The 57671-nt window shown below is 30.5% G+C and carries 53 protein-coding genes and 3 pseudogenes (1 of these 56 running past the window's edge); 37 read left to right on the top strand and 19 right to left on the bottom strand.

Annotated elements, in window-relative coordinates; genetic code table 11:
- Nucleotides 1-294 carry the 3' portion of an acetyl-CoA C-acetyltransferase gene (locus KPL37_RS08370; protein WP_216147866.1) on the top strand. Its footprint begins 885 nt before the window's first position, so 294 of the gene's 1179 nt are visible here — the last part of the coding sequence; its start codon lies off the left edge, out of view; the stop codon is at nt 292-294.
- Between the two features lie 233 nt (nt 295-527).
- Nucleotides 528-1046: a CDP-diacylglycerol--serine O-phosphatidyltransferase gene (pssA, locus tag KPL37_RS08365; RefSeq protein WP_216147901.1), complete on the top strand. Its 519-nt coding sequence runs from the start codon at nt 528-530 to the stop codon at nt 1044-1046.
- 65 nt (nt 1047-1111) lie between these two features.
- On the opposite strand, the gene KPL37_RS08360 is transcribed toward pssA, so the two are convergent.
- Nucleotides 1112-1882 (bottom strand): polysaccharide deacetylase family protein, encoded by a 771-nt coding sequence (locus tag KPL37_RS08360; protein ID WP_216147863.1) that lies wholly within the window; start codon nt 1880-1882, stop codon nt 1112-1114.
- Nucleotides 1883-2128: 246 nt separating this feature from the next.
- On the opposite strand from KPL37_RS08360, the gene hydF reads away from it, so the two are divergent.
- The gene (gene hydF / locus KPL37_RS08355; protein ID WP_216147859.1) at nt 2129-3334 is read left to right on the top strand and encodes a [FeFe] hydrogenase H-cluster maturation GTPase HydF; all 1206 of its coding nucleotides are present in this window, start codon (nt 2129-2131) and stop codon (nt 3332-3334) included.
- Nucleotides 3335-3677: 343 nt separating this feature from the next.
- Nucleotides 3678-3890, top strand: a complete 213-nt coding sequence (locus tag KPL37_RS08350) for a heavy-metal-associated domain-containing protein (protein WP_216147856.1) — start codon at nt 3678-3680, stop codon at nt 3888-3890.
- A 62-nt stretch (nt 3891-3952) separates the two neighbouring features.
- Here KPL37_RS08350 and KPL37_RS08345 read toward each other — a convergent pair whose 3' ends face one another.
- Entirely contained in the window at nt 3953-4444 is a 492-nt protein-coding gene (locus tag KPL37_RS08345; RefSeq protein WP_216147853.1) for a metallophosphoesterase family protein, read from the bottom strand.
- 246 nt (nt 4445-4690) lie between these two features.
- Here KPL37_RS08345 and KPL37_RS08340 point away from each other — a divergent pair, with 246 nt between their 5' ends.
- The 3 genes from KPL37_RS08340 to KPL37_RS08330 all read left to right on the top strand — a co-directional run bounded on the left by KPL37_RS08340 (nt 4691) and on the right by KPL37_RS08330 (nt 7844).
- Complete coding sequence (locus KPL37_RS08340; protein WP_216147850.1) at nt 4691-5401, top strand: DUF8091 domain-containing protein; 711 nt, start codon at nt 4691-4693, stop codon at nt 5399-5401.
- 36 nt (nt 5402-5437) lie between these two features.
- On the top strand, nt 5438-6415 hold the full coding sequence (locus tag KPL37_RS08335) for a 2-hydroxyacid dehydrogenase (RefSeq protein WP_216147847.1): 978 nt from the start codon (nt 5438-5440) through the stop codon (nt 6413-6415).
- A gap of 214 nt (nt 6416-6629) precedes the next feature.
- Entirely contained in the window at nt 6630-7844 is a 1215-nt protein-coding gene (locus KPL37_RS08330; protein WP_216147844.1) for a YgeY family selenium metabolism-linked hydrolase, read from the top strand.
- 103 nt (nt 7845-7947) lie between these two features.
- On the opposite strand, the gene KPL37_RS08325 is transcribed toward KPL37_RS08330, so the two are convergent.
- Entirely contained in the window at nt 7948-9384 is a 1437-nt protein-coding gene (locus KPL37_RS08325) for an alpha-amylase (RefSeq protein ID WP_216147841.1), read from the bottom strand.
- A 37-nt stretch (nt 9385-9421) separates the two neighbouring features.
- Nucleotides 9422-10315: a LysR substrate-binding domain-containing protein gene (locus KPL37_RS08320; protein WP_216147838.1), complete on the bottom strand. Its 894-nt coding sequence runs from the start codon at nt 10313-10315 to the stop codon at nt 9422-9424.
- Nucleotides 10316-10437: 122 nt separating this feature from the next.
- Between KPL37_RS08320 and KPL37_RS08315 the strand changes: the two genes are divergently transcribed.
- Nucleotides 10438-11988 (top strand): nitrite/sulfite reductase, encoded by a 1551-nt coding sequence (locus KPL37_RS08315; protein WP_216147836.1) that lies wholly within the window; start codon nt 10438-10440, stop codon nt 11986-11988.
- 428 nt (nt 11989-12416) lie between these two features.
- Complete coding sequence (locus tag KPL37_RS08310; protein ID WP_216147833.1) at nt 12417-14255, top strand: APC family permease; 1839 nt, start codon at nt 12417-12419, stop codon at nt 14253-14255.
- Between the two features lie 35 nt (nt 14256-14290).
- Here the strand turns inward: KPL37_RS08310 and KPL37_RS08305 are convergent, their stop codons facing one another.
- The 3 genes from KPL37_RS08305 to KPL37_RS08295 form a co-directional block, all read right to left on the bottom strand.
- Nucleotides 14291-15280: a lysylphosphatidylglycerol synthase transmembrane domain-containing protein gene (locus KPL37_RS08305; RefSeq protein ID WP_216147830.1), complete on the bottom strand. Its 990-nt coding sequence runs from the start codon at nt 15278-15280 to the stop codon at nt 14291-14293.
- A 72-nt stretch (nt 15281-15352) separates the two neighbouring features.
- Complete coding sequence (locus KPL37_RS08300) at nt 15353-15829, bottom strand: DUF3237 domain-containing protein (protein ID WP_216147828.1); 477 nt, start codon at nt 15827-15829, stop codon at nt 15353-15355.
- A gap of 244 nt (nt 15830-16073) precedes the next feature.
- Entirely contained in the window at nt 16074-16931 is an 858-nt protein-coding gene (locus KPL37_RS08295; RefSeq protein WP_216147825.1) for a YitT family protein, read from the bottom strand.
- A gap of 297 nt (nt 16932-17228) precedes the next feature.
- Here KPL37_RS08295 and KPL37_RS08290 point away from each other — a divergent pair, with 297 nt between their 5' ends.
- The 3 genes from KPL37_RS08290 (at nt 17229) to KPL37_RS08280 (ending at nt 23088) form a co-directional block, all read left to right on the top strand.
- Nucleotides 17229-18941, top strand: a complete 1713-nt coding sequence (locus KPL37_RS08290; protein ID WP_216147822.1) for a methyl-accepting chemotaxis protein — start codon at nt 17229-17231, stop codon at nt 18939-18941.
- Nucleotides 18942-19152: 211 nt separating this feature from the next.
- On the top strand, nt 19153-20586 hold the full coding sequence (locus KPL37_RS08285) for an HD domain-containing phosphohydrolase (RefSeq protein ID WP_216147818.1): 1434 nt from the start codon (nt 19153-19155) through the stop codon (nt 20584-20586).
- Between the two features lie 183 nt (nt 20587-20769).
- Complete coding sequence (locus KPL37_RS08280; protein ID WP_216147815.1) at nt 20770-23088, top strand: EAL domain-containing protein; 2319 nt, start codon at nt 20770-20772, stop codon at nt 23086-23088.
- Between the two features lie 90 nt (nt 23089-23178).
- On the opposite strand, the gene KPL37_RS08275 is transcribed toward KPL37_RS08280, so the two are convergent.
- Together KPL37_RS08275 and KPL37_RS08270 are read right to left on the bottom strand one after the other, a co-directional pair.
- Nucleotides 23179-24792 (bottom strand): sensor domain-containing diguanylate cyclase, encoded by a 1614-nt coding sequence (locus KPL37_RS08275; RefSeq protein WP_216147812.1) that lies wholly within the window; start codon nt 24790-24792, stop codon nt 23179-23181.
- Nucleotides 24793-24985: 193 nt separating this feature from the next.
- A pseudogene (locus tag KPL37_RS08270) lies at nt 24986-25084 on the bottom strand (VanW family protein); the annotation flags it as partial.
- Nucleotides 25085-25302: 218 nt separating this feature from the next.
- Between KPL37_RS08270 and KPL37_RS08265 the strand changes: the two are divergent.
- From KPL37_RS08265 to KPL37_RS08245, 5 genes are all read left to right on the top strand, one after another.
- A complete protein-coding gene (locus tag KPL37_RS08265) occupies nt 25303-26058 on the top strand; it encodes a ZIP family metal transporter (RefSeq protein ID WP_216147809.1) in 756 nt (251 codons plus the stop codon).
- Between the two features lie 111 nt (nt 26059-26169).
- Complete coding sequence (locus tag KPL37_RS08260; protein WP_216147806.1) at nt 26170-27300, top strand: C40 family peptidase; 1131 nt, start codon at nt 26170-26172, stop codon at nt 27298-27300.
- A gap of 246 nt (nt 27301-27546) precedes the next feature.
- Nucleotides 27547-27813: a metal-sensing transcriptional repressor gene (locus KPL37_RS08255; protein WP_071611311.1), complete on the top strand. Its 267-nt coding sequence runs from the start codon at nt 27547-27549 to the stop codon at nt 27811-27813.
- 27 nt (nt 27814-27840) lie between these two features.
- A complete protein-coding gene (locus tag KPL37_RS08250) occupies nt 27841-30291 on the top strand; it encodes a heavy metal translocating P-type ATPase (protein WP_216147803.1) in 2451 nt (816 codons plus the stop codon).
- A 46-nt stretch (nt 30292-30337) separates the two neighbouring features.
- Entirely contained in the window at nt 30338-30550 is a 213-nt protein-coding gene (locus tag KPL37_RS08245; RefSeq protein ID WP_216147800.1) for a heavy-metal-associated domain-containing protein, read from the top strand.
- A 103-nt stretch (nt 30551-30653) separates the two neighbouring features.
- Here the strand turns inward: KPL37_RS08245 and KPL37_RS08240 are convergent, their stop codons facing one another.
- From KPL37_RS08240 to KPL37_RS08195, 10 genes and pseudogenes are all read right to left on the bottom strand, one after another.
- Nucleotides 30654-30902 (bottom strand): SHOCT domain-containing protein, encoded by a 249-nt coding sequence (locus KPL37_RS08240; protein WP_216147797.1) that lies wholly within the window; start codon nt 30900-30902, stop codon nt 30654-30656.
- A 91-nt stretch (nt 30903-30993) separates the two neighbouring features.
- Nucleotides 30994-31194 (bottom strand): annotated as a pseudogene (locus tag KPL37_RS08235) (class I SAM-dependent methyltransferase); the annotation flags it as partial.
- 19 nt (nt 31195-31213) lie between these two features.
- Nucleotides 31214-31834 carry a CPBP family intramembrane glutamic endopeptidase gene (locus KPL37_RS08230; protein WP_246578188.1) on the bottom strand — a complete coding sequence of 207 codons (621 nt, stop codon included), beginning with the start codon at nt 31832-31834 and terminating at the stop codon, nt 31214-31216.
- Nucleotides 31835-31851: 17 nt separating this feature from the next.
- A complete protein-coding gene (gene menA / locus KPL37_RS08225; protein ID WP_216147792.1) occupies nt 31852-32751 on the bottom strand; it encodes a 1,4-dihydroxy-2-naphthoate octaprenyltransferase in 900 nt (299 codons plus the stop codon).
- A gap of 28 nt (nt 32752-32779) precedes the next feature.
- Nucleotides 32780-34135, bottom strand: a complete 1356-nt coding sequence (locus tag KPL37_RS08220; protein ID WP_216147790.1) for a 4Fe-4S binding protein — start codon at nt 34133-34135, stop codon at nt 32780-32782.
- Nucleotides 34136-34154: 19 nt separating this feature from the next.
- Nucleotides 34155-34694: a FixH family protein gene (locus tag KPL37_RS08215; protein ID WP_216147787.1), complete on the bottom strand. Its 540-nt coding sequence runs from the start codon at nt 34692-34694 to the stop codon at nt 34155-34157.
- A 33-nt stretch (nt 34695-34727) separates the two neighbouring features.
- Complete coding sequence (locus tag KPL37_RS08210; protein WP_216147784.1) at nt 34728-35246, bottom strand: DoxX family membrane protein; 519 nt, start codon at nt 35244-35246, stop codon at nt 34728-34730.
- A 76-nt stretch (nt 35247-35322) separates the two neighbouring features.
- Nucleotides 35323-36123 (bottom strand): annotated as a pseudogene (locus KPL37_RS08205) (polyprenyl synthetase family protein).
- Between the two features lie 245 nt (nt 36124-36368).
- Nucleotides 36369-37736, bottom strand: a complete 1368-nt coding sequence (locus tag KPL37_RS08200) for a sensor histidine kinase (RefSeq protein WP_216147781.1) — start codon at nt 37734-37736, stop codon at nt 36369-36371.
- A gap of 2 nt (nt 37737-37738) precedes the next feature.
- Entirely contained in the window at nt 37739-38419 is a 681-nt protein-coding gene (locus KPL37_RS08195) for a response regulator transcription factor (RefSeq protein WP_216147778.1), read from the bottom strand.
- A 258-nt stretch (nt 38420-38677) separates the two neighbouring features.
- Here KPL37_RS08195 and KPL37_RS08190 point away from each other — a divergent pair, with 258 nt between their 5' ends.
- The 20 genes from KPL37_RS08190 (at nt 38678) to KPL37_RS08095 (ending at nt 57505) form a co-directional block, all read left to right on the top strand.
- On the top strand, nt 38678-38998 hold the full coding sequence (locus KPL37_RS08190; RefSeq protein ID WP_216147775.1) for a hypothetical protein: 321 nt from the start codon (nt 38678-38680) through the stop codon (nt 38996-38998).
- A 234-nt stretch (nt 38999-39232) separates the two neighbouring features.
- Nucleotides 39233-39913: a response regulator transcription factor gene (locus KPL37_RS08185; RefSeq protein ID WP_216147772.1), complete on the top strand. Its 681-nt coding sequence runs from the start codon at nt 39233-39235 to the stop codon at nt 39911-39913.
- A gap of 2 nt (nt 39914-39915) precedes the next feature.
- Nucleotides 39916-41319 (top strand): sensor histidine kinase, encoded by a 1404-nt coding sequence (locus KPL37_RS08180; protein ID WP_246578187.1) that lies wholly within the window; start codon nt 39916-39918, stop codon nt 41317-41319.
- 153 nt (nt 41320-41472) lie between these two features.
- On the top strand, nt 41473-42030 hold the full coding sequence (locus tag KPL37_RS08175; protein WP_425514033.1) for a phosphatase PAP2 family protein: 558 nt from the start codon (nt 41473-41475) through the stop codon (nt 42028-42030).
- Nucleotides 42031-42044: 14 nt separating this feature from the next.
- Nucleotides 42045-44339 carry a carbamoyltransferase HypF gene (hypF, locus tag KPL37_RS08170; protein ID WP_343216232.1) on the top strand — a complete coding sequence of 765 codons (2295 nt, stop codon included), beginning with the start codon at nt 42045-42047 and terminating at the stop codon, nt 44337-44339.
- 256 nt (nt 44340-44595) lie between these two features.
- The gene (locus KPL37_RS08165) at nt 44596-45480 is read left to right on the top strand and encodes a hydrogenase small subunit (RefSeq protein ID WP_216147766.1); all 885 of its coding nucleotides are present in this window, start codon (nt 44596-44598) and stop codon (nt 45478-45480) included.
- 43 nt (nt 45481-45523) lie between these two features.
- Nucleotides 45524-46936 (top strand): nickel-dependent hydrogenase large subunit, encoded by a 1413-nt coding sequence (locus KPL37_RS08160; RefSeq protein WP_216147762.1) that lies wholly within the window; start codon nt 45524-45526, stop codon nt 46934-46936.
- A gap of 8 nt (nt 46937-46944) precedes the next feature.
- Nucleotides 46945-47397, top strand: coding sequence for a hydrogenase maturation protease (locus KPL37_RS08155; RefSeq protein WP_216147759.1), 453 nt, complete (start codon nt 46945-46947; stop codon nt 47395-47397).
- A gap of 9 nt (nt 47398-47406) precedes the next feature.
- Complete coding sequence (hypA, locus tag KPL37_RS08150; protein WP_216147756.1) at nt 47407-47748, top strand: hydrogenase maturation nickel metallochaperone HypA; 342 nt, start codon at nt 47407-47409, stop codon at nt 47746-47748.
- Nucleotides 47749-47751: 3 nt separating this feature from the next.
- On the top strand, nt 47752-48420 hold the full coding sequence (gene hypB, locus KPL37_RS08145) for a hydrogenase nickel incorporation protein HypB (protein WP_216147753.1): 669 nt from the start codon (nt 47752-47754) through the stop codon (nt 48418-48420).
- 48 nt (nt 48421-48468) lie between these two features.
- Nucleotides 48469-48699, top strand: a complete 231-nt coding sequence (gene tatA, locus KPL37_RS08140) for a twin-arginine translocase TatA/TatE family subunit (protein ID WP_216147750.1) — start codon at nt 48469-48471, stop codon at nt 48697-48699.
- A 23-nt stretch (nt 48700-48722) separates the two neighbouring features.
- Nucleotides 48723-49481 carry a twin-arginine translocase subunit TatC gene (tatC, locus tag KPL37_RS08135; RefSeq protein WP_216147747.1) on the top strand — a complete coding sequence of 253 codons (759 nt, stop codon included), beginning with the start codon at nt 48723-48725 and terminating at the stop codon, nt 49479-49481.
- Between the two features lie 35 nt (nt 49482-49516).
- Nucleotides 49517-50287 carry a twin-arginine translocase subunit TatC gene (gene tatC, locus KPL37_RS08130; RefSeq protein ID WP_216147744.1) on the top strand — a complete coding sequence of 257 codons (771 nt, stop codon included), beginning with the start codon at nt 49517-49519 and terminating at the stop codon, nt 50285-50287.
- The gene (locus KPL37_RS08125; RefSeq protein WP_216147741.1) at nt 50241-50465 is read left to right on the top strand and encodes a HypC/HybG/HupF family hydrogenase formation chaperone; all 225 of its coding nucleotides are present in this window, start codon (nt 50241-50243) and stop codon (nt 50463-50465) included. Before tatC (KPL37_RS08130) ends, KPL37_RS08125 begins: the two co-directional genes overlap by 47 nt.
- Nucleotides 50452-51543 (top strand): hydrogenase formation protein HypD, encoded by a 1092-nt coding sequence (hypD, locus tag KPL37_RS08120; RefSeq protein ID WP_216147737.1) that lies wholly within the window; start codon nt 50452-50454, stop codon nt 51541-51543. The genes KPL37_RS08125 and hypD overlap by 14 nt, the downstream gene beginning before the upstream one ends.
- 59 nt (nt 51544-51602) lie before the next feature.
- The gene (gene hypE / locus KPL37_RS08115; protein ID WP_216147734.1) at nt 51603-52610 is read left to right on the top strand and encodes a hydrogenase expression/formation protein HypE; all 1008 of its coding nucleotides are present in this window, start codon (nt 51603-51605) and stop codon (nt 52608-52610) included.
- Nucleotides 52611-52980: 370 nt separating this feature from the next.
- On the top strand, nt 52981-54147 hold the full coding sequence (locus KPL37_RS08110) for a DedA family protein (RefSeq protein ID WP_216147731.1): 1167 nt from the start codon (nt 52981-52983) through the stop codon (nt 54145-54147).
- A gap of 14 nt (nt 54148-54161) precedes the next feature.
- Entirely contained in the window at nt 54162-54857 is a 696-nt protein-coding gene (locus tag KPL37_RS08105) for a DedA family protein (RefSeq protein WP_216147728.1), read from the top strand.
- 172 nt (nt 54858-55029) lie between these two features.
- Entirely contained in the window at nt 55030-56166 is a 1137-nt protein-coding gene (locus KPL37_RS08100; protein WP_216147725.1) for an O-antigen ligase family protein, read from the top strand.
- Between the two features lie 319 nt (nt 56167-56485).
- The gene (locus tag KPL37_RS08095; RefSeq protein ID WP_216147722.1) at nt 56486-57505 is read left to right on the top strand and encodes a phosphodiester glycosidase family protein; all 1020 of its coding nucleotides are present in this window, start codon (nt 56486-56488) and stop codon (nt 57503-57505) included.
- Nucleotides 57506-57671: the final 166 nt, after the last annotated feature.

The following is a 57671-nucleotide window of genomic DNA, read 5'->3' as shown; positions in this document are numbered from 1 at the left end:
GCAACTAAAAAAGCTTTGAAAAAAGTAGGAATGACAGTAGCTGATTTAGATTTAATCGAAGCTAATGAAGCATTTGCTTCTCAATCACTAGCTGTAGCTAAAGATTTAGGATTAAATCCTGAAATAGTAAATGTTAATGGTGGAGCTTTAGCACTTGGACATCCAGTAGGAGCTTCAGGAGCAAGAATACTTGTTTCATTAATACATGAAATGATAAAAAGAGATTCTAAAACAGGACTTGCTACATTATGTATAGGTGGCGGACAAGGAACAGCAGTTATCGTAGAAAGATAATTTACAAATAAGACCAGCAAATATGCTGGTCTTATTTTATTTTAAAAAACATATTATTATATTTTAGGTTATAATATTAATGTAGAAAAAAAATAATTTATACGGTTGGATTATATTAAGAATAAATAAAATTTAAGGTTAATTTAATAATAATGTTATATAATACTAAGGAATAACTGAGAGCATTATGGTATAATTATATAATGATAGGAGTGATATAGATGGTAAAAAAGATGGTAAAAATAAAGAATGCGGTGCCTAACATTTTCACCTTAAGCAATATGTCTTGTGGTATTATATCTATACTTATGAGTTTTGACAGCAATTATAAATTAGCAGCGATATTTATTCTTTTAGCAGGAATATTTGATAGATATGATGGAAAAATAGCTAGGTTTCTAAACGTGGATGGACAGCTCGGTAAAGAATTAGATTCATTATGTGATTTAGTATCTTTTGGTGTTGCACCTTCAATACTAATGTTTAATATGTATAATTTTGCAGGGCTTGGATTAATTGGATATTTGATGGTTTTAGTATTTCCGGTAGCGGGAGCATATAGACTCGCAAAATATAATATTACGGATTTTGATGGGGTGTTTTCAGGAATTCCTATAACTGTTACAGGTACATTTTTAGCATTGTATGCATTTTTCATGTTTAACAGAGCATCAAATTTAGGTCCTACAATGTTTTTAATGATTTTGTTATCATATTTAATGGTAAGTAAGTTTAAATTTAAGAAGCAATAATAATATAATTAAAATATTTTTAATGTAATTATATAAAAAAACCTTACTGTAAAGTGAGGTTTTTTTTAATCCTTAAATTTATAATAATATTCAGGTGTATCTTTAGTGATAGCTTTAAATTCGTAACCTAAATGGATGTAGTACTTTATAATACCAGGCAGTGATTTTACAGTGTTTTTATTATTTGAATTACAATGCATAAGAATTATAGCTGCATTTTCATTACCCTTAATGATTTTTGCATTTTTAATAAGTTGTGGAACGCTTAAGTTTGGGTTGACACCATCAAGTGCATCTACATTCCAATCATATATTTTAAATCCTTTCTTATGAAGGTTTTCTAAAGTAAAAGAGTTTAAACGTTTTGAACTGCCACCAGGAAACCTAATAATCTTAGAGGTAGAGCCTGTAATTTTATGAATTTTACTATAAGTTTTTTCCATTTCATAGATAAATTCATTAGAGCTTCTATATATCTTTTTAAAATTATGGCTATAAGTGTGAAGACCTATGCTATGACCTTCGCTATATATTCTCTTAAGGATAGATTCTTTTCCTTCAATTTCTTTTCCTACTATAAAAAAAGTAGCTTTTACTTTTTCATTTTTTAATACATCTAATAGTGCATCTGTAACAACGTATGTAGGACCATCATCAAAAGTCAAATAGACAAATTTAGAAACAGGCTGGTTGCCACCATCTTTAAATATAGTTCGTGATGGGTTTAATGTTTGGCTGATTTTTTGAGCATTATTTACATGGGAACTATATACTAATATGAAACAAATAATAGTGGTTGTAAAAATTATAAGAATATTTTTTTTTCTAATCTTCATAGTATCACTCACCTTTAGTTTTTGTTGATATTAGTATACCCAAAGAAAAATCTATTAAAACAATATATTATTAAAACTAAAATTTAAACAAGAAATTTAAATTTATGCAACAGATAATATGATTCATTATTTACTAACAATTGATACTTGAATTTTACATAATTACGATATATAATAAATCTAGAATTTTATGATTGTGTAGAAAAATAAAACCAATTTCAAAAGAAGAAAGAGGAGGCAGATAGTATGCAGCAAACACCAAATTCTAATAGACTTCATATAGCTATATTTGGAAAGAGAAATGTGGGAAAATCAAGTCTAATTAATGCACTTACAAATCAGGACATTGCATTAGTTTCTAGTTTAGCAGGAACTACAACTGACCCAGTATATAAGGCAATGGAATTACTTCCAATAGGACCAGTTGTGATTATAGATACTGCAGGACTTGATGACGATGGAGAAATAGGTGAACTTAGAATCAAAAAAACTAAGGAAGTTATGGATAAAACAGATTTGGCTCTTTTGGTTATAGATGGGAATGAGAAGGATTTAAAATTTGAGAAAATATGGTATGAAGATTTAAAAAACAGAAAGATTCCTATAGTAGGAGTTATAAATAAAATTGATGAAAATGGAGTAGCACTAGGGAAGATTCAACTTGAAGACATCCAAAAGATAATAGGTATAGATTTTGTTAAGGTTAGTGCGAAAGACAGAATAAATATAGATGAATTAAAAAAAGCAATCATGGATGCTGCGCCCAGTGATTTTGAGAAAAATACAATTGTAGGTGACATAGTAAAACCAAAGTCAATAGTATTAGTTGTAGCACCACAAGATATTCAAGCACCAAAAGGAAGATTAATACTGCCACAGGTTCAGATTATAAGGGATTTACTTGATAATGATGTTATGGCTCTTGTTGTAAAGGATAGTGAGTTAAGTGATATTTTAGCTGCACTAAAGGTTAAACCAGATTTGGTGATTACAGACTCACAGGTATTTAAAAAAGTGAATGCTATTATTCCAAAGGAGGTACCACTTACTTCATTCTCTATACTTATGGCTAGGTACAAGGGAGATTTAGATACCTTAGTTAAAGGGGCAAAAGCTATTGATACATTGAAACCGGGAGATAAGGTGCTTATCGCAGAAGCTTGTACTCATCATCCACTTGAGGGCGATATAGGTAGAGAAAAACTACCCAAATGGCTTAATGAGAAAGTCGGTGGGAAGTTAGATATAACAGTTTGTGCGGGTAGCGGTTTTCCAGAAGATTTAAGTGAGTATAAGTTAATAGTTCATTGTGGAGCTTGTATGTTTAATAGACAACAGTTAATGTCGAGGATTGAAAAAGCTAATATAGTGGAATTGCCTATTACAAACTTTGGTATAGCTATAGCTCATATTAATGGGATATTAAATAGGGTACTCAGTGCTTTTGAATAGTCTTTAATACTACATCTACTCAAAAGAGGATTTAACATAGGTGTTGAATATTAATAATAAAATAATAAAATAATAAAATAAATAAAGTATGTAAAAACTTGAATAGTGACACTTAATATGCTACAATTTGTTTGAAATTACAAAATAAGTAAAACAAGATATGAAACTATCTATTAGCTAGTTCAATATAAATTTTATTAAATACATATATACAAAAGGTATTTAAGGAACTAATATAAAATTAAGTTAAATTAATGAGTATATGATTATAGATTTAAATATATAAATTTAAATTTATATATATATAAGAATGTAAATTAAACAATTGAAAGGGGAATTTTAAATGAAGAAAAAAATATATATTGATGGAATGAGTTGTTCACATTGTTCAAGTCATGTAAAGGAAGCATTACTGGACATTGGTGCTACTAAAGTAAAAGTTGATTTAGAGGAAAAATTTGCAGTAGCAGAATTTGAGGATGAAACAACCGATAATGACATTACAGAAGCTATTGAAGAAGTAGGATATGAAGTTACTGAAGTAGAAGAATATTAACATAAAAAGTCCTACCAAGTTAAGCGTGGTAGGGCTTTTTATGTTAAAACTCGTAACATTTATTAGTTGAAAAATTTTAAACAGACATCTATTTTTTTATTTTCAATTTCTAAAACAACATAAGAATACCACTTCTCACGTCTTTTGCAGGAGGGGGAACCAGGATTAATCATAAGCACTTTATTTTTAGTTAATATAAGTGGTTGATGAGTGTGTCCAAAGATTATTATATCTACTTTATCATCAATAAATTTATCATATGCTGTAGTTAGTGTGTTTTTGCTAGTGCCATGACCATGGTACAAACCAATTCTATACCCTTCTATTGATAATATTTCTTTTTCCTTTAATATACTTCTTATATAATGCTTGTCGTTATTTCCCCATACCCCAATGAAGTTCTCATGTTCTTTTAATTTTGATACAACACTCGGTGAAATATAATCACCTGCATGAATAATCATATCGGCTTCTTTAAATAAATTGTCTATTAATTTGAAAAGTTTATCATTATGTTTTTTTGCATGCGTATCAGATAATATCACAACTTTCATATTTCATCACCTTTTATTATTATATTATTTTATATTATGCTTTGATACACAATTAGGAGTATTTTTATAGAATTAGTATATTAACTTGTTATACGCTCAAATGAGTTTTATTATTCACATACCTTTATTTTACAGCTTTAATTCTATTTATATAATAGTTCTGTTATAATAAATATATAATTATAAGAACCAGATTATTTAATTTAAGCAAAATTTCAAAGGTTTATTATAGAGGTAGGAGAAAAAATGGGACAAGTAGAAGACAGAGTTTTAATTTATGAGCAAAATGGGATAAATATAAAAAATGAGAAGTCTTTGCATTCATCTATTAAACAATGGTATGTAACGGCTGGAGACAGATTTGAGGTAAAGGTAGATAAATATATAATTGATTTAGTGAGAAAAGATTCATTAATTGAAATACAAACAAAAAATTTTAGCGCAATTCGTAATAAACTTATAGAATTAGTCAAGTATAATAAAGTAATGCTTGTTCATCCTATAGCTGCTGAAAAGTATATAGTAACTACAGAAGAATCGAATATAGTAATTAGAAGAAGAAAGTCACCTAAAAAGGGTAAGTTAGTTGATTTATTTGATGAGTTAATTAGGATACCTGATTTAATGAGATCGGATAATTTTACATTAGAGATTCTAATGATTAAGGAAGAAGAAATAAGATGCACGGATGGTAAAGGAAGCTGGAGGAGAAAAGGTATAAGCATAATAGATCATAAGCTTTTAGAGGTAATCGAGAAAATTACTTTTAAAGAGAACAAGGATTTTTTGATCTTTTTACCTGAAGAATTAAAAGAAAATTTTACAAACAAAAACTTAGCGAAAATATTGAAGATTTCTGAAAATAAGGCAAGGAAAATAACATATTGTTTTAGAAAAATGAAGATTATAAAAGAAATAGGGAAGCTTAAAAATGAACTTATATTTGAGAAGCTGTGAAATAAATGCGTTTATTATTTATAGGAGGTGAAATCTGTGGATAAAAAAAGGGTTTACGTAACAAGGAGAATTCCAGATGAGGCTATTGAGCTTTTAAAAAAGCATTTTGATGTAGAAATAAATCCCTGCGATAGAGTCTTATTAAGAGAAGAGCTTCTTTTGAAAGTAAAAGGCAAGGATGCTGTTTTATGTCTTTTAACTGATAATATAGATGAAGAGGTATTCGAGGCAGCAGGCAATAAATGTAAGATTTTTGCTAACTACGGTGTGGGGCACAGCAATATTGATTTAGCTACAGCTACAAAACATGGAGTAATAATCACAAATACTCCACGGGTGTTAGATGATGCTACTGCAGATCTTGCATGGACACTGCTCATGGTTGTTTCTAGAAGAATCGTGGCAGCAGATAAATTTACAAGAAATGGTGCTTTTGAGTCTTGCGATCCTATGATGTTTCTTGGCCGTGAAATTACTGGAAAGACATTAGGAGTTGTAGGCGCAGGAAGAATTGGGTTTAACTTTGCAAAGAAAGCTAAGGCTTTTGATATGAAAATATTATATACTGATATAATTAAAAATAATAAAATGGAAAAAGAACTGGGTGCTATTTTTGTGGATAAAGAAACTTTGCTTAAAGAAGCTGATTTCGTATCATTACACATTCCAATTTTACCTTCCACCATTCATTATATAGGTGAAAAAGAATTTTCTACTATGAAAAATACTTCTGTTATTGTTAATACATGTAATGGATCAGTAATTGATGAAAAAGCGCTAGTTAAAGCCCTCAAAGATGGTGAAATATGGGGAGCAGGACTTGATGTATTTGAAAATGAACCTAATATTGAACCAGAACTTCTAAATATGTACAATGTTTCAATTGTTCCTAATATTTCTTCAGCTACAATGGAAACAAGAACAAATATGGGATTAGTTGCAGCTGAAAATATTATTAAAGTCTTAAATGGTGAAAAGCCTGACACTTGTGTTAATACTGATGTGTTAAAATGATTTCATTATCAAAGCACTTACATTCAGAGCAATCGGATGAAAGTGCTTTTTTTATTTGAGATAATTAGTAAATATTTAGTTCTGTTAATGGTATATATTTCATAGAATATATTTATAGTAATATATTTTATGAAATACATACTTTTGTTATTTGTTAAGCTTAAATTGAGGCACTTTTTATTTACAATATAGATAAATTGAAGGAGGCTTTACAATGAACATTGATTTTCAAAAGGTCTTACAGAAAGCAGAAGAGTACAAAGGGGACATATCAAGGTTTCTTCGTGATATGATTGCTATTCCAAGTGAAAGTCGCCATGAGGAGAGCGTTATAGCGCGAATAAGTGAGGAGATGAAAAAGGTTGGCTTTGATAAGATAGAAATAGATAAAATGGGAAACATAATAGGGACTATAGGTCATGGGAGTCATATTATAGCAATGGATGCACATGTAGATACGGCAGGTATTGGAGATAAAGATTTATGGCAGTACGATCCATATAAAGGATATGAAGATATGGAAGTGATCATAGGGCGTGGTGGAAGTGATCAAGAGGGCGGTATGGCATCTATGGTTTACGCAGCGAAGATTATTAAAGAGTTGGACATGCATGGTGATTATACGTTACTAATTACAGGTACAGTCCAAGAAGAAGAGTGTGATGGGCTTTGCTGGCAATATATGATAAATGAAGATAAAATTCAACCTGAATTTGTTGTAATTACTGAGCCTACTTCCTGTAATATATATAGAGGACATAGGGGACATATGGAGATAAAAGTAGTTACTCATGGCCTAAGTTCCCATGGATGTGCACCAGAGAGAGGGGTAAATGCTATTTATAAAATGACTCCTATATTAAGTGAATTAAAAGGGCTTAATGAGACTTTGACTTGTGATAATTTTTTAGGTAAAGGGACACTTACTGTTTCTGAAATATTTTTTACGTCTCCTTCAAGATGTGCGGTGGCAGATAGTTGTACTATATCAATTGATAGAAGATTAACAGGTGAAGAGACTTACACTTACGCCCTAGAACAAATTAAAAATCTTCCATCAATCAAAAATATGAAAGCTGAGGTTTCTATATATGATTATGAAAAACCTTCATATAAGGGAGTTGTTTATCCAACAGCTGCTTATTTTCCAGCTTGGAGCTTAGATGTTCATCACCCAGCTTGTGAAACTTTAGTAGAATGTTATGAAGCTTTATTTAATGAGGAGCCACTAGTTGACAAATGGAATTTTTGTACAAATGCTTCTTCGATTATGGGTAGATATGATATACCCTGCATTGGATTTGGACCGGGTAATGAGGAAGAGAAACATTCTCCAAATGAGCGAACCTTAAAGAGTGAATTAGTTAAGGCAGCAGCTATGTATGCAGTAATTCCTAGTTTATATGTAAGTAGAGTAGTGAAAAATTAATAAATTAACCATTGCAATGTGTTATAAAAAAGAAGCAGCCTGTGAATACACAGGCTGGTGATATATATATATATAACCTATTATGCAGCAAGCAAGGAGCTGATTAATCTTTTTTAATAATGCACCAAACTGAATAGGAATTCCCATTAACAGTAAAGTCACCATTGCCATCTTTGGCTATTATAACTTCTCCAGAAACATTTCCAGTTATATCTACAAATGACTTGCCAGAAAGTTTTTCTCCGACAAACATTTTTTTAGAACCACTGTTATTTACATTAGAAATTAACGAAGCGAGTCCATTCTCTCTTGTCCAACCTACAATATGTGCATCATCGAAATAATCATGTTGCCATCCATAGGCAAAATCACGCCTAGCTTTTAATAAGTTATCTAGTTCATCTTTTAGTGATGCTATAGAATTACTTGGCATTCCATAATAATCTCCGAAGAAAACACATGGTATACCCTCTTTTCTTGTTAAAATAAATGTATATGCTTGCAGTTTAAATGAAGTGTTTACCCAGGACTCAAGAGACTGTCCAGGTTGAGTATCATGATTGTCCACAAAAGTTACTGAATTCTGTGGATAACAACTTATTAATGTATTTGACATTAAGCTCCTTAAATCATAGTTTTCTTTTTGAGTAGCAGCTGCTAGAAAATTATAGTGAAGTGGTACATCAAAAACATTCAATATATGGGAAGTATTTTCAACATATTTTTTCAAAGTGTTAACATCATTATCCCAATATTCACCTACTGTAAAAAGCTCTTTATTTGTAATGTTTCTTATGTCGTTAATAAGCTTTATAAAAAATTCAAATCCTATATGTTTTAGTGCATCTAATCTAAATCCGTCAAGTTGTGCTATTTCAATATACCATAATGACCATTTTAAAAGCTCATCATAAACTGCAGGAGAACTAACGTCTATATCTGTAAGCATAAGATAATCATAGTTCCCGTTTTCATCATCTACTTCAGAATCCCATGATTTGCTAAGACCGGTAAATTCAAAAATAGCACTTTCTTTTTTGTTTTGGTCCCAATCTACGCCATCAAAACATTCCCAGTTCCACTTAAAGTCAGAATATTTATTGTTTCTTCCAGTGAAGTTGAATTTAGTCCATGCTTTTATATCATATTCACCAGATATTTTATTGTTCCGATTGTTTGGGTCAACTTTAACTGCTTTTACCCATTCAGTTTCATCTGCGCCACCCTTATGGTTAAGAACTATATCTGCTAATATTTCAATTCCGTTTTTATGAGCCTCATTTATTGCATTTACATATTCATCCTTTGTACCGTATTTAGTTCGTACGCTTTCCTTTTGGTCAAATTCACCAAGATCATATAAGTCGTAAACGCCGTATCCTGTATCATTACTGCCACCTGCACCTTTATAGGCAGGTGGAAGCCAAAGGGTATTTATGCCAGCATCACTTAAGACTTTGATGTGATCTTTTAAAAAGTTCCAGTGGCCTCCATCAGGTGGTAAATTCCATTCAAAGAATTGCATTATTGTTTTATTCATGTAAGTTAGCTCCTTTTATCTCTCTAATCGAGATTTATTAGTTTTTAATATTTCTACAGCTGAACTTTTCTAGTTTCTCAACAAATAATGTCGCAATCTTTGATAAGTTTTTCTCATGAACTAAGTAAGAAAAAAACCTATTGTATTTTGTCTCAGTGGCTATAATTTTAAGCTCATTGTTAGTGGCAGCATCATCAACTACTAAAGATGAGATGAAAGTTACACCTAAATTGTTTTTAACAGCTTCTTTAATTGCATAATTACTTCCAAGTATAATAAAATTCTTTGGTAATATACCTTCTGTATTCAAAAATATATTTAGATATTCACCAGTTCCAGAACCTTCTTCTCTATGCATCCAAGTTTGATTTGACAAGGTGGGTTTAAGTCCAATATTTTTATCATAGGTAAAAGAATTTGGAGTTACAATAACCATTGTGTCTTTGTAAAAATTTTTAGAGGTATAGTTATGTGCAGGGACACTTCCTTCAGTTAAGGCAATGTCAATATCATAATTTTTAAATTTTTCATAAATATTATGGGTATTTTCAATAGCGACTTCAAGTTTTATGTTTGGAAACTCTTTAATAAATTCTCCTAGTATTGAAGGAAGTAAGAATTCACCTATAGTCATACTTGCGCCAATCTTTAAGGTTCCTGAAGTGGAATTATGATAATTGTTAAGTTCATCTTTTGTGTCATCTATTAGGGAGATTATTTGTTTAGCTTTTTTGTATAAGATTTCTCCAGTTTGTGTAATTAAGATATTTCTTTGTTTGTTTGATCTTTCTATCAATTTAGTATTAAACTTTTTTTCTAAAATTTTAATGTGTAAACTAACACTTGGTTGAGATATGTTGATAGTGTTTGCAGCTTTTGTAAAGCTTTTTTTGTCTACAACAGCAATAAAAGTTTTTAATTCTTCAATCATAATCATCACCATACCTATCAGAAATATTAATAAGTATTATATAAAACATGTATTATACTTATTGGTTAAAAACAAGTATACTATAGTCAAAGACATGTTGCAATAAGAAAGGAATGGTACAAATGAATAATTTAAATGAGATTCTTCTTTCCGAAATTGAGGATTTTAGAGCACTTGGTAATAAATTTTTAAGTGGTGAAATGAGTAAGATGGCTTTTAAAGGAGCTTCTGGTGGTATGGGAGTGTATGCTGAGCGTAGTGGCAAAGCATTTATGGCAAGATTTAGAATGCCGGCAGGGATAGCTTCTTTAAAGGATCTTAAACTAATTTATGACTTTGCAAATAGATATAAGGTAGAAAGTATACATATAACTACTCGTCAAGCAATGCAATTACATGGAATTACTATAGATGAAGTTTGTAACATTATGAAGGAAGGAATAAATAAAGAGTTATACATAAGGGGATCAGGTGGTAATTATCCTAGAAACGTTTCTGCATCGCCACTATCTGGTGTAGAAAAAAATGAGGTTTTCGATATATCACCTTATGCAATCGCTGTTGGTAAACATTTTTTAAATAAGATATATACATATAAGCTTCCAAGAAAATTTAAGGTTGCATTCTCAAGTAACGACAAGGATGAGTCACATGTAACTGCTACTGATTTGGGATTTTTAGCGGTTATTCAAAACAACGCCCAATATTTTAAAGTATATTTAGGTGGTGGAATGGGAAATAATTCAAGGCTATCTGTTGCAAGTGGTCAATTAGTAAAGCCAGAAGATATTATATACCATGTTGAAGCATTAACTCAGCTTTTTATTAATGAAGGTGATTATGTAAACAAAGGAAAAGCTCGTATAAGATACATTAAAGAAAGAATGGGCGATGAAAAATTTATAAACTGTTATAATAGTTATTTGGAGAAGGTTAAGGCTGAAGGTAATTTAAAAATCAAGGTAGAAACTAAGGTTTATGATAAGCCTGGTATTGAAACTTCTATAAAAAATCTAAGACTAATTTCACAAAAACAAAATGGCTTATACAGTGTGTATGTTCATCCAATGGGAGGACAATTAAAAACAGAGCATTTAAAACTAATAATAGATAAAATAGAAGGTATGGACGATGTAGAAGTAAGACTAACTATGTCAGAAGGATTATATATTAGAAATTTGAATGGAAAAGAAGCGCAAATATTACTTGACGTAACAGAGGGAATGGGTGGAAATACTTCGCTTGAATATTCAACTTGCTGCATCGGAGTTCCTACTTGTCAAATGGGAATATTAGAAAGTCAGAGTACTTTAAAAGATATACTCAGCTATTTTAAAGAAAAAAACTTTACAAAAGATATACTGCCTCCAGTTCATATATCAGGATGCACTAATTCTTGCTCCGTACACGAAATAGGAACAATTGGATTTCGTGGTAAAAAGAAAAAGGTTCAAGATGAACTTACAAATGTATTTGAATTACATCTTGGTGGGGACCTTGGAATAGGTAAAACAAAACTTAGTAAAATTTATGGCGATATTAGAGAGGTGGAAGTGCCAAAATTTTTATTTGAACTGGCAAGTGCAATAGATACTTCAAGCAAGGATTTTGATTCTTGGATAAAAGAAAACGTAGATGAATTAAATAAACTTGTAAGTGAATATATAGTATAAAGAAATTTCATATGTTGGAATGTACCTAGAATTCTGTAAATAATTTAGATAGGTAATTAAGAATAGTGTATATGGGGGGACCCATTTACTTTATTCTTTTTTTGAGTCACTTATAAATAAATTACATGATTTAATGATAATTTATTTATATGCTATATATAAATTAATGAGAAAGAAAACTACGATTATATACATTTAAAATAATTGAGCTAAAATTCATAACGTGAAAGCGACTAATAAGCAACTTTAAATACATATTTATTAAGCATTTATGACTATTTGAATTATAACATTAATTATCTGACATTAAAGCTAGTAATATGGCTATATTTCGTCATAAATAGGGAAATTATAGTTTGAAATCTTAGAATTAATAATATATAATAGATAAATATTGTATTAATAAATTTGATTATAGAGGTGCATTTATGTTTTCAAAGATAAGAGAATTACTTATAGGTAAGACATTAAAAACAGAAGAATTAGAAGGAGAAAAATTAAACGTTTTATGGGGACTACCTATATTATCCAGTGATGCTGTTTCCTCCGTTGCATATGCAGGTGAGGAAATTTTAATTGTGCTAATTAGTGTTATAGGGGTTATGGCATATAAATATATGTTTTATGCTGCATTGTGCATAGTTTTGTTATTGCTTATACTCGTTTTTTCATACATGCAGACTATTGATAGTTACCCATCTGGTGGAGGATCATATATAGTTGCAAAGGATAATCTCGGAGTAACCCCGGGGCTTACGGCTGGAGCAGCACTTACTATAGGTTATGTTCTTACAGTTGCTGTTAGTATAAGCGCCGGAACTGCAGCGATAACATCAGCTATGCCATTTTTGTATAAGCACAAAGTAGCGATAGCTCTTATAATGTTATTAATTATAACAATAGGGAATTTAAGAGGAACGAAGGAATCATCTAAACTTTTTGGAGTTCCAACATATATATTCATAGGTTCTTGTGTAGTGCTTATTGTTACTGGTCTTGTTAGATATTATGTTTTTGGTTATTCACCACAACCTATATTTTCAGTGCCAAGACAAGTAGGTGACATTACGCTATTCCTATTTCTTAGAGCATTTGCTTCAGGATGTAGTGGTTTAACAGGGGTTGAAGCTGTAAGTAATGGTATACCTAATTTTCAGGAACCTTCACAAAAGAACGCAAAAACTGTTTTGGTTTTACTAGGAAGCTTGGTATTTTTTATTTTCGTAGGATTATCTTTCTTAGCAACGATTTATCATGCAGTACCTGTTAACCACATGACAGTGCTTGCTCAAATTACACAGCAAGTTTTTGGAAAAGGTATTATGTTTTATGTTATTCAGGTAACCACAGCCATTATTTTAATAATGGCTGCGAACACATCTTATGCAGGTCTGCCATTATTACTTTCTTTAATGGGTAAAGATGGATATGTTCCAAGACAATTTTCTCAAAGAGGAAAAAGATTAAGTTTTTCAAATGGAATAATAGTACTAGCAGTAGCTTCTGCTATATTAATTATTGTGTTTCAAGGTGATACACATGCACTTTTACCTTTATATGCTGTTGGTGTATTTATATCTTTTACACTTTCTCAAGTTGGAATGTTCTTAAAGTGGAAAAGGGATAAATCAGTTGGTTGGAAATTTAAGGCGGCCGTAAATGGATTTGGTGCTCTTATAACTTTTATTACGGTAATACTTATAGGTATTACAAAGTTTATGCAGGGAGCTTGGATTGTTTGTATTATATTACCTTTGCTTGTCTATTTTATGCTAAAGATTAAGAATCATTATACCCATGTGGTGGAGCAAATAAGATTAACAAATGACCTAAGACCCAAAGTTGGGCCAATAACAAATAATGATCAGCATGTAATAATACTTTTAGGTACATTAAATAAATCATTCCTAAAGGCGCTAAACTGTGCTAGATGTTTATCACAAAATGTGGTTGCGTTTCATGTATCAACTGATCCAGAAATTACTCAAAAATTAAAAAGAAAATGGAAAGAGTATAATCCGGGAATTCCATTAATAATAGAGCATTCCTCATATAGGGATGTAATGGAACCATTAATGAATTTTATACAATCAGAAGAGCGTTCTTCAAAACATGGAGAAACAGTGACAGTAGTACTAACACAATTTGTTATAACTAAATGGTGGCATAATTTGCTTCATAACCAAACCGGGTATTTTATAAAGAGTCAATTATATAAAAATAGAAATGTTGCAGTTCTTACTGTGCCGTATATAATAAAAGAATAGGAACAAAAAAATCATTAGCTTAGGCTAATGATTTTTTAGTTCTTTTTAAGTGCATAAAATCCAAATATTATACAGGAGTAAAAAGTAATTAACCGCCATAATAATATACCGGCCATTATATTGCTAGCTGCAAAAAACATGCTAAAACATATATAGAAAGCGCCTTCAGCTCCACCCATGGCTCCGGGTGATGGTATAACAGCTGTTATCATCATTATGAAAGCAGTTCCAGCTATCATACTACCAATGCTAGCACCGTGCATTCCAAAACTAAGATAAATAAAATAAGGAATAATAAAATATATTGTTAGCTGCAGCGTTGTATAAATAACAGCTTTAAAAATTAATCTTTTACTATGTTTTGCTATTTGCATATTATCATGGAACTGATCTAAATTTTCATTAATATTTGCTTCTAACCTTGATATATTTTTTACGAATTTAAATTTTCGTAATATTTTAGACAAAATCATTATAAATTTGTGTGTTAATTTACGATATTTTGAAAAAATAATTAAAAACACAATTACACTAGCATGGACTAAAAAGCCTACACCTATCAAATAAAATAAATTACTGGTTTTTCGCCTAAAAAAATCTAATTTCCAAAATATAAGAACTAGAGAATATATAGTTAATATAGCTTGATACATAATAAATTTTATCATAAGCGCTGAACCAGCTTTGCCAGCACCTACTCCTTGCTTTGTAAGTGCATATAATTGCATTGGCTGACCGCCGGATGCAAAGGGAGTAATTGAATTAAAATACTGACCAATAAGAGTGACTTTAAATGATTCTTTAAATTTATAATCTTTTTTCATTAGAAATACAGTTAATTGTAAGATTTTAGCTTCAAAAATCCAATATAAAAACATAGAGAAAATAGCTGCGATTAGCCATTGAACATGTAGGTTTTTCATTTGATGAATCAAATCCATCCAGCCATGTGTGAATATAATTAATAGAATAAAAATACCTACAGAGGCTATTCCTAGTATCAAATTAAATTTATATTTTTTCATTAATTTACCTACCCTTTATTAATAATGCTTTTATAAAAAATTTGCAAATAATAAGTACATTATCTAAATCTACTAAAGAACTCTATAGAAAGTCAACACGACATTTTCTGGTAACCTTGTAGCATAACATACAAAAATATTATTCATCATCCACTTATATTTTTCACTGTACGTTTCGAAGATGGGAATTGTACGGAAATAGTAAACGCTAGGATCAACAAATTTTCCAACCTTTACATCCTCTGTATATTTAGAAGGTACTGTGCGAAGTCCATTGTTTTCAATATAAATGGTAGCGCCAGCATCTAACTCAATAGCATATCTAGCTGAAAGCTCACATTTCCCATCTGGGCGTATAACTTGACTATCAATTCCGCCTGGAAGTACTTTTCCTTCAAAGCCAAGACCGGTTACTTCGCCAGATAAAATAGGAATCAATTGACGTCTTCCAACTATATCATCTTGTCCAACTAGAATAGGTTTATCTACTACAATTAGAATTCTAAATACTTCAACGCATCCTATTTTTTTAGTATCAACAGTTTTCATTAGTTTCACTCCTTATATTTTTTCGTTTATTAAATTTGCAGAAATAATATTTACCTTTAACGACCCAGGAGATGATTTAAGTATAATTATGTCTTAAATATTATATCACGAAAAATTAAACCACATTCTTAAATATAGCTTATATTATTAATAAAATATTAATAGGTACATGAGTTTGTAAATAAAAAAAGGAGAGCGATTATATTAAAACCACTATCCTAAAATCCTTATTTTTATTTAAAATTTAATGTATAGCTTTCTTTTTATAACTTTTTCCAGTTGTTTCAACACTGCCTATAGTTATGAATGCATCATCATCAAATCCATTTACAATAGATTTGAGTTTAGAAATTTCTAGTCGAGATACAACTACATAAATTACATTTTTATATTCTCCTTCTTTTCCGCCCTTGCCATAGAGGTAAGTCATTCCACGACCAAGTCTGGCCATTATTGCCTCAGAGATTTCTTCATGTTTATCTGAAATAATTACTACAGCTTTTGATTCATCAGTACCTTCAATGATAATGTCAATAACTTTGATTACTATAAAATATGTTATTAAAGAATACATTGCTCTATCCCAACCAAAAATTAAGCCTGCAGAAAGTAATATAAAGAAATTGAAGAACATAATTATCTCTCCAACTGAAAATTTAATTCTTTTGTCAAGTATTATTGCTACGATCTCTGTGCCATCGGTTGATCCACCACTTCTCATTATGAGTCCTATGCCTAGTCCAACCAGTATCCCACCAAAAACTGCTGCGAGTAATATATCATGTGTTATTCCTGGAATTGGCTTAAGAATTGATACACCTATAGAATAGCATATTACAGAAAAGATAGTTGCTATGGTAAATGTTTTTCCAATTTGTTTATATCCGATTATAAAAAATGGTATATTTAGTACAAAAGTAAGTAGCCCAAGTGGTACGCTGATAAACTGATTTGCCATAATAGATATTCCAACCACGCCTCCATCAATTATGTTGTTAGGTATTAAAAATATTTCTAAACCTATTGAATATAGTGTTGCACCAAGTATTATAATAATTACTTTACTAAAATTCGCGTAAAAATTTTTGAAGCGTTTAGTCATCGAATAACCTCTCTTTTTAAATACGTACTTTAATTATAACCTATTTTTCCATTTCATTCAAGTTGATTTGAATGAAAAACTGTATTTTCTGAAAATTACGATAAAAAGAATACTGAATAATACAGTAAATATTAGAACATTTCTGGTGAATTTTCAAAATTAATTATATATGTGTAGAATTTATTAAGTACATCGAATATAGTGTACTAATTGCTTTATTTACAAATGATTTAATATAGTGAATAAATATAAAATAGTAAAGTGATGCAAAATTGTTTTTTAGGAGAGTGAAAATTAATGAAGTGGTTTAATAATTTAAAAATGATTCAAAAACTGGTGTCGGCATTTATACTAGTAGCTTTGTTTATAGGCATTGTTGGAATGGTTGGAATTTATAATATGAAGAGTATGAATAAAAACATTAGGAATATTTACAGCATAGATTTGGTAGGTCTTAATGCTGCTGATAATCTTAAAGCAAATTTATTGAAAATTAATACAAATATATTGTTAAGTCTTGATCCTAGAAATAAAAGCAATTTTAAAAAATATCAAGGCGATATTTTAGGTTTAAAATTTGAAAATGATGCAATTATTATAAAATATAAGAACACAATTACAACTGATTTAGATAGGAAACAATTTGCTGAGTTTGAAAGTTTACTTGCAGATTATCGTATAGCAAGACAGGAATTAATTAAGCAAATTGAGGAAGGCAACTATGGCAAAGCAAATCAACTTTTACCAAGGGTTTCGAAGATTACAACTGATATGTTTATAGTTATTGATAAAGAGCTTTCTTTAAATAAAAATATGTCAAAAGCTGATTATGATAATAGTCAATTTTCATATAATAGTGCATATGTCCAAATTATAGCAATAACCGTTATAGGATTGCTTGTTGCTATTGTGCTTGGTTTAACAATTGCAATAGGAATTTCAAGACAGATAAAGAAAGTTGTAATTGTAGCGGATGCACTTTGTGAAAATGATTTATCAAAAATTGTTGATATAGATAATAAGAGTGAAATTGGAGCCTTAGCAAAAGCAATAAACAAAGCTATAACAAATTTAAAATTGCTGATTTTTGAAATATCAGAAAGAGCTACTGATATTAGTGCGACAAGTGAAGAATTATCAGCTACAACGCAGGAGATATCATCACAAATGGAGATTGTAAATGAATCTGTAAAACAAGTATCATTAGGAGCAGAACAGCTAAGTGCAACAACGCAGGAAGTAAATGCAACCACCGAAAGCATTGCAACTAAGGTGGCAGATGTTACGATGCGTGCAGATAAAGGGGCTGAAATTGCAAAGAAAATAGGAGTAAAAGCAACACAAATTAAAAAAGATGCTGAAGAAAGTGGAAATAATGCAAATAAATTATATTTGGAGAAGCAAGAAAATGTATTAAAAGCAATTACAGATGGACTGGTTGTCAGTGAAGTTAAGATAATGGCAACTGAAATAGGAAATATAGCAAGTCAAACAAATCTTCTTGCACTTAATGCAGCTATTGAAGCAGCAAGAGCAGGAGAGCAAGGTAAGGGGTTTGCCGTGGTTGCTGATGAAGTTAGAAAATTGGCTGAAGCGTCGGAAGCTACAGTTAAAAGGATTCAAGAGGTAACTTTAAAAGTTGAAAAGGCATTCCAAAATTTATCTATTAATACTCAGGATATATTGAGCTTTATAGAAAATAAAGTTAAACCAGATTATGGAGTGTTTGTAGATACAAGTAAGCAATATGGTGATGATGCTATGGTATTTAATGAGCTATCTTCAAATATTGGAGCTTCAATGAATATTGTAAATGAAACTGTATCTGGAATTAATAAAGCAATTGAAAATGTAGCAGCTACAGCTGAGCAGTCAGTTGCAAGTTCTGAGGAAATACTAGCAAGTGTTAATGAGTCTGTTATGGCAATTGAGGAAATTTCAAAAGCTTCTCAAAATCAGGCAATACTCGCTGAGAAATTAAATGGTATGATTCAAAAATTTAAACTATAAAATTACATTAAAAGAATTATAGTTACAAATAAAAGTTGAAATTGAATTGTAGATTAGTCTGCAGAGTAACTGGTGTTCTTGATTAAGGGATAATATTATTTCAATTAATTTTTAGAATTTATTTAGTGCATCGAATATCATGTATAAAAAGGTTTATAAAAAAGGAAAGTATATTAATGCTCTTATAAAAATCAAATGGAGGAAAATGTAAATGAGCCAATCACCTAAAATTGAAGGGATAAGAGATGATGTTGTATTGCATGAAAAAACATTAGAAGAAGCAATATTTTACAATGGACCTGATATGAAATATTTTTATGATGAGCAAGGCAGATTAGTAAGGTGGAATAAGAAATTTCAAGATGTAACTGGTTACTCTTTCAAAGAATTATCTAAAATGAGCCTTATGGATTGGTACAAGGGTGATGAAAAAAATAATAGAGCAGTTATGGATTGTATTATTAGGGCTGGAGTAGAGGGGTTCGCTGACATAGAGGCCGAACTACAAAGAAATGATGGTACAATTCTACCTATATATTTTAACGCATTTACTCTATATTTGGATGGTCACAAATATCTTGCATGTAGAATTATCGATATAACGGAGCGTATGAAAAGGGAAAAAGAAATTTTTTACCTGAGCTATCATGATCAGTTAACAGGTTTATATAATCGTAGATTTTATGAGGAAGAGTTAAAAAGATTACGTACAGAAAGAAATTTTCCTATGAGCATTGTTATGGGGGATGTAAATGGGTTGAAATTTATAAATGATTCCTTCGGACATCATACAGGCGATGAGCTTCTTAAAAAAGTAGCAGAAGTAATAAGGGATTGTTGTCGATCTGATGATATTATTGCTAGGCTTGGAGGAGATGAATTTGTCATTATATTACCTAAAACTGATGCAATGGTTGCAGAAAAAATCATAAAACGTATAAATAATTTGTCATTAGCTCAAAAGGTAGGGTTCCTAGATGTCTCGATTTCCTTTGGATATGCAACTGAAAGTAGTAAAGAAGAAAAAATCGAAGATATATTAAAAAATGCTGAAAATAATATGTATAATAAGAAACTTTTCGAGGGTCCAGTTATGAAAGTAAAAACAATAAAGGCCATAATAAATACCTTATATAAAAAAAACAAAGAAGAAGAACAACATTCACATAAGGTTTCAAAATTATGCGAAAAAATGGGCGAAGCTCTTGGTTTGTCTGAGCATGCGGTTAATGAACTTAAAGAAGTTGGATTACTTCATAATATAGGAAAAGTTGCGATACATGAAAGTATATATAATAAAACGGGGAACCTTACAGAAAATGAATTGAGGGAAATTAAGAGCCATTGTGAAATAGGATATAGAATGCTTAATACAGCAAATAATATGTCAGACATGGCGAAATACGTATTGTATCACCATGAAAGATGGGATGGCTTAGGGTATCCAAAAGGTTTGAAAGGGCTCGAGATACCAATTGCGTCAAGAATTATAAGCATAGCTGATGCATATGATTCAATGATAACAGAGAGAAGTAACCGAAAAGCATTATCACTCGAGACTGCTATAAAAGAATTGCAAAGAAATGCAGGGCATCAATTTGATCGTGAACTAGTAACTTTATTTATTACAAAAATATTAGGATAGCGATTGAATGGAATAATGACGTGAACTTGGAGGGGAATATGTAATGGCTATTATTACTGCATTGTATTTTTTATGTTGTATCATTTATATAATAATCGGTGTATATACATTATTAAATGATACAAAAAACCAATTGAATAAAATTTTTTTGTATTATGTATAAATTTAGCATGTTGGGCATTTATGTTTATGTTATTAAATCTTTCAATTGATGCTAAAACTGCAAGTACCATATATAGATATTCTACTTTCTTTTGGGCAACTAATAACTGTTTACTTTTACAGTTTATTATAGTTTTAATAGGCAAAGAAGAATTTTTTAAAAAGCTATTTTCATATTTAATTTTTTACTCACCAGCATTATTATCCATTTACTTGTACGTTTTTCAACCTCAAACATCGCAAGATTTTGTAAAAATAAATTTAGGATGGGTTATACTTGAATCAAAAGGTAGGGGGTTTATTTGGTCGAATTTTTACATGGCATATTATTATATATATATGGTTACAGTTATCTTTCTTATTTTTGAATGGTGGAAAAGTTCAGTGATAACAAGGCAGAGAAAACAGGCAAAAATTATTTTAAATATAATGCTAATTACAATAATAACAGGTGGTATTACAGACATTATTCTTCCACAACTAAACATTTTAATAATACCATCTATAGATATTATTTTAGTTGTCATACCTATAATTGGAATATGGTATTCGATTAAGAAATATAAATTAATGGACCTTAATCCTACAAACTTTGTTGTAGATGTTATGAAAATAATTAATGAGGGGTTAATTATTGCAAATCAAGAGGGAATAATAAAAGAGATTAACAATGGAGCACTTAAACTAACAGGTTATGAAAAAAATCAGCTAAAGGATACATTGTTAACAACATTATTCTCAGGAAAGGTAGAATTATCAAAACTGACAAACTGTAGTAGTCTTGAAATTGAAATTGTGAAAAGTAATAGTGTTAAATTACCGGTTCTTTTATCTTCATCAATTTTAAAAGATAAATGGGGAGATATATTGGGTACTATGAGTATATTTCAGGATATTTCTGAAATTAGATTAGTTCAGAAAGAATTAATGAATTCATATGAGGAGCTTGAAACAAAGGTTCAGGACAGAACCTTTGAGCTAAGTAAGGCCAATAAAGAACTAGAGCGTGAAATATGTGTACGTATAGAGATGGAGCATAAAATAATAAAACTAGCTTATTATGATTATCTAACAGGGTTACCAAATAAAAGGCTATTTAGAGATAGGTTAAACCAGTGCATCATTAATTCAGCTCGGAATGAAAAAGCTTTAATGGTACTATTTCTTGATTTAGATTCTTTTAAAAGAATAAACGACACAAGGGGGCATGCTATAGGAGATGAACTTTTAAAAGCGGTTTCAGAAAGGATTACTAATACATTAAGAGAAGATGATACGGTTTGTAGAGTTGGTGGAGACGAGTTTCTTGTTTTAGTTAAAAATTTAGAAGAACGTCATATTGAAAAATTATCAGTAAAAATTCTTAACATTTTTAAAAAGTCATTTATTATAAATAATCATGAATTATTTATAACTACTAGTATCGGTGGTGCAATTTATCCAATAGACGGTGAAGATGTAGATACACTAATAAAAAACGCTGATATTGCAATGTACAAGGCAAAAGAAGAGGGTAAAAACAAATTTAGGTTGTGTACTTCCATTATTAAAGACAGAATTATTGAAGAAATGAAGTTAACAAATAGTTTATATCATGCACTAGAACGAAATGAACTAGAATTATACTATCAACCTCAATTGAGTGTAGTATCGGGCGAAATTATTGGGCTCGAAGCATTAATTAGGTGGCATAATCCCAAATTAGGTCTAGTCAATCCAGGGGAATTTATAGATATAGCTGAAAAGACGGGTTTAATACTGCCAATTGGTGAATGGGTAATGAGAAGTGCTTGCAGTCAAAATAAAAAATGGCAAGATGCTGGTATATTAAATGTACCTATAGCAATTAATCTTTCAGTAAATCAATTTCAAAACACAGAAATAGTTGAATTGATTACTAATATTTTAAAGGAAACAGATTTAAATCCAAGTTATTTGGAACTAGAAATAACAGAGAATATAATTATGAAGAATTCTGAATATATCATTGAGTCTTTAAAACAATTAAAACAACTAGGGGTAAAAATCGCAATAGATGATTTTGGTAAGGAATATTCCTCTTTAAATTATATTAAACAATTGCCAATAGATAAAATAAAAATAGACATGTCATTTGTTCAGGGGATAAATGTAAATCATAAAGATGAAGCAATTATTAAGGTTATAATAGTACTCGCTAAAAATTTAGGATTAAAAGTAATTGCAGAGGGAGTGGAAATAAAGGAGCAACTTGAGTTTTTAGAAGAGCAGATGTGCGATGAAATACAAGGATATTACTACTATAAACCTATGTCAGCTACTCATATAGAGGAATTAATGGTAAAAAACAGAGATATTTAAAAGTAGCTCTTTTTATATATTTAATAAAAATTGAAAAACCGTATGAGCGAGTTCAGACGGTTTTTCATTTGATTTTATGTGCGTTTTACTTCAATCTTTCAAAAACACCTTCATATTATTATTATAAATATTACACTGATTTCTACCATTTTGTTTTGAATAATACATTGCAGTGTCAGACTTTTTTATCAAACCGGCTGCATCTAATGAGTTATTTGGGTAAGAAGCTATACCAATACTTATAGTGATTGGATGTAAATCCGAATATTCTTGTAATAACTGGTTTTTAATAATACTTTTTCTAATTTCATCTGCTTCGATAAGTGCTTCTTCTGAAGTATAGTCACATAATATAATCACAAATTCTTCTCCACCATATCTAAAAACCATCCCTGTATCTTTTACTACAACCTTCATAGTTTTTGCAATTTCTCTTAAAATTAAATCACCAACTTCATGCCCATAAGAATCATTTATCAATTTAAATTTATCTATGTCACAGAACATAATAGATATTTGTTTATGACCTTCATTTATCTTTTTATTAAAGCTTTCATAAAAATATTTATGATTATATACCGAAGTTAAATAATCTGTGTTTGAATATATTTTGAGCACTTCATTTTCTTTTTTGTGTTCATAAATGCTATCTATCATATTATTAAAACTTTTAGTTAAGGATGTTATCTCTTCTGGTCCAATTACATCAGCATGTATTAATAAGTTTTTATCTTCCATTCTCTTAATTTGATTTTCAAGACTTTTAATGGGCTTAATAATAATATTTTTAAACCTCCATCCTAAAAGGGAAATTATTATGACTGATAAAAGCATAGCAATTAAGGTATTCCTTTGGATCAATTTTTGGGTTGATAAAAAATATTCTCTAGAGTGTATTATATTAATATATCCTATTTTATTACCTGAAATATCTGTTATAGGCAAATTGCCTATAACATTTAGTTTATCAAGATTATATATGGTATTGTTTTTATTTTTATTAATAATTGCAATGTTTTTGTTAATATATTTATTTAACTGCACAGCTGAAACAAATTTATTATCATAGCTAACAAAGATATCACTACCAAACTCTTCTTTTATTTTTGCAATAAATGTTGAAGAAATCTTTTTACCAATAATAACTATGCCATGGCATATGCCTGCAGAAGTATTTTTAAAAATAGGGCATTCACTTATCATATATAATTCACCATTATACTTTTTAAAACCAGTAACTCTTGAATTTTCATTAAATTCATCTTTATTTAATGATCCCATGATTTTATTGTCATTTAGAATGTCATTTAAATTATTTAACCCATGTTGAGCAATAAGTTTTTTGTTTCTATTTAGTATAACTATTAAATCTACTCCATATTTTTGTGGCAGCCATTTAGTATAGTTATCTGAAAACCAATTTTTATCTATATTTACATCTTGGACCTTATTGTAAGTTTCATCCCAAAGCGCATAATCTCCTACTAGTCTTTCAATCTCAGATACTTTTGTTTGGAGTATTTTACTAGACTGTTCTGTTTTTGAAATCACTTGTTCCTTTTCTATATTTGTAAAATACTTAGAGATAAAGATATCATTTAAAACAAAATTTATAATAAGAGTAATACATATAATTAAAAATAAAAAAACTGTTATTATTGATCCTAAATTATTTAAGGACTTCTTTATTTTATTAATATTCAATTGCACCATACCTCTTTCATAATTCCTAAGATATATATTTTAAATTAGCTGTATACTGCTTTTATTATAAAAATTTAAAAGGGCACTACTTTAAGATATTCAAATAAAAAGGAGACGTTACATTTAAAGTAGAAAAGAAAAGTAATAATGAAAGAATTATGAAATTTTATCGATATAGAGCAAAACTTGTTCTAAGTATTGCATTATAAAGTGTAGTTGAGACTTGGCATACTCCACCACCTAAGTCATCTACAACTTTGTCGTTTACAATTCCTTTTGCTAGCTTATATCCTTTTTATAATTAGCATTATTTATTTTCTATATAATGTTAAAACTATTATAAAATTTTACAATGGTGGTAATACTTTGAATTAAATTAATTAATTATTTAAACTAATATCAAAAGTATTTACTGTGTTTTAAAAATATATTTACCATATATTCTAACTTAGCTTTTATTTAGCATAGAATTAAATATGGTATTATTTTTAAAAATGGAGGACGTTATTGATGATTACTAATTTTAATTTGCTTATTCACATAAGCAATATAGGATTTTTTACTGCATGGATTGGAACAATGGTTGGAATACTACTTTGTTTTATTACTACAGATAATGGGAGAAGATTTAAAGGTACTGTTTTGGGATTTCTTGGAGGTCTTATGCTTGCTATTATTTGTTTCGATTTAATTCCAGAAGCATTTGAAAATGGTAATGTATATATCGCAACAATTGGTATATTTATTGGACTTATTACTGCATTATTAATTGATAGTGGTGTTAGTTATCTTAATTTTGGAAATTCAGATGGTGAAAAACAGAGATATTTAAAAGTAGCTCTTTTTATGGCTATAGGTTCAGGAATTCATAATATACCTGCTGGAATTGCATTAGGTTCACTTTTAAATATTTCATATACTAGAGGTTTTCAGTTAGCAATCGCTCTACTTCTTCATGGAATACCTGAAGGACTAACCTTAGGCATGTATCTTAAGGGAGGTGGTGCTAAAATACATACAATAATACTTTTTTCAGTATTTACTTCCATACCAATGGGTATAGGTGCTTTAATGGGAGGAATTTTAAATAGTGTATCGCCTATAATTATTTGTATTAGTTTATCATTTGCTGCTGGTTTAATATTATATACTGTCTGTAAAGAGATAATACCTGAATCCATTGGACTTTGGCGGGGGAGATTATCCGCAAGTGGCACAGTACTTGGAATAATAGTAGGTAAGATATTTGTTTCAATAATGCATTAAGTACTTTAGGCCTATAAGTTATAAAAATCGGTTATCTTCATAATAAACACACAAGTTTTTGATATACTTATTTTGTATTTTATAGAGTATAAAAAATGAGGAGATGTAATAATGAAGACAGTCCTGAGAAACCTTGCAGTTGCAATAACTTTGGTATTAATTTCAAATGTAACAGTACTAGCAGCCCCACTAAATGAGAAGGTACAACAGCAGAAAGATTCACTAACTATAATTCAGACCGAGAAAGAACAAGTTGAAATGAAAATAGAAGAGTTTGATAATGAAATTGAAAAGATTATGATTAAGACTGAAGAAAATAAAGGAAAAATATCTGAAACCCAAAAGTCAATTGAAGTTGCCGCAGTGGAGGTTAAAAAAGTTGCAAAGGAGTCACAGAAAGAACAGGAATTGTTTAATAGTAGAATGAGAGTTATGTACATAAATGGATCCGATGGATATGTGGGTATTATATTGGATTCAGAGAGCTTTGGAGATTTTATATCAAGAGTAGATAACATAAAAACCGTTGTAGAGTTTGATAAAAAACTAATGGCTAAGTTTGAAGCATCACAAAAAGAATTAAATGAAAAACAACAAAGTTTGAATAATACAAAGGAAGCATTACAGAGTTTACAAGTAGAAAACAAGCAGAAGATTGATAAGATAATGGTTACAAAAGAGTCACAAAACAAATTAGTAACCCAATTAAAGAATAAGGAAATTGCTGCTAAAGAATTACAGAATAAATTGATTACTGAAAATAAAAGTAACAAGAATATTTCTGCGCAGATAATTGAACCTCAAGTGTCAGTAAATAAAAGTTTAACAAAAATAAGTGAACTAAAAAAATCAGTTTCTACATATACGCCTTCAAGGGGTGGAGCAACAGTATCTCAAGAGTCTATAATAGCCTACGCTTCTAATTTTCTTGGAACACCATATCTATGGGGTGGAACAACGCCTTCAGGATTTGATTGTTCAGGATTTACGCAATATGTATATGCACATTTTGGAATATCTGTAGGCCGAACTACATTTGATCAGATAAATGATGGTGTAGAAGTATCAAGGGACAAGCTTCAACCAGGAGATTTGGTGTTCTTTGGAAGTTTTGCTAATCCTCATCATATGGGTATGTATATAGGGGATAATAATTATATACATGCTCCTCATACAGGAGATGTAATTAAAATTTCAGCTATGGGAAGAAATGATTATGTAACTGCTAGAAGGGTAAAATAAATTCTAAAGATATAATTACAAAATTTATACAAAGTAGTGCTAACATGTAATTAAGATAAAATATTATTAACTTAATATTTTGTATGTGATGCCCCCTCCGTATAGAGGAGGCATTATTTTTTAGTATTAAAAATAGCTATAATCTTATATGTAGATTTTTAAGTAAGAAGTTGACATATATTTTTTTTAGTATTATTATATAGTTACACCCCCCCCTAGGGGGTTGGGTATGAGAGAGGCTAAATAATGAATAATGAGCAAAAAGAAGCTATGAAAATCTTAAAAATATCAAAAGGACAAATTGAAGCAACTATCAAAATGATAGAAGATGAGAGGTATTGTGTAGATGTGTCAAATCAAATTATTGCTGCACAATCACTCCTAAAGAAAGCTAATTTATTGATTTTAAAACAGCACATGAATCACTGTGTTATGGAAGCCTTTGAGCATGACAAAGGCAGTGAGAAGATAGATGAAATTATAGGTCTTTTATCAAAAATAATTGGTAAATAGAATATATGGAATAAGGAGGAGAATTATATGGTAACTAAGTCATTGAAAATAGAAGGAATGACCTGCGGAGCATGTGCAAAAGCTATTGAAAGAGTAACTAAAAAATTGCCAGGTATTTCTGAGTCAAGTGTGAATATTGCAACAGAAAAATTAAAGATAGTTTATGATGATTCATTAATTAAGTTATCTGAAATACAAAATGTTGTTGATAAGGCGGGATATAAATTATTAGTTGAAACAACTAATAAAACATTAAAAATTGAGGGAATGAGTTGTGCATCTTGTGCAAAAAATATAGAAAGAATAACTAGAAAACTCAATGGAGTTATAGAATCAAATGTAAATTATGCTACTGAAAAACTAACGATTTCTTTTGAGCCATCCTTAGTTAAAACGAATGATATAAGGAAGGCTATAGCAAAAGGCGGATATAAGGCTCTTGAGGAAGAAAGTAACGTAGATCTTGATAAAGAAAAAAAAGAAAAAGATATAAGGGCATTATGGAATAGATTTTTAATATCTGCTATATTTGGAGTGCCGTTATTACTGGTTGCAATGGTACCAATGATTGTTATGAAAATGAATATGATGCTTCCGAGTGTTATTGACCCTATGATGCATCTTAAAGCGTATGCAGCATTACAATTAATACTTGTTATTCCCATAATGATAACAGGTAGAAGATATTTCATAGTGGGATTCAAGTCTTTAGCACGGCTAAGTCCTAATATGGATTCGTTAATATCCATGGGAGCTTCAGCTGCATTTTTATATAGTATATTTGCAGTTTATGAAATATTCATTGGTAATACTGGTTATGAGATGTATTTTGAATCGGCAGGTATAATATTAACTCTTATAACTCTTGGAAAGTATTTAGAGTCAGTTACAAAAGGAAAAACCTCTGAGGCAATTAAAAAGCTTATGGGACTTCAACCTAAAACTGCAATTATAATTAGGCAGGATAAAGAAGTTGAGATTCCAATTGATGAAGTAGAAGTTGGAGATATAGTTGTTGTAAAGCCAGGAGAAAAAATGCCCGTGGACGGTGAAGTTGTTTTCGGGACTACATCTGTAGATGAGTCAATGCTTACGGGTGAGAGTATGCCGGTTGAGAAAAGCATTGGACACAAAATAATTGGAGCAAGCATAAATAAAAATGGTTCTATTAAGTTTAAGGCAACTAAAGTTGGTAAAGATACAGCACTTGCACAAATTATTACATTAGTTGAAAATGCACAAGGATCAAAAGCACCAATAGCTAAAATGGCAGATATTATATCTGGCTATTTTGTTCCAGTGGTTATTGGACTTGCGTTAATATCGTCTTTATCTTGGTTAATAGCTGGTCAAACGGGAGTGTTTTCACTAACAATATTTATTTCAGTCCTTGTAATTGCTTGTCCTTGTGCACTTGGCCTTGCAACACCAACGGCTATAATGGTTGGAACAGGAAAAGGCGCAGAGTATGGGGTGCTTATAAAAAGCGGCACGGCTCTTGAAACAGCACATAAAATTCAAACTATTGTATTCGATAAAACGGGAACTTTAACTGAGGGAAAACCAAAGGTAACGGATATAGTTACTGTAGCTGGTATAGACGAGGACTATTTATTAGTAATAGCAGCTACTGCAGAAAGGGGTTCAGAACATCCACTTGGCGAATCTATAGTAAAAGAAGCAGAGGATAGAAAACTAGATTTCAGAAATACAGAAAAATTTAATGCTGTGCCAGGTAGGGGAATAGATGTAATTATAGATGGTAAAAAAATATTACTTGGAAACAAAAAACTCATGGATGAGAGTAATGTTTCTTTATTAGATTTAGAGAAAGCATCGGATAAACTTGCGGTGGAAGGAAAGACGCCTATGTTTATTGCTATTGAAGGTAAACTAAGTGGCATAATTGCGGTAGCAGACACAGTAAAAGAAAATAGTAAAAAAGCTATAGAAAGACTTCATAGTATGGGAATACAAGTTGCAATGATAACTGGTGATAATAAAATGACAGCAGAAGCAATAGCAAGGCAGGTTGGTATTGACACGATTCTTGCTGAAGTATTACCAGAAGATAAGGCAAATGAAGTTAAAAAACTACAAGCAGAAGGTAAAAAAGTTGCTATGGTTGGTGATGGAATTAATGATGCTCCAGCACTTGCACAGGCTGATATTGGTATCGCTATAGGATCTGGAACTGATGTTGCAATGGAGTCTGCAGATATCGTACTTATGAGAAGTGATTTAATGGATGTACCTACAGCCATTGAATTAAGTAAAAAAACCATAACAAATATCAAGCAAAATTTATTCTGGGCTTTTGGATATAACATTCTAGGAATACCAGTTGCAATGGGAGTGTTACATTTATTTGGTGGTCCGCTTTTAAATCCTATTATTGCGGCGCTTGCAATGAGTTTTAGTTCAGTTTCAGTATTAACAAATGCATTAAGATTAAAAGGTTTTAAGCCATTAAGATAAAGGTGCTCTATATATGAGAAATTAAAATTGGAAAGGAGAAATAAAAATGAAAAAGAAAATATACGTCGAAGGTATGAACTGTGGACATTGTGTGAACCATGTTAGTGAGGCACTAAAGGAAATTGGAGCAAAAGATGTAGCGGTAAATCTTGAGAGTAAGATTGCTACTGCAGAAATTGGTGATAATATTACAGATGATTTTATAAAGGCAGCTATTGAAGATGCTGGGTATGATGTTGTAAAAATAGAAAAAGTATAGATTAAATAGTAAAATTTAAAGGCTTAAATTTAAATTATAAAAGGTTCAAGTATTACACAAAATGTAATACTTGAACCTTTTATTAAATGAATTAAAAATATTCCTAGTTCTTCCTAGAAAGAATTGTTTTCTTTTTACTATACTCTTCTTCATTAATTTCCCCTTTAGCATATCTTTCATTTAGTATATCTAAAGCCAAATTATCTGATGAGAAAGATGAAGGTGAATTAAATTTCATTAGTTTGAAAACTAGAAAAACAAACGCTAAAAATATTAAAAATCCAAAGCCCATCATTAGAAACATCCCTCCTCCAGTACCATATCCAGATCCTAAAAATCTATTACAATACATATAAATAACCTCCTTGAATAAGTTTAGATTTATTTACTTAATATAATTAAATTATAAACTGTACTTGTGTAGAAAATATGAAGAGCGCAAATTAATAAATTCGGTTAGTTAAGGGCTTAATGCCATAATGTAGCGATGCTATCCCGAAGGTTAGGGATTTGAACTCTGAATTGTCAAAACCAATGCGTTCAAATTCATCTCGTAGTTGATCTTTTGTCATGAAACTATTTACTGAATTCCTTAAATAGTAATAAGCTGATTTATCTTGGGTGCCTAAGTAACCAATAAAGGGTAGTGCGAAATAAGCCTCCTTACATTAAAGGGAATATTACGAAAATTGTTAAGTCCCAAATTGCATGGGATATAATTACTGGAAGTAAGCTTTTTTCTTTTTTATAAAGCCATCCCCAAAATACTCCACATACTAAAGCTGCTATTACAAGCATAACATTACCTGTAATTATGTGAACACCAGCATATAAAAGAACTGAGATAAGATATCCCTTAGTCTCACCCATTTTTTTAGATAGAGTATTTTGTATAAAACCTCTCCAATATATTTCTTCTCCTGGGCCAATTATAAATAAAAGTAGTAATCCTATCCATATTAAATTTCCATTAGACCTATTACTGTAAACGGATAATACCTGCGAATCCTTAAAAGGAAATATGAAACCTGATATAATGTTTCCTAAATAAAATATTATATATAGTACTATAGCTGAGAAAATTCCAATTAAAATATGTCTTATAGTTGGTTTACCAATTTTAAAAATATCTTTATTAAAAATAAATGACATTAACACTAATGCTGAAATTGACAGACTCATTTCTAACCAAAAATTCATTGGTTTTATTACAAAAAGTAAATACCAAAGAATGCTTGCTATGATTAACGTGAAAATAATATAATTAGAATTTTTTTTGCTCAAGTCTAGTCCTCCTTTTATCATAATAGAAAACTCAATAATATAGAGAATATTAGTAAAATTCCAAATTGGGCTTGAAGTTTTCCAGTCGATTTATCAAGCGTTATTAATGCGGAAATCGAAATATCGGAATTATATAATGTTTTTGAATTTGAAAAGGCTATAGGTAATGTAATTAAACAAAGTAGACTAAGTAGTGGAAGGACTCCGAAGAAAATCATAATTATAAGGGATACATATGATAAAATAAGTATCCCATAATAAATTTTCTTTGCATTATTTTTGCCAACCAACATTGATAAAGTTTTTATGCCTGCATTTTTGTCATGATGTATATCGCGAATGTCGTTTGCATGTAATATGGCTGTAGTTAAAAGGCCTACTGGAATTGAAATCAGAAGGGCATCAGCACTAATACGTTGCATTTGAACATAATAAGAACCAATTACCATTAAAGGACCAAATAAAAGAAATACTAGTGGAGCTCCAAGCCCCTTATATTTTAGCATCAGAGGTTTTCCTGTATAGGAATAGCCGCTGAGGGCACCTATGAGCCCCAATATTAATACAAATACACCCTTTTCATAGGATAAAAATAATCCTATAAGACCTCCCAGTATTAAGCAAAGCATTCCACAACGAAAAATCTGGTTGGAAGATAATAAATTCTCCAGAATAACACCGCTTGAACCATAAGAATCTTTTGTATCAACTTTGTTTTTATAATCATCATGATCGCTTAGTAAATTAACATAGGTGTGTAATAACAAAATAGCAACAACAGAGAGCATAAAATACCCAAATTGAAAATTATTTTGTTTAATTGCGAGGATTGCTCCTAATGTAACTGGAATTACAGAACCAGTGAAAGAGAAGGGTCTTATAGCTCTTAACCATGTCTTAATATTGCCACTAATCATAAATACTCTCCTTTTACTATTTTAGTTGTTACATACGCATTGCCATTGGAATAGAAAACAATACTATATTCGCTACTGCAAGTAATACCATTAGAATTGTATAAACTATAGATGTTCCTAAAAGTGTTTCTTTATTTTGACTGCTTTTTGCAATTCTGTAAGCAGTGTATATTGAACCTATAGTTCCAATTACAATAATAATATATTGAAGAACTTGAATAGTTGGACTAGAAAGTATTGCAGTTGAAGCACCATGGGATGACATCCCGAAAAGTTCCATTGCAGTATAAACTACAGATTTACCTTCTGCTAGCAAGTGAAATAGGTTATGAGCTATATGTCCTGCTAAGTCTAACGGTATAACAGCATATCCAAATCTTGCGAAATTTTCCATGATGGAAGCTTTGTTAAATTTTTTAGCAATAAGACCTGTAAAAAGTAGTAACACAACAGGAATTAACATAGCTATAAAAAAAGTTACAGTAAAAGTTATATAATAGTTAGTTGTTCCTAGTATATTTTCAAGAGAATGTAATAATTGACCCCATATATTTAGCATGGTTATGTTTTGAACAAATACAATGCCCATAATTACGATGGCCAAAAATGCTACTTCTATTTTTGGTTTTTTAATATCCCATAATTCTTTAGTAGGTGTGCGAGGACTTATTCTAATAGAGTCGTTTGGACAATTTTTCACGCAGTTACCACATAGGTTACATTCTGCACTACTATCCATGGTTTTAGGAAACTCAAACATAGGACATCCGGGAACTTCACTTGTTCCTTTGTAACAGGTTGATGTTTTGCAGTTTTTACATACATCTGGAGTGGCGCGTAGTTCAACCATACCAGCTCTTGAATAATTACCAGATAATCCGCCAAGGAAACATAAGTATCTGCACCAAGTCCTTCTCTCAAAGAGTGCACCTGATAATATTACTGCGGTAGTTATCATTAAAAGCAGTATTCCTGAACCACGAGGGTTCTCAACTACGCCCCAAACATGATCACTCCAGGTAATCATAAGAAAAGTTGCATCAATAATCCATATTCCATATTTTCGTAAAAATTTTGGTACAGGTTTGTTATTGCCTACAAATTTCTGAACAACATCATTTAGGAGTCCAAAAGGGCATACAATGCACCAAAATCTACCGAAAAGCAGTAGAAGGATTGGGAGTAGCGGCCACCATAGTACCCAAGTTCCTGCAGTGCCAAAGTTATCATGAGCGTCGGTTGGTCCAGCAATTAATTCATATACGATAAAGGCAAAAACTATAGCTACTGGCCACTGGAATATACCGGGGTACCATTTACTTTTGATAAATTTTTTAAAAGCTTTATTTTTTAAAAAGTCCTTTTGTTTTTTTATATCTGACATTATTATGAGGCCTCCATTTCTATGATTTAATAGATTTTTTCTTATTTATAGCAGCTATAACTAAAATAAGCACAACTACTCCTGAAAATATGCCAATTATAAGAAAGCTAGGGCCTGATTTTTGAACATTAGCATTAAAATCAACGTTTTTTGCATTTTCTTGAAGTCCGAAAGTCGAGGTAACAATCCATTTACCCGTACTTTTAAAGTCTATCATACCTGTATATTCACCTTTTTTAGAACCTTCTTTTAAAGCAATTATCATGGGCGTATTTTCCGCTGTCATACCACTCATGCCCTTCATATCAGTAGAGTTGTCCATGGCTACAGTGATTTTCAAATTAGCGTTGGTTAAAGGTTTCTCGTTTTTATCAAGTAAGGAGAATGTAAATTCATTCTTTCCTGGTTTCAATTTTTCATTTTTAAAGGTTAAGGAAGCTTTTACACCATCAACCACTTTATTTGTTTGGGTACCAGTTGTAGATGCAAATGCTGAGGGTGAAACTGATAAGACTAATATTAATGTAAATACAAAGGTTTTTAATGTTTTTAATTTCATGTTTATTGAACCCCTTTCGTTCCAAAAATTATTTTATGATGAGATTAGGTCAGAATTTGATTTTTTGTTAAAGACTTTTTTAATAATGGGTAATATAAAGTGGTCGAGTCCAATAGTATAGGCATTAGTTCCAACAAATAAGAGTATGAATGCTACTGTATACATATTTGGATTTGTACTAGTAGTGCCAGCTAACATATAATTTAGGTTCATAAGTGCACCAGCGATAAGACCAACAACTGTAAGAGCACCTAGGATTAAGCTAATACCAACAAGAAGCTCACCAAATGCTACTAGATAACTAAATGTTACAGCATTTGGAAGTGCTATATTTTTTATAAAGTCCGCATACCATGACTGAACTGCTGGGTGAACACCTGTTGCTTTAACTAACGCAGCTTTTAAAAATCCTGTTATACCAGTGCCAGCAGTGCTGCCAATCCATCCACCTCCAGTAACTTTTTCAAGGCCTGCAGAAATCCATTGGTAACCTAACCATATACGGAGTGCTGTCCATAAGATACTTAGGTATTTATTTTTAAGTAGTTTCATTTTAAAATCTCCTTTAGTTTATATTTAGAATATTAGTTTAGAAAATTTAAAATTTTCATTATGATTAACTTACTTTTTATGAAAGATTAAGAATATAGTTCACAAGATTTATTAAACTTGTTTTATAGGTCGAGTCTTCAAATATCGTAAGAGATGATATTGCTTTATCTCCATACAATTTAGCATCTTTTGCGGTAATATTTAGATTAGTAGAAATATCTTTATCCATACAGTCATCCATTATCTGGTATGACATTCCTAAATTTAATCCGTATTCTTTTAACCCATTTATTTGTTCTTTTGTTGCGCCAGAGAGTGATGCTGCAATTTTGCAACTAACAGACATAAATAATGCTGTTTTGCATTTAATAATATTCAAATAAATTTCACGAGTTGGTAACTCATTTTCTGCTTGAACCATTTCAGCTGCGCACATGTTTTAAGTCAATTCAATTATAATTTGCTCAAATTCTTTTGGTAGAGAATTCGCAAGAGTAGAAAATGCCAAAGAATAAACAACATCACCAGCAAGGATTGCTATTTTATTACCATGAACTTTATTTAGAGTTTTTTGACCACGCCTTAGAGTGTCGTTATCAAGGACATCATCATGTATTAAGCTAGCACTATGCATGAGTTCAAGGCCGGTAGCAAATTTAATTAACTGATTATTAGTATTTTGTGGTAGATTATTATCTATAAGACCTGACGAGAGTAAAGCTAGGACAGGACGAAGTCTTTTTCCAGGAATTTTAAAAAAATAACCTATAATTTTTTTTAAATAATTTGTACTTAGATTTTTACAGATTTTTTTTAGTCCTTCTTCAACAAGAAGTAGATCATTACTTATTGGGTTATAAATATCATCAAACTGCAAATTTTTCATCACCTTCCTATATTTATTAATTTATTAATATATTCTTTTGAAATGGCTGTTTATTTAAAATTTTGTAAGTACAATATGTAGTATATAAAAATGGTATGAAGATATTATGTAGAAGAGATGTTAGACTTGTTTTTTATAAAGCAAAAAGAGGAGCATTATGCTCCTCTTTTAACTTGCTTATGGATATAATTCAAGTGACTTTGATATTTATAATTCTTTGAATAGTTGGATAATAATCACAAAACTTTATTAAAATATAAAATAAACGTGCTTCCTTTTCCTTCTGTACTTTTTACTTCTATGTCTGCCTTGTGGAGGGTCAATATGTTCCTTACAATTGTAAGGCCAATACCTGAGCCTTCTATTTCATGTCTACTTTTATCGCCTCGATAGAGTCTTTCAAATATATAAGGTAAGTCCTCTTCCCTAATGCCAATGCCTGTATCTTGAATTTTCAATATTATTTTTTTATTAGATTCTTTTAAAGTAATATTAACTTCTCCTTGTTCTTTTGTAAATTTAACTGCATTTGAAAGTATATTAATAAGTACTTGTTTTATTTTATCTGTGTTTCCAAAGATATTACATTGGCTATTTGCACCGCATTTTAAGGCTATTTTGATATTTTTATTTTGTGCTATTAGTTCAAACTCTTTTTCGACTAAAGTGATGATATCTTTTAATGAAATTTTTTCCATATTTAAAGCTGTGCCTTCTCCTTCAATCTGTTTCAAGGTATTTAAATTGTCTATAAGCTTCCCAAATCTAATAACTTCATCATTAAGGTAAATCAATCGTTCATTGTCTATTGGAAAAATACCGTCAATCATAGCTTCAAAATTGTTTTGGAGAATATTGAGGGGAGTTCGTACTTCGTGGGATATATCCGATATTAACCTTTTTCTAAGAGCATCCTGATGCTGAAGGTTTTCTCCAAGTGTATTTATACTATTTCTTAAATTTTCAAGTTCTAAAATGCTACTTTTATCATATGAGCGTGCATTATAGTTTCCATTTGAGAGATCAACAGAAATTTCCGAAACTTGCCTAAGAGGATTAGAAAATTGCTTGGAAATAAGCAAACTAATTAATATTGTTATCAAAAGTGAGAGTACAATACTTAAAATAATGCTCTTGTTTATTGATGTCTTAAAATTTACATCATCACTGGTTAATAATACTGGACCGTTTTGTCCTATGTCTACATAACCTACAATTTTATTTTTATATTTTATTTCAAGAGTTCTTAAAGTATATATGCCGCTACTTTTATGAGGCATAGTATTATTAGTGTTGTTAATTATATCATTTGCATTCATTCCCCAAATAACTTTTTTATTTGTATCCTTAAGAGTGAGGCAGTAATTACTCATATAGGCTTCATGTGTAATTTCTATTCCAGAAGTTTTTGACCACTTACCATTCTTTTCATATGCTGCTACTAAATATTTTACTATTCCAGTATCCCTTTTATGTTGTATTTCCACTAAATACTTGTTAAAGGTTTTTGATATTGCTATATTTACAAAAAGTGTAGCTAAAAAGAGTGCCAGTATAGATGTACATACTAATATAATACTTAATCTTTTTCTTATACTTTGCATAATTAATCACCGCCAAATTTATAACCAATTCTAGTTACTGTGATTATGTATTTGGGATTTCTGCTATCTACTTCTATCTTTTTACGTATATTTTTAATGTGCACATCTATTGTCCTATCAAAACCTTGAAAATCTATTCCCATAATTCTTTCAATGAGATGTTCCCTTGTAAATACTTTGCCGCCATTAGATGAAAGAATTTGTAATATATTGAATTCGTTTGGAGTAAGAGATACTTCAAGACCTCGGACATAAACTACCCTTTTGTCATAATTGATTTCTAAATCTCCATTATCAAAAACCATTGTTTCAGACTTATTTATATTAATCCTTCTAAACAAAGCATTTACTCTTGCAGTTAACTCTCTTGGGCTAAATGGCTTAACTAGGTATTCATCTGCCCCAAGGTTTAATCCTTCTATCCTATCATCTAAGGTGCTTTTGGCAGTTAGCATAAATATGTGTACCTCGGAAATTTTTCTTAAAATGCTGCAGACCTCTTCTCCAGATATGTCTGGTAACATAAGGTCTAATATAACTAAATTAAATTCGATTTTCTCGAAAAGTTTTATTGCGTCTAAACCTTTTGTAGTGGTATATACACTATAACCTTCTTTTTCAAGATATGCTTTTAGTATTTCAGAAATTTTTTCTTCATCTTCAATAATCAATATATTATTCAAGTTTATACACTCCTCGTATAAAATAGTTGTAATTAGTAATTGGTATTATAATTAACTTATTTATAATACATAACACTCTTTAAGTCAATACAATATCTTCTACTGAAACTAGAATTTAAGGAAAAAGATTGATGATTTAATGTGAATTAAACACAATAGAATCCAATTTTTATGAACTATATTTTATAATTAAATGGGTAAACTATATAATGCACACTATGTATATAGTGTAGTTTTATATTTGAAGGGAGAATATTTATGAGTGAGAAAGATTTAGAAAAATCAGAAAAAAGTAAAAATACTATTGAAATTACAATTCCTTTTAACGGTACAATTTCAGGAGCTAATGTAGGTCAAAACTCTTCAAATGATGATGATTCGAAAAAACAAAAAAGTGGTCAATCAGATGATGATAATCCCAAAGAAGGACATATGATTAGTAAAGCTAATTCAGGTGATTTTTCTGATGAGGATAGTTCACAAAAGGATAAAATGAGTAATAAATCAGATGAAAGTAATATTTCTGTTGATGCTACTTCAAAAAAAGGACAAATGATAATTAATATATCAGAAAAGTAATGTTAAGAATGAGAGTTTAATAAGAGTAATCATAATTTATATTACATGTAAAAATACATATGAGAAATCATATGTATTTTTTACATGCTATTTATTTTACAAATATAATAGTCTTAATAAGAATGAGCATATATGAAATACTCATAAACATGGCTAAGACTAGGAAGATAGTGTATATTAGTAGTATATGGAATCTATGTGCTAACTATATTACTGTAAAAGGATGGTGCTATTTTGAAGGATTTTAGAATTCTTTTAGTGGAAGATGAAAGGCTAATGTCAACATTTATTGAAATGGAATTAAGTCATGAAGGATATAAAGTTGATGTTGCTTATGATGGACGAGAAGGTTTAAATATAGCTGAGGAAAATGAGTATAATTTAATACTTCTCGATGTTATGTTGCCTGGGCTTAATGGAATTGAGGTTTGCAGAAGAATAAGGCAGTTATCTCTTGTACCCATAATTATGCTTACTGCCAAAAGTGATATATCAGATAAGGTTTTAGGACTGGATGTAGGTGCAAATGATTACCTTACAAAACCATTTGAAATAGAAGAACTATTAGCAAGAATTAGGGTATATCAAAGAGGAACATCTATAGGGAATAAGAATGATGAGATTAAAGTAAAAGACATAGTTATGAACAATAAAGCTCATAATGTAAAGAGAGGTAGCAAAGAAATTGAACTTACAAAAAAAGAGTTTGATCTTTTAGAAATACTTTTAATAAACAAAAATGTTGTGCTTACAAGAGCACAATTAATTGAAAAGGTATGGGGTTATGACTATATAGGCGATACTAATGTAGTAGATGTGTTTATAAGATATTTGAGATGCAAAATTGATGATGGCTTTGAGGATAAACTTATAACCACTGTAAGAGGGGTAGGATATGTTATTAAAGGTGAGTAATTATGAATTTTAAAATCATGGGTTCTAAAATTATGAATTTGAAAATGATCAAAAGTGCAAAAATATCTTTGAAATTAACGGTTATTTATGCTGTAATGTTCTCATTAATATTACTTATTTTAAATGCTTCTATTCTATATGGCATAAAATACTATTTGTATGGGCAAGCAAATAAACAAATAGAAGACGTCAAAACAATAGTGTTAACTAATATCACGTCTCGAAATGAACATGGAGATTTGTCAGATAAGGAACTCATTTCAGATGTGACCTCAGAGCAAAATATATCAATAAGAATACTAAATCAATCTGGAAAAGTACTAAACAAATCAAAAGAGTTTAATTATAAGATTACAAGCAAAGAACCTTTTGATAAAATAATAAAAATTAAAGAAGATGATAAGCACTTAGTATATAAAATTTTAAAAATGAAAACCCAAAAATATGGAGTAATTTATATTCAAATAGTTAAGTGGATGGGTAATGAATATGACTTTATGCAAATTCTATTTATTTTAATGGCAATTGCAGATTTTATAGGTATGATTGCTTCAATTATATTAGGGTATGCTATGAGCAAAAAGATGTTAGAACCTATTAATCGAATAACTAAAGCTGCTGATAATATTAGTATTAATAATTTATTAGGAAGAATTGAGGTTGAAGGTCCTGATGATGAACTTAAAAGACTAGGCAACACTTTTAATAAAATGATAGATAGACTTCAAGAATCATTTGACAGGCAAATTCAATTTGTATCTGATGCATCACATGAACTTAGAACTCCTATTGCAGTTATCCAGGGGTATGCAAACTTAATAGATAGATGGGGCAAGGATGATAGAAAGGCTTTAGAAAAATCTATTCATGCTATAAAACTAGAAACTAATAATATGACAAATCTAGTTGAAAAACTATTATTTATCGCTAAGGGTAATAGCGGAAATCAAAGAATTAAAAAAGAAAATTTTTTGCTAAATGACCTTATTTGCGAAGTGATTAGTGAAACTAAACTTATAGATCATAGTCATACAATATCAAGTGACAAAAATGATTCCATTAGTATATTTGCAGATTATAAAATGATAAAGCAGATGCTTAGAATATTAATTGATAACAGTATTAAATTCACATCAGAAAACGGTACAATAGACATAAGTTCACGAGTTGAGTGTAGTACAGTAAAAATTACAGTTAGCGACAGTGGCATGGGAATACCAGAAGACGAAATCCAAAATATATTTGAAAGATTTTATACAGTTGATAAATCTAGATCAAAAGAAAAAGGTGGTACTGGGCTTGGATTATCTATTGCTAAGTTGATTGTTGATGTACATAACGGAACTATAGATGTAGAAAGCAAAGAAGGTTTTGGGACAAAAATAACTGTTATTTTAAATATATAGATTTCGGGCTTCATTGTTATCTGTACATTCTTTGCTAAAAGATAATAATTATTAAGTTAAATCTAAGATGCTTTTAATGTGATTTTAATCTTATAAATATATTATATAAGGCATGGGGGACAATTATACAATCTCCTAATAATTAAAGGGGGAATGATGAAAATGATGTCCTTATTACAGAGATTTGATGACTCTATATTATTGTTTGTCAAATACAACATGCATGGAATTATTATGAATAAAATTATGGTTATATCGACTTACCTAGGGAATGGTGGAATCATATGGATTATAATAGCGGCGATACTTATATGTAATCAGAAATATAGAAAAGTAGGATTTATGGCTTTAGCAGCACTAATTTTAAGCACGATTTTAGGTGAGGAGATACTGAAAAATATATTTAGACGTGTTAGGCCATCAGACACTATATCAACAATGAATATTTTAATAACGAGGCCATTATCTTATTCATTTCCATCAGGGCACACTATGTCATCATTTGCAGTTGCAGGGATACTCGCAAAATGTTTCAAAAAGTATGCTATTGAATTTATAAGTTTAGCATCTTTGATAGCTTTTTCTAGGGTGTATTTATATGTACATTATCCTACAGATGTTTTAGCAGGGGCTGTTTTAGGGCTTATGTGTAGTGCTGTAGTAATTTATTTATTCGATAAATTAGATCACAAATTCAAGTCTAGTATATAAGAAGGATGTGTATTGTGGATAAAAAGAGAAGTTTTATTGTGGTTGAAGGAATAGTTCAGGGAGTTGGTTTCCGACCATTCGTATATAATCTAGCAAAAACGTTAGGGTTAAAAGGATGGGTGAATAATAATTCGCAGGGAGTTTATATAGATGTTGAGGGCTCTTCACAAGAGCTAGATAAATTTTTACAAGTTCTTAAAAACAATCCCCCACCCCTTGCTCAAATAGAGAAAATAAATATAAGAGCCGATAAAGTATTAAATTATTGCGATTTTGAAATTAAAGAAAGTGAAAAGAGTTTAGGTAAAATCACATTTGTTTCACCAGATATAGCTACTTGTAGTGATTGCACTAAAGATATATTAAATTTGAATAATAGAAGACAAGGGTATGCTTTTACTAATTGTACAAATTGTGGTCCTAGATTTTCTATAATTAAAGAATTACCTTATGATAGGTGCAAAACCACAATGAATGAATTTAAAATGTGCAAGGAATGTAGCAGTGAATATTTAGATCCTACAAATAGAAGATTTCATGCGCAACCCAATGCCTGCAAGGTTTGTGGCCCAGAACTTTGGATAGAGAATTCTAAAGGTAACAGAGTAGATATAGAGGATCCTATAAGTTTTGCTCAAGACATGCTTATGGAAGGAAAAATATTTGCTGTAAAAGGTCTAGGAGGGTTTCACCTTGCTTGCGATGGATTGAATGAAAATGCAGTGAGTAACTTAAGGAAGAGAAAAAAAAGGCCATTTAAACCTCTTGCGGTTATGATAAAGGATATAGAGACAGTAGAAAAATATTGTTGGGTAAACCAGTTAGAAAAAGAAATATTAACTGGAATAAAAAAACCGATTGTTATTTTGAATCAAAAGGAAAGATTTAAATTACCTCAAAATATTGCACCTAATCAAAAAACAATTGGAGTAATGCTACCATATACGCCTATACATATTTTATTATTTTCACAAAAACTTAAGATTCTTGTTATGACAAGTGCAAATATTAATGGGTTACCAATAGAGTATAAAGATGATTCTGTAAGAGATGGATTATCCGGTATTGTGGATTATTTTCTTATGCATAACCGTGAAATATATGTTCCAATTGATGATTCTGTATTAAAAATTGTAGACGATAATCAAACAATTATGAGACGAGCTAGAGGTTTTGTGCCTGTTCCTTTTAAAGCGACTAATATTAAAAATATCTTAGCTTGTGGTCCCAATATGAAGAACACTTTTTGTATCAGTAAAGAGGGGTACTTATTTTTAAGCCAATTTAATGGTAATCTCGAAAATTTAGAAACCTATGAACACTATAAAAATAATGTGGAGCATTTTAAAAAAATATTTTCTTTCACTCCCGAATTTATTGCACATGATATGCATCCAGGATATATGTCAACTAAGTATGCTTTAGGATATGATTTGAAAAGGATAGCGGTACAACATCATCATGCTCACATAGTTAGTAACATGTTTGAAAATAATTCACATAAAAAGGTTATTGGAGTTTGTTTTGATGGAACTGGTTATGGTACAGACTCAAAAATATGGGGTGGAGAATTTCTTATTTGTGACCGCCTTCAATTTACAAGAGCAGGACATCTTGATTATATAAAAATGCCTGGAGGAGAAAAGTCAATTAAAGAACCGTGGAGAATGGCAGTTTCCTATATTTATAAGGCTTTAAGCAAGCAAAAAAGTAAAAAAGAAGTTACGGATATTATTTTTAAGTTATATGGTAATAAGGCTATTACTTTAATTAGTATCTTAAATTCAAACATTAATTGCAGTGAGACCTCGAGCATGGGTAGACTTTTTGATGCTATGGCAAATATAATTGGAATTATAGATGTAGTTACATATGAAGGACAGGCTTCCATTGAGCTTGAAGCTATATCAGAAATGAATATAGAAGAAGCATATACTTATAAAGTAATAAAAAGGGATATGTATATTATAGAGCCTTATGAAATGATTATAGAGGCCCTAAATGATAAAATAAATGGAGTATCAGCTAAAATTATAACTTCAAAATTTCAAAATACTATTGTTAATTTAACAATCAGTATATGTGAGCAAATAAGAGAAGATTCAAATATAAATGAAGTGGCTTTAAGTGGAGGGGTTTTTCAAAATTCATTTCTATTAGAAAAAATATGTTTAAATTTAAGAAATAGTAATTTTAAAGTTTATACTCATAAGGAATTACCTTCTAATGATGGAGGTATAGCTGTAGGACAACTAATTATAGCTAATGAAATAATAGAAAACAATTTACAAAATGTTTTAAATGATTGACAAATATTTAACGATCCGGGAGATTATTTAATAGATTTAAAACATTATTTATAATAAAGAGACAGCAGTTTAAAAACTGCTGTCTCTTTAATTGTATAAGAAGTATTCCTAAAATTCATACAAAAGTATTTAATGGTCAATTTAATATAAATTAACAAAACTTAACAAAAGAACAATACTTACGACATAGTTCGAGTGTATATTGGTGTTAAAGGGAAACCGTCGACAGTTTTTTAAATTTTGAAGGAGGATATTTATGAAAATAAGTAGAAGAGATTTTTTAAAGTGGTCTGTTGCGGCAGGAGTTGCTTTAAATATAGATTTTGATCTTACAAATGTAAACACTGTTCTTGCCGCGCAAACAGATCCACCAATAATTTGGATTCAAGGTGCAGGCTGCTCAGGATGCACAATTTCCACTTTAAACGTAACTAATCCAGCTACTATTGATGATGTACTCTTAAATAAAATAAGTATGAAATATAACAGCACAATTATGACTGCTTCAGGTGATCTTGCAATGCAAACACTTGATCAAAGTGCAACTTTGTATAAGGGTCAATTTATACTAGTTATAGAGGGGGCAATACCTACTGGTGCAAGTGGAAACTATTGTATAGTTGGTGAGGTTAATGGAGTCCCATTAACAATGCAACAAGCTGTTTTAAAGTATGGCCCTATGGCAAAATATGTAGTAGCTGCAGGAACTTGTGCTTCATTTGGTGGAGTCCCTGCAAGTGGTGCAAACAGTACAGGATGCCAAAGTGTTAAAACTATCTTAACTGGGAAAACAACTAACCCTATAGTGAATTTATCAGGTTATCCCGTTCATCCTACAGTTTTGATTCAATCTCTTCTTGATTTAATTTTAATTGGCAATCCAGCAATAGATAATAACAACAGACCTACTAAATATTATGGGTCAACGGTACATAATACTTGTCTACGAAAAGGAACTGGTAATGCAATCCAAATAGGATCAGCAACTGGATGCTTCCGAGGATTGGGATGTAATGGACCAACTACCAATAATGTTTGCTCATTAATGAAATGGAATAATAATCAGGCTTGGTGTATAGGAGTTAATTATCCTTGTATAGGATGTGCGAATCCCACCTTCCCTAAAAATCCATTATTGTAAGCCATTCAAACTATTAATTTATTAAAGAAAGGAATGATAATAGATGAGTACTATAGTATTAGATCCAATAACAAGACTTGAAGGTCACTTAAAGGTTTCAGTAACTCTTGACGCAAACAATATTGTAACAGTGGCGCAATCAACTGGTAATTTATTTAGAGACTTTGAAAACATGCTTATAGGCAGAGTCCCAAAGGATGCAGCATTCTTAACACAAAGAATTTGTGGAATTTGTCCTGTATCCCATGCAATTGCATCTTCAAAGGCTGTTGAAGCTGCTTCAGGATTTACTCCAAATTTACAAGCGCTTCTTTTAAGAGACCTAATACAAGGATCTAACTTTATATCTAACAGCATATTACATTTTTATCAACTAGCATTAATGGATTATGTTAAGGGACCACAGGTTCACCCTTGGACCCCGGGATATAGTCAAGATTTTAAGTTTAATGCTGCTGATAGTCAAACTTTAATAAACAATTATGTTGCAGCTTTGTCAATAAGGCGAAAAGCACATGAGATGGGTGCAATTTTTGGTGGTAAGCTCCCACATGTTGGTAATGTAGTTCCTGGAGGCGTAACTGCTATTCCGACCTCAACAGACATAACAAACTTTAGAAATTATTTAAATACTATTACAACTTTTATCACAGGTACATATAAAGCCGATGTTAATCTATTGGCTACAACATATAGTGATTACTACACCATAGGTAAGGGATACGGTAATTTAATATCCTATGGAGTATTTGATACAAATACTACCGGCAGTAAGCTCTTCCCAGCGGGTACTGTCACAAATGGAGTTGTAGGAGGATTCTCAACTGCAAATATAAAAGAATACGTAGGACATTCCTGGTATACATCACCATCTGGTGTTAACCCCGCAAGTGAAACAACAACTCCAAGCTTTGGTAAAACAGGTGCTTATACCTGGCTTAAAGCTCCAAGATACAATGGTACTCCTTATGAAGCAGGAAGCCTTGCAAGAACTTGGATTAGTGGAGATTATAGAAATGGAATTTCTGTAATGGACAGACATATGGCTAGATATACTGAAACAGCTAAGATTGCTTCTAGCATGCAGACATGGCTCAATCAAATAGTAGCTGGTGCAAGTGCATTTACAAATCTTGGAGCACCCATTTCAGGAAGTGGAATAGGCTTAACCGAGGCACCAAGAGGGGCTCTTGGACATTGGGTTTCTGTTGCAACTTCAAAAATATCTAAATACCAAATAGTAACTCCAACTTGTTGGAATGCTTCACCAATGGATGATGCAGGAAACGTAGGACCTATTGAAAAAGCTTTGATTGGAACTCATGTTGTAGATGTTACTCAGCCAGTGGAACTTTTAAGGATAGTACATTCATTTGATCCATGTACAGGATGCTCGGTACATGTAATGTCCCCAGAAGGAATTGAAATGTCAAACTTTGTTGTACAAGCAATTTGAGTTTAGTTATGAAAGACGCAGTCATCATCGGTATAGGTAATATTTTGCTTCAAGATGATGGTGTGGGAGTACATGTGATAGAGCAATTGGAAAAGGAAAACCTTCCATCTACTATTGAATTAGTAGATGGTGGTACTTCCACACTTGATACTCTTGGTTTCTTTCTTGATTTTAAAAAAGTTATAGTTGTAGATTGTTTAAGGGCTGGTTTAAAAGCAGGTACAATTTACAAAATAAAACCAGATGATATTAAAAATTATAAAAAAGAAAATCTTTCTATTCATGATGTTCAAATACTAGATGTAGTAAAAATGGCAAATATGATGAATAGGTATCCTGATGTTGTTATATTTGGAATTGAACCAGAAAAAATAGATGTAGGTCTAGAAATGACAGAAATAATGGTTTCTAAAATATCAGAAATAATTGGAAATATAAAAAAAGAATTAGAGATTAACTAGGAGATATATATGCATGAGGTTTCTATAATCCAAAGTGTTGTTGAGATAGTAACGAATAAAGCAAATGAAAATAAATTTACTAAAGTTAATAAAGTATCTTTAAAAATTGGAGAATTATCTGGTGTTATGCCAGAGTCTTTAAACTTTGCATTTAAAAGTTGCATAATTAATACGATGCTTGAAGGGTCAACTTTAGAGATAGAAAAAGTAAAAGCTGTTGCTAAATGTGTTGATTGCAAACAAGAGTTTCCAATTGATCACTTTAATAAACTTTGTCCAAGATGCAATAAATTTAGTTCTAATATTATTAGTGGATACGAGCTTTATATAAATACCATAGAAGGAGATTAAAATATGAGCGAAATAAAGGTAGTTACAAACATTCTTCAAACAAATGATGAGTTAACCTCTAAAAACAGAAAAATGCTAGATGAAAAAGGTATCTATGTAATAAACCTGATGAGTTCACCTGGCTCAGGTAAGACTTCGCTACTTGAAAAAATAATAGCTAAGCTTAAAAACGATATGAATATTGCTGTAATTGAAGGAGATATTTATACAACTAAGGATGCCCAGAGGATAGAAGCACAAGGTGTTCCCGTGATTCAGATCAACACTTGTGGAGCTTGCCACCTCGACGCAGAAATGATTAAGGGTGCATTAAACTCATTAACTCTTGATAAGCTTGATTTATTAGTGATTGAAAATGTTGGTAATTTGGTATGTCCTGCAGAATTTGAAATTGGTGAGGATATAAAAATCTGTGTTTTGAGTACCACAGAAGGAAATGACAAACCACTTAAATATCCACTGATGTTTGAAAAAAGTGGTGCGATTATTTTGAATAAACTAGACCTGATAGAATTTACTGATTTTGATAAAAAAGAGTTCTACAGAGATATAAAATCTTTAAACGCTAACGCGGATACCTTTGAAACATCCTGTGTTAAAGATAAGGGTATAGATGAAATATGTTCATGGTTAAAAAGTAAAATACAAAATAAAAAATTGAAGACCCAATAAAATTACAAGGTTAAATAAGAAGGTTAAATTAAGAGGAGGGATTTTATTATGCCAAGAATAGGTTTTCCAGAGCTTGCGATAATATTAGTTATTGCACTTATAATTTTTGGACCAGGAAAGTTACCGTCCCTGGGTAAGTCTGTTGGTGAAACAATAAAAGAATTTAAAAAGGCATCATCAGAGCTAATGAATGATAATAAAAAAGAAGCTAAGGATGAAGTTAAAGGAGCAGAGACTAAGGCGGAAGTTAAAACAGAAGAAACTAAAAATAAGAAGTAAAATAATCTTTAGGGAGTAATACTATGATTAAAAGTGAAGTAATTGTTCAGGCTGCCCATTGGTTTAGAAAATCCAGAAAAATTATTATTTGGATAATTATAATTATTATTGCAGCGGCATCCCTTGTATATCTAAAATCTAGTTTGTTAATTAATGTCCTTGCAAAGCCACTTAATGGAATACAATTACATTTTATGACTCCCTCTGAAGGATTAATGGCAAAAGTAAGCGTTTCTTTCTTAGGAGGGCTAGTAATAGCATCACCTGTAATTCTGTTGTTAGTAATGAAAGCAATTGGGTCTATACTTACGAAAAAAATAAAGAGACTTTTGGTATTTGTTATTATACCTTTGTCTTTTTCCCTTTTTGTTTTTGGAATGTATTTTGGATATACATTGGTGCTACCTACTACTATAAAATTTCTTATGGATACTAGTGATGGGTTTATGCAACCTATACTTTCTGCAAGTGAATACTTTTCGTTCATAGGGTTATTACTTTTTTGTATAGGGGTAATATTTGAATTGCCTCTAATATTGATAGCTTTATCGAGAATTGGAATTATTAATTCTAAAATGCTTAAAAAGGCGAGAAAGATGACAATTTTGATATCCTTTATAGTTGCGGCTTTGATAACCCCAAGTTCAGATGCTTTTACTTTAATAGTTGTAACTATGCCAATTGTAGTGCTTTACGAAATAAGTGTTTTGTCCATATTCTTACTTGAGAAAAATGATAAACGAAAGAAAAAAAAGAATTTAAAGAAATTTAAAGAGCTCTAAGAATAAGTATACTATAAATTTTATGAGGTGAAGGCATGACAGCAAATGAAATGTCTGTAGTAGATCATTTATATGAGTTAAGAAAGAGATTAATAATATGTGTTATAAGTATTTCTTCTGTTGCTTTTTATACTTATTATAAGGTTAATTATTTACTTAATATACTTATGAAACCTATAGCTAAGTTTAATTTATCCCTAGTATATTTTAGATTAACAGAAGGTTTTGTAACAAAACTTGAAGTCTGTCTTATAGCTGGTCTAATTATAACTAGTCCTATTATAATGTATGAGATTTTGGCATTTGTAAGAGTTGGTTTAACAAGGGGAGAAAAAAAGTTTTTGTATAAAAATTTCTTTATTCTTTTTAGTTTATTTATACTTGGAATAATTTTTGGATACACAATGATACTACCACATTCACTTAGCTTTTTAATTTCATATGGAAGCACTTACTTAAAACCAGTACTAAATGGTAGCACCTATTTTAATTTCATAGGCATTTTTTGCCTATATACAGGTATTATGTTTTTAATACCATACGTATTAGCTATATTAGGTAAGTTTTCACTTATAAGTTCTAGAATTTTAAGGAAAAAACAGATACCAGTTATGTTAGGTGTGCTGGTGGTAGAGGGAGTGTTATTACCATCAGTTGATTTTCTTACATTTGCTGTTGCAGCATCTCCTGTTTTATTTATGTATGAAGTAAGTATTTGGGTAATATATTTTAATGAGAGAAGAAAAAGGAGGAGAGAAAATGTGCCTAGCAATTCCAGGAAAGGTTTTAAAAATAGAGGGAAATAAAGGAATAGTTGAGGTTGGAAACATGAAGAGAGAAGTATTTATGCATCTAGTGCCAGAAGCATGTGTTAACGAATATGTACTTGTTCATGCAGGTTGTGCAATAAATATGATAGATGAGGAAGAAGCAAAAATAACTATGAATATTTTTAAGGAGCTTTTAGAAAATGAAGTTTGTTGATGAATTTAGAAATAATGAATATGCTAAGATACTTGTTGAAAAGCTAAATAATATTTCTAGTAAAAAGATAAACATTATGGAAGTGTGTGGTACACACACTATGGCTATATTTAGATATGGTATTAGGGATGTACTTCCTTCAAATATAAACCTGATATCAGGGCCAGGATGTCCTGTGTGCGTTACACCTCAAAGCTATATTGATACAGCAATAACACTTTGTGAAAAAGAGAATGTAATTATTGCAACCTTTGGAGATATGATGAGGGTTCCTGGAAAAAAAGGGTCACTAAGTATGCAAAAGGCACAAGGAGCAGATGTAAGAATAGTATATTCACCAATGGATTGTCTTACCATGGCTTCACAAAATCCTTCTAAAGAGATAGTATTTTTGTCAGTCGGTTTTGAAACTACGGCTCCTATGACTGCAGTTACTGCTATTGAGGCAAAAAAAAATGATATGAAAAATTTATTTTTCTTTACGGCCCACAAAATCGTACCACCAGTTATGGAAGTTTTGCTGCAAGATAAAGAACTTAAAATAGATGGTTTTTTATTGCCAGGTCATGTCTGTGCAATTATTGGAACGAAACCCTTTGAATTTTTAAGTGAAGATTATAATATTCCTGGAGTGGTTACTGGGTTTGAACCAATAGACATACTTCAAGGGTTAAATACATTGGTAAGTTTAATAAGTAAAAAGGATCATCGAATCGAGAATGATTATAAAAGAATAGTTAAAACGCAGGGTAATCCTATAGCTTTAGAATATTTAAACAAAGCTTTTAATATTGTAGATAGTAGTTGGAGAGGACTTGGTAGAATAGGTGCAAGTGGTCTGGAATTTAATAGTGAATATGAAGACTTTGATGCACTTAAGCATTTTAAAATAGATTATGAAGAATATGATGGTAGCCCTGGATGTAAATGTGGAGAAATACTTAAGGGGAAAATTAAACCAACAGATTGTCCGCTTTTTAAAAAACTTTGCACGCCAGAAAATCCAGTTGGTTCATGCATGGTTTCATCAGAAGGTACTTGCGCTGCATATTATAGATACCACAAAGATACTAAATAAAAGGAGGCGTAACAATTAATAATTGTTACGTGCTTTTAAGAATACAGGAGGGATTTCATATGAATGATACTATAACTTTAAGTCACGGAAGTGGTGGTGTACAAACTAATAGATTAATAAATGAAGTGTTTTTTAAATATTTTAATAATGATATTCTAAATCAGATGAATGATTCAGCCCAAGTAGATATAGATTTTAAAAAACTTGCATTTACTACTGATTCTTTTGTAGTAAATCCAATATTTTTTAATGGAGGTAATATTGGTAAATTAGCAGTATGTGGTACTGTAAATGACATTGCCGTAAGTGGAGCTAAACCTCTCTACTTAACAAGTGCTTTTATTATTGAAGAGGGGTTTTCAATTAGTAAATTAGAAGAAATTGTGAAGTCTATGGCCGATGAAGCAAATAAAGCTGGTGTAAAAATTATTGCGGGAGACACAAAAGTTGTAGAAAAAGGTAGCGTAGATGGTATTTTTATTAATACTTCTGGTATCGGTAGAATTTATGAAAATGTTAATATTAATTGCGCTAATGCAGCAGTTGGAGATGTAGTAATAGTAAATGGTACACTCGGGGACCATGGAATGACGATAATGTGTGCGCGAAATAAACTTGGACTTGAAGGGAATTTAATGAGCGATTGTGCTTGTCTTAATTCTTTAGTAGACACAATGATTGAAGCCTACGCGGGAATCCATGTTATTCGTGATGCTACAAGAGGTGGAGTGGCTGCAGTGCTTAATGAAATCAGTGAATTTAGCAATGTAACTATAGCTCTTGAAGAAAATAATTTACCAATTAAAGAAGAAGTAAAAGGTGCCACTGAGATGCTGGGACTCGATCCATTATACATCGCTAATGAAGGAAAACTTTGTGTTTTTGTACCAGAGGCCTACGCACAAAGGGTACTTAATGTTATGAGAAATCACCCCCTAGGGTCAGATGCTGCAATTATTGGACAAGTTACTAGAGAATTGGGACAAAAAGTTTATTTAAATACAGTAGTAGGTGGAAAAAGACTAGTTGATATGCCCTCTGGAATTCAGCTTCCGAGAATATGTTGAATTTTAACTACATTCATTCATAATTTAGTTATTATTGATAAACTTGATGGAACTTATTTGTATTTACAATACAATCTGATACAGAGTAAAAGTAATGTCATATGGCATTACTTTTTTTATTATAAGATATTATAATACTTAAACTAAATCTAATACTTTTCTAATCTATTTTTAATCTATCGAATATATAATATTGAATATAGGAAAGTTTATATAGTATGAGTGTTTATAAAGGAAAAGATGGGAATAATGAGAATGATAGCCTTTGGATGTTGTTGGTGGAGCACGAGTAGAGTATACTACATATAAAGTAATTCTTAAATTCTTCAAAGAAATTTTAATATAAATATTTTAGATAGAGGGTGATATTTTGAATTCTGTAATAGGATTAATTAATAATTATGGATATATCATTTTGTTCAGTGCATTAGTGCTTGAATTAATTGCATTTCCTCTCCCAGGTGAATTAATGATGACATATTGTGGATTTCTCGTTTATCAATCTAAAATGAATTGGGGTATAAGCATCCTAGTAGCTACGTGTGGCGTAATGCTAGGCATTACAATTTCCTACGTTGTTGGTGATAAATTAGGCGCAAAATTTTTTGAGAAATATGGCTCATATGTTCACCTTGGACCCGCTAAAATTGAAAAAACATCTAAGTGGTTTAATAAATCTGGTAATAAATTATTAATTTTAGCATACTTCATACCAGGGGTTAGACATATTACAGGGTATTTCTCAGGAATAACTAAAATATCATATAGGAGGTTTGCTAGTAACGCTTATTTCGGAGCACTTTTGTGGGCAACTACTTTTATTTCATTAGGTAAGGTTCTTGGACCAAATTGGGATAAATTCCATAGCGACATATCAAAATATTTGATTATTGGTAGTATAATAATATCTATAATATTAATCATTATATATGCTTATAGAAATCATAGGATACAGATAATCGAGAATACATATAAAATTTTAAATAAAACTATAATTATATTTCATTCTATGGGAAAAATGAAAGTCTTTATAGTGGCTGTAGCAGCTGCTTTTTTAGGATTTTCAGTTCTCGTAATTGGAGTAATACAGGATTATTTATCACATGAATTTGATCAATTTGACATTGTTGTATCATATTTAGTGAAAGCAATTTTTAGTTATAAATGGTCATTTTTGATAAGGGTGTTTAAACTAACAACATCAATTAGGGTATTAGTACCGCTTACTATTTTCATGTTTGTATGGATTATAAGGAGAAATATAAATAGAATACTTGAAATCCAGTTCCTATTTATTGTGATTTTAGGTGGAGAAATACTACAATATGGTTTGAGGCATATTTTTAGACGATTAGGACCTTCTTCAATAAGCCTAATAAGCAATAGTCAATATACTTTCCCAAGTTATGAGGCTTTAATGGCAACTGTTTTTTCTGTAATCGAGTCAAGATTCGCATTCATTACATTTTTTAATCAAATTTTAATCTTACAGATATATAATACTATATATGAAGAAATCTACATAAGAGCACAATAACGAGGAGAGAAAATATGGATATTTTAATCAACTTTATAAATGTAATAATGCATATTGATAAGTATTTAACTTTAATGGTTCAACAGTATGGAATGTTAACATACGCAGTTCTTTTTTTGATTATATTTATTGAAACAGGTTTAGTAATTACACCGTTTTTGCCAGGGGATTCAATGTTATTCGCGGCAGGAGCACTAGCAGGAATTGGCTCAATGAATATATTTACACTCTTAATAATATCATATCTTGCTGCTATACTTGGAGATACTGCTAATTATTTTATTGGTAAAAAGATTGGGAAAAAGATACTCGAGAAAGAAAAAGTAAAATTTATTAACAAGGATTATTTAATAAAGGCTCAAGAATTTTATAAAAAACATGGGTCTATGACAATAGTAATTGCAAGATTTATTCCTATAATTAGAACTTTCGCACCTTTTGTAGCTGGTATCGGCGAAATGAATTATTCCAAGTTTATAGCATATAATATTGTTGGCGGAGGACTTTGGGTAAGTTTATTTTTAGGTGGAGGTTATTTCTTTGGTAATCTACCATTTGTAAAAACTCATTTTTCTTATATGCTAGTAGCTATAATAATTATTTCATTATTACCTGGAGTTATAGTCTTTATAAAGGAAAAGAGCAAAAAAAATAATGATAATGATGATAATGAAGATAATGAAGATGATGTTATGACTAATGAGATTTAATAACATTTTTGCTATTTTAACGGATTTACACGAAACTTTACAAGGTATATAAGGCATATTTCTACCTGCTTAGGTAAGGCTAGTAGAAAGTATATCTTTTCAAACAACATATTTTAATGTACAGTATGTATTTTTAGATGGGTTGATTGATTATATGTGAAGGTGGGTTATTATGTTCTTTCTACTTTTGTTAACGGTTATTTCTCCTTATACGACCCTAATACCAATGATATATATGATATATGTGGTTTTATCTAAAAAAGTGAGTATATACAAAAATTATTGGAATATAGGATTTTGCTTGCTTTTTATTTGGTCTATAATAGTAGGAATTATAAACTATAGTTTTACATCAATTGTTGTATCTTTTGTCTTTTTTATGTATTTATGTGTTAGTATTTTTTTACAGAATTATTGCAAAGATGAAAATATAGTAGAAAACTTATATAGGTATTTAGTGTGCTTTTCACTGATTTCAGTTATTTTTGGAATTATTGAAAAAAGCATATATGTTTATTTCAATTTTAATATCTGGTCGACATTTCTTCAAATTACTTCTCAGCCGGTAGTTAATGATAGAATATATAGTACCTTTGGGAATCCCAATGTAGCTGGTAATTGGTTTGCAATAATGAGTATTGTAGGTCTTTATTTTTGTAGTATTACATATAAAACAACAAAATTGTTTTATAGAGTGGCAACCCTACTGTTTATTATTGCATTGTATTTAACAGGATCACGTGGTGCTTTTATTGGTCTATTATGTGGACTTTTCATTTTTTATATTATTAAAGGCAGTAAAAAGGATACATGGATATTTATAACAATATTTATAATAACAGTTGTGGTTACTTTTATGCCATCACAGATTTTAAAAAATGTAAAGACTCATGGTTTTGATGATTCATTTATTAGTCGTCTTGGAATATGGAAGGGATGTTTAAAAATGATATGGATTAAACCTTTTACAGGTTGGGGACTTATGGGAATTACTGATCATGGTGCAGATTTTATGAAAGGTTATTATTATGCAACGTTATACCATGGTCATAATATTTGGATTACTATTATGACAACACTTGGAGCTGTTGGAATTTATTTATATGCTTATATAAAGATTAATTTATTTCGTAATTTAAAGACACTTCATGTACAGAAATGTAGATTGGTACCAATGCTCGCAGGCGTTCAAGCCGTAATAATCGGGCATGGATTAGTAGATTTTACAATGATAGCACCGCAAACTGGGTTATTATTTATAGCTAGTTCAGCTATAATAAGTTCCCTTGTAAATCAATATAATAGTTAATCGCTTCATTATAATTATAGCTTCATGATTAAATAAGTTTAGATATTAAAAATTATATAATAACATTTAAAAAAGTATCTAGATTACAGCTTAGTCTGTTATCTGGATACTTTTTATTATAGGTAATAATAACATTTAGACTTAATCTAAGCTTTTTTTAAGATGGGGGGTTATATTATTTTTTATGAAAAATAATATGCATGGAACCTATAAAACAAATCATATAATATATAGAGTTATATTAGGTGATCTAGTTATAGGTAACTATTTTGCATTTTTGAAATTATAGAATAAAGCATGACATAAAAGGAAGGTAAGCATGAAAATAATAAACAAAAAAGAAAAAGTTAAAAGGAGTAAAAGCAGATTAGTTTTATTATTTATTATATTCGAACTTGCGTTTACAACAATTACAGCTCCATTTATGATTTATTATGGGCCATTTAAAAATGTAAAATCAACAGTTGTAGGTGCAGCAATGACTACACTTACTCTGCAATGGGTAGTTACATCATTTTTATCTGATGAGAAGATAAACAAAATTATGAGTCAGCAGAAAGTAGATGCTATAGTCCAAGATAATTCACATGGAATAGGAACAGGCGTAAAGGTAAAAAATAAAAATGATAAAAGTGTTACTAGATATGAAATAACAGGAAATAAATTCAAGGGATATATGCTAGTAATTAATGATCCAACTAGAGTGAAAGTAGGGTATAGTAGTAAAATTGGAAAAGAAGGGGAATTAACTAGTGTTATTGCAAGAGGGAATAATGCAATTGCAGCTATTAATGGTGGCGGATTTACAGATAAAAACTCAGGATCGCTTTGGACGGGAACAGGAGCAAATCCAGCTGGGGTTATAATGTCTGGTGGAAAAATTGTGTATAATAGTATAAATAATGATAATGAAAAAAGAGAAACTGTAGCATTTACTAAATTTGGTAAGTTGTTAGTTGGTCCGTATACAATTAAGCAAATGAAAAAATTCGGGGTGACCGAGGCGGTGTCCTTTGGGCCTGCTATGATAGTTAATGGTCGTAAAACAATAAATCATGGTAATGGTGGGTGGGGCATTGCGCCTAGAACATGTATAGCACAAAGAAAAGATGGGGCAATACTATTTTTAGTTATTGATGGGAGGCAAATACGTAGTTTAGGGGCTACTCTGAAAGAGGCACAAGATGTGCTATATGAACAGGGGGCTTACAATGCCACAAATTTAGATGGAGGTTCATCTTCTACATTATATTATGATGATGAAGTCATAAACAATCCTTGTGACAGTTTGGGAGAAAGATCTGTACCTTCAATCATATATGTAGAAAATAGTAAATAGTAAATACATTTTCATTTGTTCTAAATAATTAATAATTTTAAGCTATGCTATTGCATAGCTTTTTGTACGTCCAGCATGTTAGCTGAGCCGATAGGCTGAAAGAAGCCTATGTCGCCTAACCAACGGGAAGACAACCTGAGAGCAAGGGATTTACTGGCAACGGTAG

It is taken from the genome of Clostridium frigoris (assembly GCF_018861865.1).
Lineage (GTDB): Bacteria > Bacillota > Clostridia > Clostridiales > Clostridiaceae > Clostridium_AD > Clostridium_AD frigoris.
This window is presented reverse-complemented; position numbering and strand designations above follow the sequence as displayed.

Coding starts and splice junctions, on each gene's coding strand:
- pssA (WP_216147901.1), top strand. CDS start 528: ATGGTAAAAATAAAGAATGCGGTGCCTAACATTTTCACCTTAAGCAAT.
- KPL37_RS08360 (WP_216147863.1), bottom strand. CDS start 1,882: ATGAAGATTAGAAAAAAAAATATTCTTATAATTTTTACAACCACTATT.
- hydF (WP_216147859.1), top strand. CDS start 2,129: ATGCAGCAAACACCAAATTCTAATAGACTTCATATAGCTATATTTGGA.
- KPL37_RS08350 (WP_216147856.1), top strand. CDS start 3,678: ATGAAGAAAAAAATATATATTGATGGAATGAGTTGTTCACATTGTTCA.
- KPL37_RS08345 (WP_216147853.1), bottom strand. CDS start 4,444: ATGAAAGTTGTGATATTATCTGATACGCATGCAAAAAAACATAATGAT.
- KPL37_RS08340 (WP_216147850.1), top strand. CDS start 4,691: ATGGGACAAGTAGAAGACAGAGTTTTAATTTATGAGCAAAATGGGATA.
- KPL37_RS08330 (WP_216147844.1), top strand. CDS start 6,630: ATGAACATTGATTTTCAAAAGGTCTTACAGAAAGCAGAAGAGTACAAA.
- KPL37_RS08325 (WP_216147841.1), bottom strand. CDS start 9,384: ATGAATAAAACAATAATGCAATTCTTTGAATGGAATTTACCACCTGAT.
- KPL37_RS08320 (WP_216147838.1), bottom strand. CDS start 10,315: ATGATTGAAGAATTAAAAACTTTTATTGCTGTTGTAGACAAAAAAAGC.
- KPL37_RS08315 (WP_216147836.1), top strand. CDS start 10,438: ATGAATAATTTAAATGAGATTCTTCTTTCCGAAATTGAGGATTTTAGA.
- KPL37_RS08310 (WP_216147833.1), top strand. CDS start 12,417: ATGTTTTCAAAGATAAGAGAATTACTTATAGGTAAGACATTAAAAACA.
- KPL37_RS08305 (WP_216147830.1), bottom strand. CDS start 15,280: ATGAAAAAATATAAATTTAATTTGATACTAGGAATAGCCTCTGTAGGT.
- KPL37_RS08300 (WP_216147828.1), bottom strand. CDS start 15,829: ATGAAAACTGTTGATACTAAAAAAATAGGATGCGTTGAAGTATTTAGA.
- KPL37_RS08295 (WP_216147825.1), bottom strand. CDS start 16,931: ATGACTAAACGCTTCAAAAATTTTTACGCGAATTTTAGTAAAGTAATT.
- KPL37_RS08290 (WP_216147822.1), top strand. CDS start 17,229: ATGAAGTGGTTTAATAATTTAAAAATGATTCAAAAACTGGTGTCGGCA.
- KPL37_RS08285 (WP_216147818.1), top strand. CDS start 19,153: ATGAGCCAATCACCTAAAATTGAAGGGATAAGAGATGATGTTGTATTG.
- KPL37_RS08280 (WP_216147815.1), top strand. CDS start 20,770: ATGTTTATGTTATTAAATCTTTCAATTGATGCTAAAACTGCAAGTACC.
- KPL37_RS08265 (WP_216147809.1), top strand. CDS start 25,303: ATGATTACTAATTTTAATTTGCTTATTCACATAAGCAATATAGGATTT.
- KPL37_RS08260 (WP_216147806.1), top strand. CDS start 26,170: ATGAAGACAGTCCTGAGAAACCTTGCAGTTGCAATAACTTTGGTATTA.
- KPL37_RS08255 (WP_071611311.1), top strand. CDS start 27,547: ATGAATAATGAGCAAAAAGAAGCTATGAAAATCTTAAAAATATCAAAA.
- KPL37_RS08250 (WP_216147803.1), top strand. CDS start 27,841: ATGGTAACTAAGTCATTGAAAATAGAAGGAATGACCTGCGGAGCATGT.
- KPL37_RS08245 (WP_216147800.1), top strand. CDS start 30,338: ATGAAAAAGAAAATATACGTCGAAGGTATGAACTGTGGACATTGTGTG.
- KPL37_RS08240 (WP_216147797.1), bottom strand. CDS start 30,902: ATGTATTGTAATAGATTTTTAGGATCTGGATATGGTACTGGAGGAGGG.
- menA (WP_216147792.1), bottom strand. CDS start 32,751: ATGATTAGTGGCAATATTAAGACATGGTTAAGAGCTATAAGACCCTTC.
- KPL37_RS08220 (WP_216147790.1), bottom strand. CDS start 34,135: ATGTCAGATATAAAAAAACAAAAGGACTTTTTAAAAAATAAAGCTTTT.
- KPL37_RS08215 (WP_216147787.1), bottom strand. CDS start 34,694: ATGAAATTAAAAACATTAAAAACCTTTGTATTTACATTAATATTAGTC.
- KPL37_RS08210 (WP_216147784.1), bottom strand. CDS start 35,246: ATGAAACTACTTAAAAATAAATACCTAAGTATCTTATGGACAGCACTC.
- KPL37_RS08200 (WP_216147781.1), bottom strand. CDS start 37,736: ATGCAAAGTATAAGAAAAAGATTAAGTATTATATTAGTATGTACATCT.
- KPL37_RS08190 (WP_216147775.1), top strand. CDS start 38,678: ATGAGTGAGAAAGATTTAGAAAAATCAGAAAAAAGTAAAAATACTATT.
- KPL37_RS08180 (WP_246578187.1), top strand. CDS start 39,916: ATGAATTTTAAAATCATGGGTTCTAAAATTATGAATTTGAAAATGATC.
- KPL37_RS08175 (WP_425514033.1), top strand. CDS start 41,473: ATGATGAAAATGATGTCCTTATTACAGAGATTTGATGACTCTATATTA.
- KPL37_RS08165 (WP_216147766.1), top strand. CDS start 44,596: ATGAAAATAAGTAGAAGAGATTTTTTAAAGTGGTCTGTTGCGGCAGGA.
- KPL37_RS08160 (WP_216147762.1), top strand. CDS start 45,524: ATGAGTACTATAGTATTAGATCCAATAACAAGACTTGAAGGTCACTTA.
- KPL37_RS08155 (WP_216147759.1), top strand. CDS start 46,945: ATGAAAGACGCAGTCATCATCGGTATAGGTAATATTTTGCTTCAAGAT.
- hypA (WP_216147756.1), top strand. CDS start 47,407: ATGCATGAGGTTTCTATAATCCAAAGTGTTGTTGAGATAGTAACGAAT.
- hypB (WP_216147753.1), top strand. CDS start 47,752: ATGAGCGAAATAAAGGTAGTTACAAACATTCTTCAAACAAATGATGAG.
- tatA (WP_216147750.1), top strand. CDS start 48,469: ATGCCAAGAATAGGTTTTCCAGAGCTTGCGATAATATTAGTTATTGCA.
- tatC (WP_216147747.1), top strand. CDS start 48,723: ATGATTAAAAGTGAAGTAATTGTTCAGGCTGCCCATTGGTTTAGAAAA.
- tatC (WP_216147744.1), top strand. CDS start 49,517: ATGACAGCAAATGAAATGTCTGTAGTAGATCATTTATATGAGTTAAGA.
- KPL37_RS08125 (WP_216147741.1), top strand. CDS start 50,241: ATGTGCCTAGCAATTCCAGGAAAGGTTTTAAAAATAGAGGGAAATAAA.
- hypD (WP_216147737.1), top strand. CDS start 50,452: ATGAAGTTTGTTGATGAATTTAGAAATAATGAATATGCTAAGATACTT.
- hypE (WP_216147734.1), top strand. CDS start 51,603: ATGAATGATACTATAACTTTAAGTCACGGAAGTGGTGGTGTACAAACT.
- KPL37_RS08105 (WP_216147728.1), top strand. CDS start 54,162: ATGGATATTTTAATCAACTTTATAAATGTAATAATGCATATTGATAAG.
- KPL37_RS08100 (WP_216147725.1), top strand. CDS start 55,030: ATGTTCTTTCTACTTTTGTTAACGGTTATTTCTCCTTATACGACCCTA.
- KPL37_RS08095 (WP_216147722.1), top strand. CDS start 56,486: ATGAAAATAATAAACAAAAAAGAAAAAGTTAAAAGGAGTAAAAGCAGA.